Source organism: Paenibacillus lentimorbus NRRL B-30488 (genome assembly GCF_000411595.1).
GTDB lineage: Bacteria > Bacillota > Bacilli > Bacillales > Bacillaceae > Bacillus > Bacillus velezensis.
The window spans coordinates 519,044-576,714 of sequence record NZ_ANAT01000006.1 but is presented as its reverse complement, the minus strand read 5'-3'; the positions used below and the strand labels follow the sequence as shown (position 1 = coordinate 576,714).

Annotated in this window: 17 protein-coding genes and 10 pseudogenes (1 of these 27 cut by a window edge); 26 read left to right on the top strand and 1 reads right to left on the bottom strand. The window is 43.8% G+C overall.

Annotated elements, in window-relative coordinates:
• From fabD to lpdA, 26 genes and pseudogenes are all read left to right on the top strand, one after another.
• Positions 1-836, top strand: a pseudogene (fabD, locus tag D368_RS05280) (ACP S-malonyltransferase) (it extends 1,469 nt beyond the left edge of the window).
• Positions 837-857: 21 nt separating this feature from the next.
• Positions 858-13,107, top strand: a pseudogene (locus D368_RS05275) (SDR family NAD(P)-dependent oxidoreductase).
• Positions 13,107-13,268, top strand: coding sequence for a hypothetical protein (locus D368_RS20000; RefSeq protein WP_486129224.1), 162 nt, complete (start codon positions 13,107-13,109; stop codon positions 13,266-13,268). The pseudogene D368_RS05275 and the gene D368_RS20000 overlap by 1 nt, the downstream one beginning before the upstream one ends.
• Before the next feature lie 44 nt (positions 13,269-13,312).
• On the top strand, positions 13,313-14,539 hold the full coding sequence (locus tag D368_RS19995; protein ID WP_486129223.1) for an SDR family NAD(P)-dependent oxidoreductase: 1,227 nt from the start codon (positions 13,313-13,315) through the stop codon (positions 14,537-14,539).
• A 5-nt stretch (positions 14,540-14,544) separates the two neighbouring features.
• Entirely contained in the window at positions 14,545-17,190 is a 2,646-nt protein-coding gene (locus D368_RS19990) for a beta-ketoacyl synthase N-terminal-like domain-containing protein (RefSeq protein WP_486129222.1), read from the top strand.
• A 40-nt stretch (positions 17,191-17,230) separates the two neighbouring features.
• Positions 17,231-17,791 carry a polyketide synthase dehydratase domain-containing protein gene (locus D368_RS19985; RefSeq protein WP_486129221.1) on the top strand — a complete coding sequence of 187 codons (561 nt, stop codon included), beginning with the start codon at positions 17,231-17,233 and terminating at the stop codon, positions 17,789-17,791.
• 189 nt (positions 17,792-17,980) lie between these two features.
• Positions 17,981-18,558: pseudogene (locus tag D368_RS19980) on the top strand (KR prefix domain-containing protein); the annotation flags it as partial.
• Positions 18,559-18,567: 9 nt separating this feature from the next.
• Positions 18,568-19,533 (top strand): SDR family NAD(P)-dependent oxidoreductase, encoded by a 966-nt coding sequence (locus D368_RS19975; RefSeq protein ID WP_486129229.1) that lies wholly within the window; start codon positions 18,568-18,570, stop codon positions 19,531-19,533.
• 50 nt (positions 19,534-19,583) lie between these two features.
• Positions 19,584-19,682, top strand: a pseudogene (locus D368_RS19970) (phosphopantetheine-binding protein); the annotation flags it as partial.
• 222 nt (positions 19,683-19,904) lie between these two features.
• Positions 19,905-24,118: pseudogene (locus D368_RS19965) on the top strand (SDR family NAD(P)-dependent oxidoreductase); the annotation flags it as partial.
• A 230-nt stretch (positions 24,119-24,348) separates the two neighbouring features.
• The gene (locus tag D368_RS19960; RefSeq protein ID WP_486129220.1) at positions 24,349-26,607 is read left to right on the top strand and encodes a beta-ketoacyl synthase N-terminal-like domain-containing protein; all 2,259 of its coding nucleotides are present in this window, start codon (positions 24,349-24,351) and stop codon (positions 26,605-26,607) included.
• Positions 26,600-26,815 (top strand): hypothetical protein, encoded by a 216-nt coding sequence (locus D368_RS19955; RefSeq protein WP_486129219.1) that lies wholly within the window; start codon positions 26,600-26,602, stop codon positions 26,813-26,815. The genes D368_RS19960 and D368_RS19955 overlap by 8 nt, the downstream gene beginning before the upstream one ends.
• Positions 26,803-27,407: pseudogene (locus tag D368_RS19950) on the top strand (hypothetical protein). The gene D368_RS19955 and the pseudogene D368_RS19950 overlap by 13 nt, the downstream one beginning before the upstream one ends.
• Positions 27,408-27,418: 11 nt before the next feature.
• A pseudogene (locus D368_RS19945) lies at positions 27,419-27,894 on the top strand (SDR family NAD(P)-dependent oxidoreductase); the annotation flags it as partial.
• A gap of 69 nt (positions 27,895-27,963) precedes the next feature.
• Positions 27,964-33,597, top strand: a complete 5,634-nt coding sequence (locus tag D368_RS05260; protein WP_486129228.1) for an SDR family NAD(P)-dependent oxidoreductase — start codon at positions 27,964-27,966, stop codon at positions 33,595-33,597.
• A 23-nt stretch (positions 33,598-33,620) separates the two neighbouring features.
• The gene (locus tag D368_RS19940) at positions 33,621-34,823 is read left to right on the top strand and encodes a phosphopantetheine-binding protein (RefSeq protein ID WP_486129218.1); all 1,203 of its coding nucleotides are present in this window, start codon (positions 33,621-33,623) and stop codon (positions 34,821-34,823) included.
• A gap of 29 nt (positions 34,824-34,852) precedes the next feature.
• Positions 34,853-39,331, top strand: a complete 4,479-nt coding sequence (locus D368_RS05255; protein ID WP_486129217.1) for an SDR family NAD(P)-dependent oxidoreductase — start codon at positions 34,853-34,855, stop codon at positions 39,329-39,331.
• The gene (locus tag D368_RS19935; protein ID WP_486129216.1) at positions 39,331-40,137 is read left to right on the top strand and encodes a hypothetical protein; all 807 of its coding nucleotides are present in this window, start codon (positions 39,331-39,333) and stop codon (positions 40,135-40,137) included. Before D368_RS05255 ends, D368_RS19935 begins: the two co-directional genes overlap by 1 nt.
• Complete coding sequence (locus tag D368_RS05250) at positions 40,074-45,281, top strand: SDR family NAD(P)-dependent oxidoreductase (protein ID WP_486129215.1); 5,208 nt, start codon at positions 40,074-40,076, stop codon at positions 45,279-45,281. The genes D368_RS19935 and D368_RS05250 overlap by 64 nt, the downstream gene beginning before the upstream one ends.
• Positions 45,269-46,711, top strand: a complete 1,443-nt coding sequence (locus tag D368_RS19930; protein ID WP_486129214.1) for a type I polyketide synthase — start codon at positions 45,269-45,271, stop codon at positions 46,709-46,711. The genes D368_RS05250 and D368_RS19930 overlap by 13 nt, the downstream gene beginning before the upstream one ends.
• Positions 46,712-46,761: 50 nt before the next feature.
• Positions 46,762-50,615, top strand: a pseudogene (locus D368_RS05245) (alpha/beta fold hydrolase).
• A 32-nt stretch (positions 50,616-50,647) separates the two neighbouring features.
• Positions 50,648-51,738, top strand: a pseudogene (locus D368_RS05240) (serine hydrolase domain-containing protein).
• 470 nt (positions 51,739-52,208) lie between these two features.
• On the top strand, positions 52,209-53,324 hold the full coding sequence (gene pdhA / locus D368_RS05235) for a pyruvate dehydrogenase (acetyl-transferring) E1 component subunit alpha (protein ID WP_003154530.1): 1,116 nt from the start codon (positions 52,209-52,211) through the stop codon (positions 53,322-53,324).
• A 3-nt stretch (positions 53,325-53,327) separates the two neighbouring features.
• Positions 53,328-54,305 (top strand): pyruvate dehydrogenase complex E1 component subunit beta, encoded by a 978-nt coding sequence (pdhB, locus tag D368_RS05230; protein ID WP_003154528.1) that lies wholly within the window; start codon positions 53,328-53,330, stop codon positions 54,303-54,305.
• A 124-nt stretch (positions 54,306-54,429) separates the two neighbouring features.
• Positions 54,430-55,758 (top strand): pyruvate dehydrogenase complex dihydrolipoyllysine-residue acetyltransferase, encoded by a 1,329-nt coding sequence (pdhC, locus tag D368_RS05225; protein ID WP_003154526.1) that lies wholly within the window; start codon positions 54,430-54,432, stop codon positions 55,756-55,758.
• Positions 55,759-55,762: 4 nt separating this feature from the next.
• The gene (gene lpdA / locus D368_RS05220) at positions 55,763-57,175 is read left to right on the top strand and encodes a dihydrolipoyl dehydrogenase (RefSeq protein ID WP_033574600.1); all 1,413 of its coding nucleotides are present in this window, start codon (positions 55,763-55,765) and stop codon (positions 57,173-57,175) included.
• A gap of 47 nt (positions 57,176-57,222) precedes the next feature.
• Here the strand turns inward: lpdA and D368_RS05215 are convergent.
• Positions 57,223-57,596, bottom strand: a pseudogene (locus tag D368_RS05215) (hypothetical protein).
• Positions 57,597-57,671 lie beyond the last annotated feature (75 nt).

The following is a 57,671-nucleotide window of genomic DNA, read 5'->3' as shown; positions in this document are numbered from 1 at the left end:
TGACGGAAGAGCAGGCGGAGTGGCTCAGCCGTGTTCCGGCAGCAGACGATATCATTATTGAAGCAGATTGCGGCAGTAATACCGAACAGGGCTCATTGACGGCGATGCTGCCGTTTTTTGTTAACCTGCGGGATGAAATGATGGAAACACACAAATACGCAAGGAAGATCAGAGTCGGGGCCGCGGGAGGAATCGGGACTCCCGAGTCTGCGGCGTCTGCTTTTTTAATGGGCGCTGATTTTATTATGACGGGATCCATTAATCAATGTACAGTTGAAGCAGAAACAAGCGGTTTTGTTAAAGAAATGCTGAGTGAGACAGGAATATGCGATACTGCTTATGCGCCTTCGGAGACTCTGTTTGAGTTCGGAACAAAGGTGCAGGTGCTGAAAAAGGGCACGCTGTTTCCGGTCAGGGCAAATAAATTATTTCAAATCTACCAACAATATGAGTCTTTGAGTGAGATAGATGAAAAGACAAAGATTCAGCTCGAAAATGACTATTTTAACAAGACTTTTGATGAAATCTACGAAAGCATAATAGATAAACAGCCGAACCTGGCCCAAAAAGCTGAGCGCAATCAAAAATATAAGATGCTGTTACTATTTAAGTGGTATTTGCAGAGAGGATGTCTGCTTGCTTTGGAAGGGCAGGAAGAACAAAAGGTGAATTTCCAAGTTCATTGCGGCCCGTCTTTAGGCGCTTTTAATCATTGGGTAAAGGGCACGGATTTGGAATCATGGAGAAACAGACATGTCGATGACATTGGTGAAAAAATGATGAATGAGACCGAAAGTCTGCTAAGGCGCAGATTGGATACGTTATTTCTACACTAAAGAAGGGGCGGGTGGAGGCCAATGGTTCATTTGAATAAACAGAGTGCGGATATCGCGATAATCGGGGTTGCTTGCAGATTCCCCGATGCAGATCATTATCATGAATTCTGGGAAAACATAAATAGCGGCAAAGATTCCATCCGGGAAGTGCCGATTGAACGGTGGGATCCCGATCTTTATTATTCAGCTGATATCAGTATACCGAACAAAACAATCAGCAAGTGGGGAGGTTTTATTCATAAAGCTGACCATTTCGACCATAAGTTTTTTAATATCTCTCCCCGGGAAGCGAAAAACATGGATCCTGAGCAAAGAATCCTTTTAGAAGAAACTTGGCGGTGCATCGAAGATTCCGGGGTCTCTTTGCGGGATCTCCAGCGTAAAACCACTTCTGTTTTTGCGGGTATTATGAATTCTGACTACCGGCAGACAGGTCATGCTGAATCGGAAATCGACAGTTACGCCTGTTTAGGAAGTTTCGAAGCTATGATCTCCAACCGGCTTTCATACACATTCGGTTTGACCGGAAAAAGCATGTCTGTAAATGCCGCTTGTGCATCGTCGCTTGTTGCTTTACATGAAGCGGTTAAGTCATTGCGGACAAAAGAAAGCGATTATGCAATCGCATCGGGAGTAAACTTGAATTTCCAACCCGGAAAATATATTTCTTTTTCTAAAGCAAGAATGCTGAGTCCTGACGGCAAATGTAAAACCTTTGACGCAGCGGCGAACGGGTACGTTCCCGGAGAAGGGGCAGGCGTTGTATTGCTGCAGCGCCTTGGTGATGCAGTAAAAGCCGGTCACCATATATACGGGATCATAAAAGGGACAGCTGTTAATCATGGCGGTAAATCCCGTTCCATAACCGCTCCCAGAGCAGAAGCGCAGTGCCGGGTCATCTCAGAAGCTTTACACAACGCTGCTGTTGATGCTGCGACGGTTTCTTATGTAGAAGCACATGGCACAGGTACATCTCTGGGCGATCCGATAGAAATAGAAGCATTGACAAAAGCGTATCGGCAATATACTGAGGATACTCAATATTGCAGGATCGGAAGTGTGAAAACAAATATCGGTCATACAGAAGCAGCGGCGGGAATGGCCGGATTGATAAAAGTTCTAATGATGATGAAACATCGGAGGGTGCCGAAAAGCCTGAATGTACATACGGTAAATCCAATTATACAGTTTGAAAAAACACCGTTTAGGCCGGCGCTTGATTCAAGTGATTGGGAGGCGGCAGACGGGGCTCCGCTCAGGGCCGGAATCAGCTCCTTCGGTTTTGGAGGTGTTAACTCTCACGTCATCATCGAAGAATTTATACATACAAAAGACGAATCTGACAGAAAGGGAAGGGTTCCCTTCCTTTTTTCCGCTAAAAGTGAAGAAAGCATGAAACAAATGATACATAATTGGAGAACCTTTTCTGACGATTCTGAGGAATTTTGCAAAATATCAAATGAAGTGATCAGCAGCACCCTTTTAACAAGGGCATCGTTTGATTACAGGGCTGGTTTATTGGCAGGCAGCAAGGAGGAATTTAAAAATCAGCTTAAAGAGGGATTAAGTTTTCGGAGGAAACAAGATTCTGAATGGGTGCTTGCCATCGGTGACTTCAAATGGGAAAGTTATAAACAATTTGCCGTTTTGAAACGCGTGTTCCCTGATTTAGAAAAGAACGTAAGGTCGGTGCTGAAGGGTATACCAACATTGCACAGTTCATTTAAAAGAAAATGGACGCCTGAGAAAATCCGCTTGTATTCTTTAGTTATCAATACGGAAATCATAAAAAGTATCCTGGCATCCGGTTTTAAGCCAAGCCTCATTACAGGCGCCGGAGACGGATATTACGTCGCTCTTGCAGCAGCGGATATCATCAAAATTGAAAAGGCCATTTCTGTCATCACAGGCGCTGAAAAACCTTCGCACTTATCCTGTGAGCCGCCGACCATTCCATTTGTCAATCCGTACACTGCAAAAACGTACCCGCCGGTTCGATTAAATGAAGAATATGTAAGGATGCTGCTGAACGGTCTGAGCTTCCCGGCTGATTTTACAGACCGCCTGTACGGGAAAACACGGCTGCTTCTTGAGCACCAATATACGTTTAAAGGGTTTTTAGAAGAGTGGGATAAAGCGGGAAAGACTCAGGAAATCGAGATTTTATCTTATATTGTGAATCGCACGGCGGATAAAAGAAACGCGTTGCCGGCTGATGAGGAAGCGGCGATCATGGCTATCCTTGCCTCTATGAGAAGACTGTATAAGAGATGGGATTTAACAGATTATGATGGATTCTTTGATAATGATTATGTTCTGGAAATATTAAATTTACTGGATGAGGGAATCTTGTCTAAAGAACTTTTTCTGAGCATGTTATTGAAAAAGCAAGACGGAATTAAACAGGCTGTTGCTTGTATGAATGAGCAGCCGGCAGGTTTTTATGATAAGACTCTTTTTCCGCTGATGACAGAATACAATCAAATGGATGCCGTGTCTCAGGAGATAGCTGACCATATGCCGCTTCACACGGAAGAAAAGGGAACGGAGCCGGATGTGAATATCTCTGATTTTTCAGTTTTTCAATTCGGATCGCTCCCTCCATCAGCAAAACTAAACAAAGCGGCTGCTTTTGAAGCGGACAAACCAGCCGATGAGGCTCTTTATCATTCATTTATGCAAATGTGGCTTTCAGGAGAAGAGATTGAATGGGCGAAACTAGGTGATTATCATAAAAGAAAAGCCCCGCTTCCGCCTTATCCGTTTGAGCGCTCTCAATTTTCTTTAAACCCTCAGCCGGTAAAATCAGACGCGGCTTTTTCAGAAAAGAAGAATCAGGCACTTTATACGCCGGTATGGAAAGAAACCGAACTTGAGAATGAAGCGGGCAGCGGACAAGCCTGTACTATTTTGTTGTTCTCCGGGAATAAAGACTATTTTGAAGAGCTGAAAAAAAGAGAGAATACGTCCGCATATCTTATTATGCCCGGTGAGCGTTTAGAGCAGATAAGCGACAGTGTTTTCACCATCAACAGGCAGCGTCCCGAAGATTATCAAGGTGTCATTCGTCTGTTAAAGGAAAAAGGCGCAGCGCCCGATGCAATTTTGCATACTTGGTCTGAAAAACAGCCTGAACTGGAAGAAACACTCGAATCAGGAATTTATTCCGTGTTTTATCTGACTAAGGCTTTAATCAGCGAGAACCTTATAAACAAAGTAACGTTCATTTATACATTCAGCGCAGATCAAAAAGAAAAATTGCCGTATTTTGAAGGTGTGAACGGTTTTTTAAAATCGGTAAAACAAGAGTACCCGCAGCTGCATTGTAAGACGGTTTGCTTTGAACATGATTCTGCATCCGTTTCATGTTCAGAGAAGGCTGACATTCTTTATAAAGAAATAAACACAGCGCCTGATCGGCATATTCATATCACTTACAGAGGCTGCGTAAGATATGCACGGATGTTAGAGAAGCAGAGAGAAACAAACAGAAAGACCATTCAATACCCTGAAAAAGATAAAGTATATTTAATTACAGGGGGATTCGGGGGGATTGGCAGTAAAATCGCTGAATATTGCGCGAAAACTGAAAGATCCACTATTATCCTATCGGGGCGATCTGTTTTAAACGGAGATAAGCAGAAACATTTAGAATACCTGAACAGCTTTAAAGCAAAGGTTTATTATATACAGGCGAATATATCCGATAAAGAAGCGGTAAAAAAAATGATTGACGATATTACCGATCAGCATGCAGGTCTTCATGGCGTCATTCATTGTGCAGGAGTTATCAGAGACTCGCTGCTTTTTCGAAAAACAAAGCATGAACTTTCAGAGGTGATTGCTCCGAAAGTTCATGGCGCATTGAATCTTGATCATGCAACGAAGTCGCTCGAATTGGATTTTTTCGCCGTTTTTTCTTCAGTCGTCTCTATTGCAGGGAACGAAGGACAGTGTGATTATGCATATGCAAACGGCTTTTTAGATCATTTTGCCGAATATCGGGAACAGAAACGGCAAAAGTCTCTGCGCAGCGACCGCACCCTGACAATCAATTGGCCTTTATGGCAAGACATCGGAATGGGGGCGAACCTGTCAGGTCAAGGGCGGACGTCTCTTTTTCATGGTTCAGGGCTCGAAGAACTTCCTGCTGAAGACGGAACGCAATGGTTTTCGCGGATTGTAACTTCGGGTCAGCTGCATAATATTGCAGTCTGCGGTGATCACGAACGCTTTGAACAATTTATGCAGCAGAGATTTTTGACGGACGAAACAGAGACAGGCAGTGCCGTTCCTTTGGCTCAAGGCGATATTTTGGATCAGACAGTTTTGTTTTTAACCAAAATCATCTCCTCTGAGGTCGGTGCAGAACGGGAAGAGATCGATCAAGATGTGCATCTGGCTGAATATGGAATGGATTCGGTTATGATTCATCAATGCAACACAAAGCTGGAGCAGTCACTGGGAGCAATTTCGAAAACGCTTTTATTTGAATTTCATACAATCAGAGATTTAGCAGATCATCTTGTAAAGGAATACCCGGATCGGCTGGGGCGTTTATTTTCACGGGAGGAAAAAGGAAAACAGAATCAGAGCATTACCCCCGCCAGGCCGGAACAAAACATCACTGCACCTGCGGCGGAGGAAAAAGAACATCTTGACGGGATAGCGGTAATCGGTATCAGCGGCCGTTATCCCGGGGCTGAAAATATCGAAGAATTGTGGGATCTTCTATCAAAAGAGAGAACCGCAATCACAGAAATTCCGAAAGAACGATGGAATTATGAGACCTACTATGATCCAGACCCCGCTAAAGCGCATGAGGGAAAAATTTATTGCAAATGGGGCGGATTTTTAAAGAATGCTGAATCATTTGATTCTTTGTTTTTCCAAATATCGCCGAGAGAAGCAGAAGCGATGGATCCTCAGGAACGAATATTTCTCGAAACCGTATGGAAAGCATTTGAAGATTCGGGATATACCATTGACGGGTTGAGAAAGCAGACCGAAAAACATGTCGGTGTATTTGCGGGAGTTACAACCAATTCTTACAAGCTGCTCGGCGAAAGAATACCGACGGACAAAAACGATGTACTTCCAAATTCGTTCCCATGGTCTCTCGCGAACAGAGTGTCTTACACATTTGATTTTACGGGTCCCAGTATCCCTGTAGATACGGCTTGCTCTTCATCCTTAACGGCAATTCACATGGCTTGCCAAAGTTTAAAAAAAGGTGAGTGCTCTGTTGCGGTTGCGGGAGGAGTAAATTTGTATCTTCATCCTTCTGACTATTTATACCGGTGTCAGATGGGAATGCTTTCAAAATCGGGAAAATGCAGAAGTTTTGGAGAAGGCGGCGACGGTTTCGTCCCCGGGGAAGGCGTCGGGGCCGTTATTCTTAAACCGCTTAAAGATGCCGTACGTGATAATGATACAGTGTACGCCGTCATAAAAGGAACGGCAATTAATCATGGCGGAAAGACGAATGGCTATACGGTGCCTAATCCTGCCGCACAGGCGGATTTAATCCAAGGAGCTCTTAAAGCGGCCGGTTGGAGCGCCAGAAGTGTCAGCTTTATTGAAGCCCACGGCACGGGAACGCCGCTGGGTGACCCGATTGAAGTCCGAGGTCTGACCAAGGCGTTCAGAGCTTATACCGAAGATGTTTCATATTGTTCTCTCGGATCGATTAAATCTAACATCGGTCATCTCGAAGCAGCCGCGGGTATTGCCGGCCTGACAAAGATTATCTTACAAATGAAGTATAAAAAATAGCCGCAACACTGCATGCTGAACGGGTGCATCCGGATCTTTATCTGGAAGAGACACCTTTTTGTCTCCAGCAGGAAACCGCCGACTGGATAAAACCCGCGAATGAAAAACATTCTGACAGCAAATATCCGCGGCGTGCGGGATTAAGTTCTTTCGGAGCGGGCGGGGCAAATGCACACATCCTTGTGGAAGAGTATGAGTCTGCTGCTGACTGTCAAACGGATTATGAGGAAAGTGAGGAACTTATCGTACTCTCAGCCAAGCATTCACTGAGTTTACGGGAATCAGCAAAACAGCTGGAGGAATATCTTCAAAAGGCTCGTCATAAGCAGGGCGAGTGTTTACAGCCGGCGGGAACAAATAAGCCGCTTCACCTTTCTGATATTGCGTATACCCTTCTTGAAGGGCGTGAAGCTATGCCGGAAAGGCTTGCTGTCATTTCAAATAATATCGATGATCTGATGTTGAAATTAAATCACTTTTATAATGGAATTGACGATCACGAAATATTCAGAGGGAAAAAACGAATCATAAACGCGGACAGCGGCAATCAGATCTTCCGCTCAAATCCGGCAGAACCACATTAGCCGAAATGGCTGAATTCTGGGTATCGGGAGGGAATTTAAGCTGGGAAGATTTCCGCACCGGCAGAAAACCGGCAAAAATTGCGCTGCCGACTTACCCTTTCTTAAAAAACAGACTGTGGGTATCAAATAAGGCGCAAACAACATCAGCAGCCGGTACAGCTCCTTTATTTGATTTTTCTGCAGGTGAGTGCCGATTTTATAAAACGCTTTCAGATTCTGAATATTATTTAAAAGACCATGTTGTGCATGGGAAAACGGTTCTGCCCGGAGCGGCAATCATCGAAGCGGCCAGAGAAGCGGGAGAGAGGCTGTACGGAAAATCAGTCATAAAACTGAGTCAGGTTGTATGGGCGGTTCCGATAACCGTTGAAAAAGAAAAGACGATAATGATAAATCTGCTGCCGAATCAAAAAGACGGCAGATTTGTGGTGAAAACCGATATGCAGCCTGAAGCGGCAGTTCATTGCCAAGGAAACATTATCACATGCGGAGATAAAGATGCCTCTCATACAGAGCATTTTAAATTGGACAGCTGGTTAACCGGACAGAAAAGATTAATCAGCGGCGCTGAGTGTTATAGGAACTTCCGGCAGAGCGGTTTGGACTATGGAGCCGGCTTTCAGGTAATAAAACAGCTGTTTATCCATGAAAATGCTGTTCTTGCACGAATATCACTTCCTGAGAGCATTCATAAAAAATCCGGCGCGCTGCTGGAACCGTGTTTATTGGATGGCATTTTTCAATCCACAACCGGGTTTACGTCCACTCAGGAAGACGATCACACCGCATATTTGCCTTTTGAATTAGGTGAGCTGGAAATTCTTCAACTACCTTCGGCAAGCGGCTATGCTTACATTACAGCTGCCGATGAAAGACAACATGATGATGTCAAAAGGTTTCATATACTATTTATGGATGAACACGGATCTGTAAGTCTTAAAATAAAAACTTAGCGTTGAAGGCATTAAGGGCTGCACCGCAGACTCAAAATGAGCGGCATTCAGCTAAGTATTACACTGATATGTGGAAGCGGGCCCCTATGCTTCATCAGCCTGAAGCCAGCGGTTTAAACAGCTGCCTTGTGATTTCACTCCGTCGGGATATATCAGAACCGCTGATCCGCAAGGCATATAAAGATATCGGCCTGAACATGATCTTTGTCCGCCATGGCGGCAGTTTTCAAGAAAAAGAAGCTGATTCCTTTGAATTGAACAGCGTCAAACTTGAAGGCTATAAGAAATTGCTGGCGATTCTTAAAGAAAGACAAGTGACAATTGACCGCGTCATTTTAATCGGGATGAGCCCTGAAACGGGAATTGAGCATAACATTCATGAAAAGCTGGAAAAGGCTGTTTTGCCGGTTTTCAATCTAACGAAAGCTCTGTTAGCAACAATCCCAAGGCATAAAATCCTGATATCACATGTATTTTTCACAAGTAACAATCAAATCTTACCTTATCAAATGGCAATGAGCGGCTTTTTTAGGTCGCTTCATTTAGAACATCCTATGTTGTCCGGTAAAAATATTGAAATACACAGCGACGATATTCAGTTACAGCTGAACACCGGTCTGCCTGAATTAAAAAACCTTGTGAATGAAACAGTCATCAGCGATGATACTTCAGAGATCAGATACAGAGATGGAATCAGGCAGGTGAAACACTCTGCAGAAATTGAAAGGGCAGAGCCCCCCAAAAAGATGGAAGTAAAAGAAGGGGGAGTTTACCTTATTACAGGAGGAACAGGCGGCCTGGGCCTGATTTTTGCCAGACATCTTGTGCGAAAAGGGAGAATAAAGCTTGTGCTTATCGGCAGGTCAGAGCTTTCTGAGGAAGCCGTAAGCAATGTAAAAGAGCTCGAAAAAACGGTTCAGAAGTTTTTATGTAAGAACCGATATTTCTGATAAGGAAAATGTCAACAACCTGATAAAACTCGTCAAAAACAAATTAGGTCCTGTTAAAGGAGTTATTCACAGCGCCGGTGTGATAAAAGATTCATTACTCATCAATAAGCGTGAAGAGGATCTCGATTCAGTCCTGGCCAGCAAGGTTTACGGAACGATATGGCTTGACCGGTATACAGACAGAGAACCTCTGGACTTTTTTGTTATGTTTTCATCTATCAGCGCAATAATCGGGAATGCCGGACAAACTGATTATGCTTATGCAAACCGGTTTATGGATTACTTTGCGGAAATGAGAGCGGCGGAAAATAAACCTGGAAAAACAGTCTCGATTAATTGGCCTTTATGGAAAGAAGGCGGTATGCAAATTGACATTCATTCAGAGAAGTTCCTTTATGACCGTTTCGGAATGCTGCCTCTGGGAAAACGGGAAGGCCTTGCAGCATTTGATCAAGCAATGACAGGGTGTGAACATCAAATAATGGTATTTAGCGGTAATGAATTAAAGCTGGAACGAATGATAACGATTGACAGCGGAAAAAGTGACCCGGCAATCGCCGACGAAAATCACGAACCGAAAGAGCTGTCAATTACTGAATCTTTAAAAAGCACTTTGACGCGCATCATCACCGGCGTATTAAAAATTGAAGAACGGGAATTTGATTTTGAACTGCCGATAAGTGAATACGGGTTTGATTCAATTATGTTTACAATGCTGGGCAACGAATTAAACGAAACATTAGGAATATCAATGATGCCGTCAGATTTTTTCGGTCTTACTGATTTTAATGAACTTCTTGAGTTTTTAAAGAGTGAGTATTCCGAAGAGCTTCATCTCTGCGGATCTTTTTCTTCAGATGAATCTGCGGCGAAAGACAGGAGAGAAAATCTGATTGAGGGCATCGCAAAGATGATGTCAAGTATTTTAAAGATTGACAGAAAGGAAATAGAAGAAGAGACTTCATTCGGCGAGTACGGATTTGATTCTATTACGTTTACCAGACTCGGAAATGAAATCAATCAACAATATGGTACGGAATTATTGCCGTCCATTTTCTTTGAATGCAATTCACTGGCTGAACTGACTGATTATGTAATCGAGCAATACGGAGAAATCCTTTTTGCTGAGACAGAACCTTTTTCTGCAGCAGACGAAAAAACATTGTACAGCACGCCTCCGCCCGAATCCTATGAACATTCCCCTGAGCCTGAAAACAAAACCAGGCAAGAGGAAAGACATATGAATGAGCCGGTTGCAATAGTGGGAATAAGCGGCCGTTTCCCCCAAACAGATACGCTGGAAGACTTTTGGGAAGGAATTGAAAAAGGGCGGGATATGATTACAGACATTCCTGAAGACCGTTGGGACTGGAAAGAGTTTGACGGCGATCCGATCAGGGACGTCAATAGAACAAAAATAAAAAAAGGCGGGTTTATCAAAGGCGCGGACAGTTTTGATCCGTTGTTTTTCGGGATTTCTCCCGCCGAAGCAGAATTAATGGATCCCCAGCAAAGAATTTTTATGGAGACTGTATGGAAAACAATAGAAGATGCGGGCTATAAGCCGTCAGATCTGGCAGGGACGAAAACCGCGGTGTTTGCAGGGGTCGCCACAACGGACTATGCGGAACGTCTCAATGAAAATGGCGTCTCTGTTCAGGCGCAGACCGCAACCGGTTTAAATCATTGTATATTGGCTAATCGTATTTCTTACCAGCTGAACCTGACGGGTCCGAGTGAACCGATTGATACTGCCTGTTCAAGTTCGTTAGTTGCACTCCATCGTGCGGCTGAGGGGATTCAAAGAGGCGATTTTGAAATGGCGATTGCAGGCGGAGTGCATATTATGACAAGCCCTACTCTGTTTATAGCTTTTGATAAAGCAGGTATGCTTTCCAAAGACGGAAAGTGCAAAACGTTTGATAAAAGCGCTGACGGCTATGTAAGGAGCGAAGGGGCGGCTGCAGTATTGCTTAAGCCGCTCAGCAAAGCACAGGCAGACGGTGATCATATTTATGGTTTGATTAAAGGGTCAGCTGTAAATCACGGCGGCCGCGCCAATTCTTTGACAGCTCCGAATCCGAACGCACAGGCGGACTTATTAACCGAAGCTTGGCGGAAGGCGGGGGCCAGTCCCGCCACTGCGGGATATATAGAAGCGCATGGCACAGGGACAAGTCTTGGCGATCCGATTGAAGTAAACAGCATCATAAAGGCATTTAAAACGTTATATCAAGAATGGGACATTCCTTTTGCGAAACAGAAAAGCTGCGGAATAGGGTCTGTGAAAACAAACATCGGCCATCTCGAAACCGCTGCCGGAATAGCCGGAGTGCTGAAAGTGTTACTGGCTTTTAAATATCGCAAACTTCCGGGACTCGCCCATTTTTCAGAACTCAATCCATACATCAAACTGGAAAATACGCCATTTTATATCACAGAAACCGCTCAAAAGTGGAAACCGATAAAAGATGAAGAGAACAACGATCTGCCGAGGAGAGCAGGTGTCAGCTCATTCGGATTCGGCGGTGTGAACGCGCATATTGTTTTAGAGGAATACAGGAAACCTCAAAAAGAAGTACCGGAAAACAACGGTAAAACACACATTTTTGTTTTATCTGCGAAAACCAAAGATCAATTACTTGAGTATATCCGGCTTATGGTTCAGTACTTGGATCGCGTGATTGCCGGTGACATGACGGTTAATGTCAGTGACATGGAATTTACATTGCAAAACGGCCGGGAAGCAATGAACGAAAGAATTGCCGTATGTGCAGCGAGTCTGACTGAGCTGAGAGATAAATACGTCAGCTTTCTTGATGACAGCAAGGTGCAAAAAGGCGTATTTATAAGCGAAAACACTGAAGAGCGCGCAGCTGTTTCTGAATATATGATTCAGGAGGCTCTTCAAAGCGGAAAAGAGGAGCTGCTCGCACAATGGTGGGCCAATGGAGCCGAGTTTGAATGGAAGACAATCGGCAATAAGAAATTGAATAGAGTGCCGCTGCCGACTTATCCGTTTGCAAAAGAGAGTTATTGGTTTACTCCGAAAAAGAACAAAAGCGAGGTTAATAGCAAAAGTCTTCACCCATTAATCAGCGAGAATGTCTCAACATTAAAGAAACAAGCATTTAAAACTGTTATTTCCGGAACTGAATTTTTCGTCACTGATCACCTTGTTTCAGGAGACTATGTGCTGCCGGGAGCCGCTTCGCTTGAAATGGCTCTTGTTTGTGCGGAAATAAGCGGAGAAAGTAAAGTATATAAAATAAAAGACGTGATGTGGAACAGACCTATATTATATAAAGGAAAAACGCTGCACATTTATACCGGCTTGGAAATGAAACAAGATAAGTTGAACGCAACGATATGTAAAGAGGGCCCGGATGGCGTGCAGCAAATCTGCACACAATGTGAAACAGTATTCGGAGACATAAACAGCAATCCTGAGTATGTCGATATTGATAAGTTCATACGCAGCAGTAAAACGGTCATAAGCCGGGAAGAGTGTTATCACCGCTTCAGTCGTATGGGCCTGACATATCAGAGCGGTTTTCAAACGTTGAAAGCCGTATATCGCGGTGATGTGGAGTTAATGGCAGAATTGGAGCTTCCGGATCATTTAGCGAACGGGTTTTCACATTTTACACTCCATCCTTCATTAATTGACGGCGGTTTTCAAGCGGCGGCATTTTTGTTAAGAGAAAATGAGAAAGACGGCTTATTTGTTCCTTATTCACTTAGAGAGCTTCACATTAAGAGGGCGCTTACTGCCCGTTGCCATGTTTCGGTGAGAGAAACCGGTTTTTATACGTATAACATTGATTTTATTAACGAGAGCGGCGAAATAGCCGTGAGCATGAAAGACTTCTCTGTCAGAAAAGTGACCGGGGGAGAATTAACCGCAGGTCATAAAAATGAAAATCAGGAAATTCTCTTCTTATTGGAACAATTGAAAAACGGTGAACTTTCTGCTGACCAAGTTTATCAGCTGCTGGAGGGAAAATAGTGCAGATCAAACAAATACTTTCCTTAATTGAAGAACAGCAAATGTCTCCTGATGCAGGACTGGAGCTAATTCGCACTTACAGAAAAGAACAAATGGAAAAAAAGGCGGAGCCGGGATCACAAGCTCCGTCCCCAACCATTTTTTTAAGACCGATTGGGTAAGGACAAATCACATTGATATGCCGAATCAGCAGGCACCGGGGAATATGCTGATTTTTGATCAGGATAACCGTCTCTTTCAGCATGCCGAGATGATGAATGGAGAACATAACCGTGTCATTCTCGTAACGCCCGATTCTGATTACAGAATTGAACGGAATAGATGCACAATCAATCCTTCTGATGAAAATCATGTCGAAATGCTGCTGTCTGATTTGGCTGAAAACGGATTTACACCTGATGTCGTGCTCTATTTATGGAACGGAGAAATCAGAGAAATCACTGAAGAATCCGTTAATGAAACTCTTCGCAGAGGGATAAACTCGCTCTTTTTATTATCAAAAGCTTTAATGCGAAGAAACGAACCTGTTACGTTATTGCATATTTATTGGACAAGCGGTCTGAATCAGCCGTTTCATGAAGCTGTCGGAGGGTTCATGAAGACGGTAAACATGGAAAGCTCCAAGCTTAAAGCGAAAACCATACAGATACGCCACGAGGATTCTGACATAAATCCTCCCGTTTCCGAGATATGGGATGCTGCAATCAGTGAAATGCAGCGCTTTCAAACGGATGAATGTGAGGTTTTAATAGACTCATATACCCGTTATGTGAAAGGGCTGCAGCCTATTGATATTCCGGAACACGATCACGGATCTGTAACGTATCAAAAAGGCGGCATATATATCATTACCGGAGGAGCCGGAAAACTCGGGCTGCTGTTTGCGGAACACATCGCTAATGAAAACCAAGCCGTGATTATACTTACAGGCCGTTCTTTTTTAACAGCTGATCAAAAAGAACGGATCAGTAAGCTTAATGAGAGCGGCTCTATTGTTGAATATCAGCGGACGGACATAACAGATCGAACAGAGGCAGAGCGATTCATTTTCGGCGTTAAACAGCGGTACGGCAGCATAAACGGGATCATCCATGCTGCCGGCATCCTTCGTGACTCATTTCTTGTAAATAAAAGTCTCAGTGATTTTACGGACGTACTGAAACCGAAAGTTTACGGGACAATCTGGCTGGATGAGCTGACAAAAGACGAAGATCTTGATTTTTTTGTTCTCTTTTCTTCTTTTGCCGCTTACGGAAATGCCGGCCAAAGTGACTATGCGTACGCAAATCATTTTATGGACAGTTTTGCAATGCTTCGATCCCAGCTCTCCCGAAACGGAAAAACACTATCAATCAATTGGCCGTTATTGAAAGATGGCGGAATGAGTCTCGACAGCAGTGGAATCGTTCAAATAAAAGAAAATACGGGATGACTCCGATGCGCACTTCCTCTGTTCTGGAAGCGTTTCTGAAAATGCTGCGGTCTTCATTTACCAGCTTAATGCCTGCAGAAGGTGAGCGGGATAAAATGATAAAGGCGCTTTCGATTCAAAGAAATACAGCTGCAGCAGATCAAGATACACTCACGGCGGAATACGATGAAGAAGAGGAATATGCTGCGAAAGAAAAAGTCAATGACTATTTAATCAAGACCATCAGCGGTGTCTTGAAAATCCAAGCTCATAAAATAAATGCGAAAGACTCTTTTGAGAAGTTCGGAATCAACTCACTTATGATCATGTCACTTATTTCAAAGCTTGAAGATACTTTCGGGGATCTTCCGAAAACAATCTTTTTTGAATATCAGAACATTGAAGAGCTTTCAAACTTCTTCCTAACATCTTTTAAAGAAAAAGTGCTTAAGGCCGCAGGAGCAGCTCCGGTAACAAGAGTGCAGAAGAAAAGAGAAAATCCGAGTAAAAAACAGCACCGGCAGCAGAAGGATACACCTGCACCGAGCATGGTTCAGCCGGGTGAGGATATTGCCATTATCGGTGTGAGCGGAAGATATCCGAATTCCGATACTCTTGAGGAGTTCTGGGAAAACATTGCCGGAGGGAAAAACTGTATTATTGAAATCCCCGAGGAACGTTGGGATTTCAGATCGAATTACAGTCCCGACAGAATGGAGAAGGGGAAAATCAACAGTAAGTGGGGCGGTTTTATCAGCGGTGTTGATCAATTCGATCCGCTGTTTTTCCATATTTCTCATAAAGAAGCTGAGCTGATGGACCCTCAGGAGCGAATTTTTCTCGAAACCTCCTGGCATACGTTTGAAGATTCAGGATATACAAAAGAGAAGCTTAACGGTATGAAAGCCGGTGTGTTTGTCGGAGCCATGTACGGACAATATCAATTATTCGGCGCAGAAGAAACTGCGCGGGGCAATCCGATTGCGCTCAGTTCCTTCTTTTCATCTATTGCGAACAGGGTTTCATACTTTTTTAATCTCTCCGGCCCGAGCATTGCACTGGATACGATGTGTTCATCATCGCTGACAGCCATTCACTTGGCATGTGAGAGCATTAAAAGAGGGGAAAGTGAGATTGCGCTTGCGGGCGGCGTTAATGTGTCCATACACCCCAGCAAATACCTTTGGCTGAGTCAAGGTAATTTTGTTTCCACCGAAGGATTGTGCAGAAGTTTCGGAGAGGGCGGAGACGGCTATGTCCCGGGAGAAGGTTCGGGAGCCGTCCTGTTGAAACCTCTGGAAAAAGCAATTGCTGATCAGGATCATATATACGGAGTGATTAAAGGAACATCTGTAAATCATGGCGGAAAAACCAATGGGTTTACGGTTCCGAATCCGAATGCACAAGCTGAGCTGATTGCTGAAAATTTCAAGAAATCGGGCATCAGTCCGCGATCCGTCAGCTACTTGGAAGCACACGGAACGGGTACCTCGCTCGGAGATCCGATTGAGATCGCAGGATTGACAAAAGCTTTTGAGAAATTTACGGATGATAAACAATTTTGTGCCATAGGTTCAGTGAAGTCTAATATCGGACATTTGGAGTCTGCCGCAGGTATAGCAGCCCTTACAAAAGTTCTTTTACAATTTAAGCACCAGAAATTGGCGCCATCCATTCACTCGGAACAGCTGAACCAAAATATCCGATTTGAAAAGACGCCTTTTTACGTTCAGCAGAAAGAAGAAGAGTGGCGGAAAGAATCAGGCGCCTCTAACAGGAGAGCAGCAATCAGTTCGTTCGGAGCGGGAGGAGCAAATGCCCATGTCATTGTGGAGGAATATCAAAACCATGCGGACACACAAACAATAAGCGGGCCGTTTGCCGCAGTTCTCTCTGCCAAAAATGAAGACAGACTGAAAGAATACGCCCGGCGCCTTCTGCAATTCACAGAGCGGGAGACAAAGGCCTCAGCAGCTGATATCGCTTTTACATTGCAGACATGCAGGGAGCCGATGGAAGACAGACTTGCTGTTGTAGCTTCCGATTTGCCGGAACTTAAGGAGAAGCTGAGAACTTTCTGTACTGAAGGAACAATTGGAGAGGGCGTATACAAAGGCAATGTTACGAAAGATTTTGATAAAGTCTTTATCTTTCATGATCAAAAGATGAAAGATAAATTCCTCGAGGTGATGATGGAGACAAAGGACTTGAATCTTCTTGCGAAATTATGGTCTTTCGGGGCTGATATTCAATGGAGAGAGTTATATGAAGAGTATACTCCGCAAAAGGTCAAGCTTCCTTTATATCCATTTGCTGAGGAGTCTTACTGGGTGCCTCGAAATCAAAGTGCAATATTTCCGGAAATATTGCCGCGGCAGTCTTCACTGCACCCGCTTCTGGATTCGAATGAATCTACTCTGGAACAGCAGTTTTTTAAAACGACATTAAGAGAAAAAGAGATTTGGTTAAAAGACCACATCGTAAAAAACAAGAGCATTCTCCCGGCCGCTGCTTTTCTTGAAATGGCATGCGCAGCGGGAACGCGGTCATATCGAAAGAAAGAGGTCACTCGTTTAAAAAAACGTGATATTTGCCAGACCGGCCATGCTTTTGCAAGAGAGCCTGACCATTTACACTCACATTTCCGTAAAAGACGGCAAAATATTATTTAATATGTCATCTGACGAGGATGCTGCTGTAAGGACTGGATTTGTGACAGGGGAATTAGATTATGATCATCATTACGGTGATATAGAGAATATCGACAGACAAGAGATGATAAACAGAAGTGCTTTTGTCCGTGAACAAGATGAATGTTACAAGTATTTTCAGGAAAACGGGTTCCTGTATGGGCGCGCTTTTCAGCCGATTCAACGTTTATGGGGCGGAAAAACAGAAGCGGTTGCACACTTATTGCTGCCAAAAGAAGCCGCATATGCTCTTGAAAATTATACATTGCATCCGTCTTTAATTGATGGGGCTCTGCAATCTTTGTTCGGAATTACGGACGGAAGAGAAGAGGCATCTGTTTATGTTCCTTTTTCAATAGGAGAGATTACGATTCGGAAAAAAGTTTCAGCAGAATGCTGGGCTTATGCGCGTAAAACAGGCCAAAAAGGTCAATCCGAGCTTATTTACGATATTCAGCTGCTTAATGAACAAGGAGAAAGACTTGCAGGTTTGAAGGATGTAACCATTCGTAAAAAGAAACGTTTTCCGCGGAGGCACAGACTCGTGCAACAGCGGATTCCAATGGAAAGAACGAGAGAGTAAAAGAGCTCCTCAGACAATTAAAAGCGGGCGAACTGACTGCGGAGGAAGCTGATTATGTGCTGGAGCGCATGCAGGATTAGTTTATCATTTTGCGGAAGTGCCATTTGTAAAGGGGATGAAGATTTTTATGAAAGAAGCCCGTCATATTAGAAAAAAGTACTTTCTGACATAGAAAGCGGCAACATTTCTTTGGAAGAAGGAGTAAAGCGGATACAGCAGCTTGGTTTTCATTCCGCAGGGGTTAACGGACAGGCGATATATTATCAGACGGTCTGGCAGCGGACAGATCTCAGCATTCATGTAAAAGGCGGCCGGCGTGAGGGCAGCCTTTTATTATTTGATAAAAATGAAGATGTGAGTAAAGAACTTGCTGCATTGCATGATACAAGGGTTATTTTGGTTAAGCCGGGGAAAGAGTTTCGAAAAACCGGGGACGGTGTATTTGAAATCGACCCCCGCTCTGAAAAAGATTACATAGACCTGTTAGGATGGCTTATAGAAGAAGAAAAGTCAGATATACGGGAAGCGGTGCATTTATGGTCAGACATGCCGTTTGAAAAACAGAGAGAGCGATTCGTGAACAATGCGACAGCGGAGTCTATTCTTTGTTTTTATTACAACAGGCGCTCTTCAAAAATAACTGCCGCAAATCGATCAAGCTGTTATATGGATATTTTTCGCATCTTTCCGGAGAACAGCCTCTTTACGCGGCGGCAAGCGGATTTTTGCGGACATTGCAGCTGGAAAATCCGTTAATCTCAGCAAAAAGCATTGAAATGGAACAGTCAATAGCAGCCGTTCACGCAGCTGATATCATACGCAATGAGCTGAGTGATTTCCAGCCTTCAGATGTAGAGATCCGTTATAAAGACATGCAGCGTTATGTCAAACAGCTCAAAACGTATGAACCCGAAAAAAATTCCGGAAGCGGAGATGTGCCGCTGAGAGAAAATGGAGTATATATTATCGCGGGCGGCGCGGGCGGATTAGGATTTACCTTTGCAGAATATTTGGCTTTTCAAACAAAATGCTGCCTTGTTTTAACAGGAAGATCTCCGCTTTCAGACCATATAAGAAAACAGCTGAGGCGATTGGAGGATGCCGGTTCTTCAGCTGTTTATGTTCAGGCTGATATTACCAATAAGGAAGAAGCCGAATATGTAGTCAAAAAAGCCAAAACTTCTTATGGAAAAGTAAACGGGATCATTCAGGGCGCGGGAATCATCCGTGACTCTTTCCTTCTTAACAAGTCACGAGAGGAATTCGATCAGGTAATCAGACCGAAAGTATTGGGTACGATGTGGCTGAATGATGCTGTTGAGAAAGAAAATCCTGACTTTTTCATTTGCTTCTCCTCTACTTCCGCAGTGTTGGGAAATGTCGGGCAATCTGATTACGCGTTTGGAAACAGTTATATGGATCATTTCATGAATATGCGTTCTGCCCGGCATTCTGATACGATTTCTCTCTCTCTGAACTGGCCGCTGTGGAAAGAAGTCGGCATGCAAGTGGATGAGCGAACGGTAGAGACAATGAAAAAGGCGGGTTTTTATCCTTTAGAAAAAGAAGAAGGTAAAAAGCGTTTGCCGTCGCATTGTCCTCCGGTTTTTCGCAATTTACTGTATTTTACGGAGATGAGCAAATTGACAATCATGTTCATCAATTATATGAACGAAAAGACAATATTCAGGCAGATGAAGGAACAGGGAGAAATATCGAATCATTTGATTCAGAGAAACTGACAGCTGAAACATCTGATTTTATCATAAAAATAATTGCTGCAGAATTCAGGATGCCTGCGGACAAAATAGATGCAGAAGAGGCATTGGAAAAATACGGACTTGATTCCGTTATGATTATCAATATGACGAATGAGCTTGAAAAACATTTCGGCGCGCTCTCAAAAACGCTGTTATTCGAATATCAGACTGCGGCAGAATTGTCACAGTATTTCGTTGAGGAGCACAGGGATACTCTTCTTCATAAACTCCGGTTAGGAGTAAACGGGAGCAGCACCCCATCTCAGAAGAAAAAAGATAATAAACAGACAGCCGATGTTAACGGGAAACAGAAAATCCAGATGAAAAATCAGGTGCAGCAGGAGAAGTATCATGACAATGATATCGCTATTATCGGTATCAGCGGACGTTACCCGATGGCAAATGATCTTGATACTCTGTGGGAAAACTTATTGAACGGTAAAGACTGTATAACTGAGATACCTGAGGATCGGTGGGATTCGGGGCTGCACTATCAGCCTGCGGCGGGCGACGAAGTAAAAAACCAAAGCAAATGGGGGGGATTTATTGACGATGTGTATCATTTTGATCCGTTGTTCTTTAATATTTCTCCTGCCGAAGCTGAATTAATTGATCCGCAGGAGAGATTGTTTTTAGAGACGGTTTGGCACACCATAGAAGATGCCGGGTACGCAAAGAAAACGCTTGAAAGAAAAAACGTCGGTGTTTTTGCAGGGGTTATGTACGGCCAATATCAGCTGTACAGCGTTGGTCACGAAGCGGCCGTTTCTTCCTCATATGCATCAATCGCAAACCGGGTATCCTACTTCTTTAATTTCAGCGGGCCAAGTATTGCTTTGGACACGATGTGTTCCTCATCATTAACGGCTGTTCATTTTGCCTGTGAAAGTTTAATCAGGAATGAATGTGAAATTGCAATTGCAGGAGGCGTCAATTTATCCATTCATCCTCATAAATACGAACTCCTGACTCAAGGCGGATTTTTATCCAGTGATGGCCGGTGCAGAAGCTTCGGTTCAGGAGGAGACGGCTATGTGCCGGGAGAAGGGACAGGTGCCGTGCTGCTGAAACCGGTAAAAAAGGCTATTGCCGACGGTGATCAGATTTATTCAGTTATTAAGGCAACAGCGATCAACCATGGTGCTAAGACGAATGGATATACCGTGCCGAATCCAAAAGCTCAAAGTGAGGTCATTACGAGAGCCTTAAAAAAAGGATGTATTGATCCAAAAAGCATCAGCTATATAGAAGCTCACGGAACAGGCACCGCGTTAGGAGATCCGATTGAAATCACCGGCCTGACCAAAGCATTTTCAGGTGCCGAACGCGATAAGAAGACATGCGCGATCGGGTCGGTTAAATCAAATATCGGACATCTTGAGGCTGCTGCAGGCATAGCGGGCATTACGAAAGTTATTCTTCAAATGAAACATAAAACGATTGTTCCGTCACTGACTCATTCTGCTGAATTGAATGAGAATATACCGTTTCAAAAAACACCTTTTTATGTACCGGACAGAGCCGAAAAATGGGAGTCATCCGTTCCCAGGCGTGCCGGAATCAGTTCTTTCGGGGCAGGAGGAGCTAATGCCCATGTTATTTTAGAAGAATTTGCGGATGAAGCTATCTCTCCTCTCGCGGCTGAAGAACCTGAACAGCTTTTATTTGTTTTTCTGCAAAAAATACCGACAGGCTGGCAGAATATGCAAAACGCGCAAAAGAACAAATAGCAGCCAGAGATTATTCATTAGAAACACTTAGAAATACAGCATTTACTTTACAAACCGGGAGAGAAGAAATGCCGCACAGATTGGCTGTTATCGCCTCCACAAGAGATGAATTGCTTAAAGGGCTGACAGACTATACTCTCGGAAATGCGAGGGATCATATTTTTACAAGCGGCAAAGACACAACAGAAGCTCAAAGGACGAACAAAGCTGAAATTGAAGAAGCAGCCGCAAACAGGGATCTTGTGAAGATTGCTGAATACTGGGTTGGCGGTAATGGAGTAGATTGGCTGTCACTTTATAAAGATGTCACTTTGAGACGGGTATCAGCACCCGGATATCCATTTGCCAAAGAGCTATGCAGAATAGATGCGCAAAATACGGGAAGCCGCTTTATGAACGTAAATAACGATCTGCATCCTTACATTTCATGCAATATATCTGATTTTAAAGCACAGAAGTTTCTTATCAATGTAAGCGATACCGATTTGTATATAAAAACAAAGTATCAAGACAAGGAAATGTTTCCGTTTCTCAGCCAGATTGAAATGGCGAGAGCTGCCGGAGCGATGGCTTCAGGAAATCCGATTATTAAATTAACTGAGCTCTCCTTTAGAGAACCGATGTTACAAAGCGAAAGCAATGAGCAGATCCGGATTGTATTAACCCCGGATAATCAGGGTGCATCGTATTCTATAGAAAAACAGAGCGACTCATCCATTTATTCCTCAGGGCGGATCGAATTAGAAGACGGGGCGTACGAGAACGGAAATATTCATCTTGAGCCGTTTCTGTCTCAGCGTGCAGACCGCATACCGTACGAAGCGTTTTATCAGCGGCTTGCCGAATTCGGATACAGCTGCAGTGACAGTCTGAAAGCGGCAGAGCACTGCGTCAGCAGGAACGGACAGGTGCTTTTAAAGATAAAAGCAAAGGCCGGGCCGAAAGGGTGCATAATCAAACCGGAAGTGATTGAGAGCGCATATCAAGCCGTCATATACCTTGCGGGGGAAAATGCCGGAGAGACCCCGGAAAATATTAAAGAATGTACGATTTTTGATCATGAGACTGAACCCGTTTATGTATATGCAGAACAAACTGAAGAAAGCGATTCGGCTTATGATGTGTATGTATTAGACAATGCCGGCGGGATTTTGATGGAACTGAGCGGGCTGGTTTTTGGCGAAAAGCCTAATAAAAATGTACGTTTTTATGAGCATAAGTGGGATCAAAAAAACCCTCTGATTGAAATGAAAGATAGGGAGCCAAAAACAATTCTGGTTTTTGCAAAAGATGAAGCATTGGCTGGAGCTCTGAAAAATCAATCAGACAGCCGTGTCATTCTCGTCACGCCGGATCAGCGGCAGACCGATCAAAATCTGCTGACATTCTGTATAAACCCGGAAGTGACGTCAGATTATATTCGTTTATTCGAAGAATTGGAGAAAAAGGGGTTTTCTCCTGATGTCATCTTGCACACGGGAGAAACATTTTACGCGGGTGACCGCCTTCTCAGCGGCCTGGAATCAATTTTTTATTTATTAAAAGCCCTGAGCGCCCGCAGTGACGCCTCTCTTTACCTCCATTCTTTGCTTCTTGTTCACTCTTTTAAAGAAGGCGTGAATGATCCGTATACGGGCGCTCTTGCAGGCTGTTTAAAAACGGCAAATATGTTGGTGCCATCCGCAGAGAATGTGAAGTCAATCGGTTTTTCAGAACGTATATCAATTGAAAAAATGGCTGAATTTTGTCTTAACGAAATGGTTTCAGACGTGGAACGGCAGGCGGAAGAAGTTAAATATATAAATAACAAGAGGTATGTTAAGACACTAAAGGAGTATGTATTCAATCATACAGAGCACTCTCATCAGCTGAAACAGAAAGGGATTTACCTCATAACGGGCGGTTTGGGCGGTCTGGGCCTGATTTTCGCAAAATATTTAGCCTCTCAGTATCAAGCAAAATTGGTATTGACGGGAAGGTCACCGTTAACAGCTGATAAACGACATAACATTGACCGGCTGCAGGCGCTTGGAGGGGATGCGGTATATTATCAAGCTGATGCCGCAGATCAAAAGACGATGGGACGGGTCATAGAAGAAACGAAACGGACTTGGGGCTCCCTTCAAGGCGTTATTCATTCAGCTGGTCATGCCGATGATCGGTTATTTACAGAGATGAATCTGACTGATTTTTCAGAAGGCATGACTGCTAAAATTGAAGGAACGGTATGCTTAGATGAATTAACGAAAGATGAGCCGCTTGATTTCTTTATTGTATTTTCTTCTATTTCTTCGGTCTTCGGTGATTTTGGACAGGTTAACTATGCGATGGGTAATTATTTTCAAGATCAATATATAAATTGGAGATCCGAACAGAGCCGCCGGCAAGAGAGACAAGGCAAGAGCATTTCGATTAACTGGCCGTTGTGGCGTAAAGGCGGAATGCATTTAAACAAAGAAGCTGAAGACGCATATCTTTCCGCATCCGGGTTTGATTATTTGGAAACGGAAGAAGGGATAGCGGCTTTTGAGACGATTTTGGCATGTGACTGTCCGCAAATTTCGGTTGTTACCGGGGATGCCGGAACAACACCAGCAAAAAAAGATCTGCCGCATCAAAAAGTAAATACACTTCCGGCTCGTCAAGAGGAAAGTTCTTATACAGGACCGGATTCTGCAGACAATGTCCTTGAAGAACTGAAGCAAATGGTATCGGAATTATTGAAAATTAACATTGAACAGCTGGATACGGCAGAGAATTTCGGCAATCTCGGCTTTGATTCTATCAGTTTGAAAACATTAGCTGTCCGACTGAATAAAAATACAAGCTTAAGCTGACACCTGCCGTTTTCTTTACTTACAGCCATATAAAGTCTCTTTCGGAATTTCTAAACAGTGAACTGCGTACTGTTGCAAAAGGGAATACAGATGCAGAAAAAACATTTCTGAAAAAGGAAAGTAGTGCACGCCGGGAAAACAGTGAAGCCGCCGCGAAGTTTTCCGTTTGAAAAAAGACAGCAAGACAGGCTGACCATCATCCAGAGAAGCAGCCAGTTGCCATTATCGGGATGAGTTGTGTTTTTCCGGGAGCAAAAAATGCAGATGAGTTTTGGATCAATTTAATCAATGAAAAAGATTCAATTCAGGAAATTCCCCCGGATCGCTGGGATTGGAAAAAATACGCCGAAGGCAAAGGAAGCAGCGAAGTACATTCGAAATGGGGCGGCTTTATCAGAGATGCTGATAAATTTGATGAGGCGTTTTTCAATATTAATCCGCGGGAAGCAGAACTCATGGATCCTCAGCACAGAATTTATTTGCAGGAAACCTGGAAAGCGATAGAAGATGCGGGTTACAAAGCTTCAAAGCTGTCAGGCAAACATATCGGGGTGTTTACGGGCATTCAATTTAATGATTACCGCCAGCTGCTGATGAGGCATTCGGACGGGGCGCATGCGTTTGCGGGAACCGGAAACAGCCAGGCGCTCATCAGCAATCGTGTATCCCACTATTTTAATTTCAGAGGTCCGAGTGAGTCCATTGATACAGCCTGCTCAAGCAGTCTTGTAGCAATCCACAGAGCTGTGCGCTCGATTCAAAATGGTGAAAGTGAGCTGGCGGTAGCAGGCGGGGTTTCGCTGCTCTTAGATCCAGTCACGCATATGTATACCGATAAACTCGGTATTTTGTCTAGGGACGGCCGATGTAAGACGTTTGATAAACTTGCCGACGGTTATGTCCGCGGTGAAGGTGCAGCTGTTCTGTTATTGAAACCATTGCAAGCGGCAATGAATGACAGAGACAATATTTACGGAGTCCTGAGAGGAACCGGAGAAAATCACGGAGGAAGATCTGCTTCATTGACCGCTCCGAACCCGGAAGCTCAGGCAGAACTGTTAACGTCTGTTTATAAAAATGCCGATATTCCTGTTGATACGATATCTTATATTGAAGCACACGGAACCGGGACAGAACTGGGAGATCCGATTGAGATTGAAGGCTTGAAAAAAGCGTTTGGATCTTTTGAGCCGCATCCAGGAAAGAATCATGACCAATATTGCGGCATCGGTTCAGTAAAAACGAATATCGGTCATTTAGAGCCCGCCTCTGGAATGCCGGGGCTGATTAAAGTATTACTATCCATGAAGTATAAAACATTGCCTGCCACACTACATGTTAAGGAACTGAACCCTTACATTCAATTAAGCGGAACACCGTTTCATATTGTCAATAAAACTATGAAGTGGGCCAGATTAAAAGATCGAAAAGGAAATGAAATTCCGCGCCGCGCCGGAGTCAGTTCCTTTGGATTCGGCGGGGCAAATGCTCATGTCATCGTGGAAGAATTTGAATACGGCCAAGATAAAGCAGTAACTGCCGAGCGGGATCAAATCATTGTTCTATCGGCCAAAACAAAGGAAAGGCTGATGGTTAAAGCCAAAGAGTTAACAACGTTTTTACATGAAGAACTATCAGTTCAATTCAGTCAGCAAGAGGTGCAGGAACGTGATGTGCAAGAGGCGGTTCGGGAAGCGGCAGCGGGTATCCTGCGTTTAGATACCGCAAATATAGATGCAAAGACACCTCTTTCGGAATTCGGATTTGATCCGTTGGCTTATTCCGAATTAATCTCTTTTATAAACCAAATGTACGGCACAGAAATATCACTAGACATATTTCAGGAATTAATGACCCTGAGCGAGCTGTGCCGCTATATCAGCAGCGTGCGGAATCGATCAGCTGATAAACCGTATAACGGCAATTTTAGAGAAAAGTCCGGAATCGGTCTTGAAGAAATAGCATATACGCTGCAAACCGGAAGGGAACCATTTGAATGCCGCCTTGCGATCACTTGCTCGAATATCGGAGATCTTCTTGAAAAATTAAACGGTTACATTCAGGGGAGCAGGCTGCAAGGTGTTTATGAAGGAAATGTAACGGATTTTGATAGTCTGTACGCTCCTTTATTCGGCGGCCCCGAAGGTCATGCATATGTTCAATCACTGATTCAGCAAAACAAGCCGGCCAAACTGGCTCAGTTGTGGACGATCGGTTGTGAAATCAGCTGGGAAGACTTGTATGAGGAGGAACTCAAACCGGTTAAACTGTCTCTTCCTCTTTATCCTTTCAGCAAGAACAGACATTGGATTCATTTAAATAAAGATGAAGCGCAGAAGGCTGAGGTTTTCTCGAACACTGAGCTTCACAACTCAAATAAAGATACAGCAGATGGAGAAATCATGTCGCTTCTTGAAAAAGCACAAACAGGTGAGATGAATACGAAAGAGACGTCAGAGCTGATAGAGGAGTTGCTTTTCCATGAATGAAAAAACGATGCAAATTGAGCAAATCGTGAAAAAGGTGAAAGAAGGCAGCCTGACGCGTGAAGAAGGGCTGGAATTAATTAAGAGCTTGGGGACAACCCATCTATATGAAATGGTATGGGATAGACATGAATTTAAAGGCAGTGAAAAATTCCCGAATACGAAAGAGCCAATTTTATTTTTTGCAAAGACGACAGCATGTATACCGTAATGAAGAGACAGCTTGAAGGTTATGAGGCGCCTTTCATTTACGTGACTTCCGGCGAGCGTTTCGAAGATTGCCGGAACGGTCGTTTTAAAATGAACTTTGCAAAAGATGAGGATTATGATGCGTTATGCGGGGTTCTGCGTTCTCAAAATATAAGACCCCGCCATATTATTCATTTTTTAGCTGCCGGGCTCTTCAAAAATACAGAAGATGCAATGAGAAAGCAGCTCAATAAAAGTCTTTTTCCTTGTTTCAAATGTTTCAGGCCTTCATGGCGAACAAACTTTGTCCGAAAGCAGAAATTTTGTATCTGTATGAAAATGCCGAGGGCGAGGTTCAGCCCATTTATAACGCGGTTGAAAGTTTTCTTAAGACCGTACAGGCCGAAAATCCGAATTTCACATGTAAGGCTGCAGAGCTGAAATCAATGTTTGACGAGCCGTTTACAAAGCAGCATATTGCAGATGTCATCTCTTTTGAATGGAACAATCAATGCAAGACGGACCACTTTACCTGTTATGAGCCGAGGCATTATTATAAAAGGCAGCTTAAAAGAGTAAAAAAGAAGATGGGGAGAAACATAGTTTCAGTGTAAAAAAGAACGGTGTGTATTTAATTACGGGAGGAGCCGGCGGTCTCGGATATCTGTTTGCGGAATATCTGGCGAAACAGGCAGAAGTCAAGCTGGTATTAACCGGGCGTTCCCCGGCATCCCGTGAAACGGCGCAAAAATTGAGCGCTCTTGAAAATCTCGGCGCTGAAGCCCTATATGTCCCGGCAGATATTTCAAAGGAAAAAGAGGCGGACGCGTTAATTAAGCACATTAAGCAGACATTCGGAGAATTAAACGGAATTTTGCACAGTGCCGGACTTGTTAAGGATGCATTTATCATAAAAAAGCGAAAGAAAGCATAGAAGAAGTTATAGCGCCCAAAGTATTCGGAACCGTTTGGCTGGATAAAGCAGCTGAAGAAGAGCCTCTTGATTTCTTCGTTATGTTTTCATCCCTTTCGGCCGTTCTGCCTAATGCGGGTCAGAGCGACTACGCCTTCGCTAACGGATGTATGGACGGATTCACCCAGTATCGAAGCATGAAGGGACGTCCCGGGAAAACACTTTCTATTAATTGGCCTTTATGGGATGCGGGGAATATGACAGTTGGTCCGGCAGAGCTGCAGGCTTTAAGACACATGGGGCTGGAACTTTTATCTGCCCAAGCAGGGCTTGCCGCTTTTCAGGACAGTATGAGCCGTTCTGCTTCTCAGCTGGCTGTTATCAGCGGAGACAAAGATAGAATAAGTGAATTACTCTCAACTGACCATAAAAAGATAGAGACTGTGCCTGAAAACAACAGTCTGCCGCAATTAAATGAAAAAGATCTGAAAAAGCAAACGATCCGTCTATTGACAGAGATTGTCGGTGCGGAAACGGGAAGACCGGCGGACAGCATTTTACCCGAGGATACATTTGACCGTTACGGAATTGACTCTCTAACGATTTTAGGTCTTAACTCCCGTCTGGAAAAGTATTTTGGAAGAGTGTCTAAGACTCTTTTCTTTGAATACAGCAGTGTTGAAGAGCTGTCAGAGTATTTTCTTGAACACTATCATCATGAGTTGAAGAAGGCGTTTTTACCGGCAGCCGAACAGCGAATTGATCATTCGGCGCCGGCGAAACGGGAGAAGCTTTCCGTTTCCCGCATACCATCCGCACCTTCCGAGGAAGATATTGCAATTATCGGTATAGCCGGCCGCTACCCGATGGCGAAGGATGTGGAACAGTTTTGGGAAAATATTTCTTCCGGAAAAGATTGTATAACGGAAATACCGAAAGAGCGCTGGGATTTTCGGAAATATTATCACACAGGTGACAATGCCCGTCATGACAGCAAATGGGGAGGTTTTATAAAAGACGCTGATAAATTCGATCCGCTGTTCTTCTCAATTTCGCCTCGTGATGCCGAGTTAATTGATCCTCAGGAACGGTTATTTTTAGAGACAGCATGGCACACGTTTGAAGATGCGGGTTACACAAAGAAAAAGTTGAAACGGCATAAGACAGGGGTATTTGTCGGCGTCACCTACAGCCACTATCAGTTATTTGCAGCCGGTGCTTCAGATGATGAGGGACGTCAGGCGCTCTTGTCTTCTTATTCGTCTATCGCAAACCGGGTGTCATATTTCTTTGACCTGCACGGACCCAGCCTTGCAATTGATACAATGTGTTCTTCTTCACTTTCTGCTGTTCATTTTGCATGTGAAAGTTTAAAAAGGGGAGAATCCACCCTCGCCATAGCCGGAGGAGTGAATTTATCCTTACACCCGGATAAATATACTTTACTTTCACAAAATCATTTTGTTTCAAGCGATGGGCGCTGCAGAAGCTTTGGAGCGGGAGGAGACGGATATGTGCCGGGAGAAGGAGTCGGGGCCGTTCTTTTGAAATCGCTTTCTGCCGCAAAGGCTGACGGGGACAGGATTTACGGTGTGATTAAGGGAACATCTGTAAATCACGGCGGAAAAACAAACGGATACACTGTGCCAAATCCGGGCGAGCAGGCAAACGTCATCAGTGAAACTCTTGATAAGGCGGGGATTGATGCAGACAGCATAAGTTATATTGAAGCGCATGGCACCGGGACATCTTTGGGAGACCCGATTGAAATTTCAGGTTTAACCAAAGCTTTGCACAGCTCGAAAAGCGATTATCGTTGTGCAATTGGTTCGGTTAAGTCAAATATCGGACACCTAGAGGCCGCGGCTGGAATTGCTTCTATCACAAAAGTGCTGATGCAAATGAAGTATAAACAACTTGCTCCTTCTCTTCATTCCGATAACTTAAATCCTAATATTGATTTTGAGGAAACACCGTTTTACGTGCAGTCTGAACTGACTGATTGGAAGACGCCGCAAAATCAAGCCAGAAGGTCGGGCATCAGTTCGTTCGGCGCTGGAGGATCTAATGCCCACATTATCATCGAAGAGTATAAGAATGAAGAAAAGATGGAAACGGTACAGAGCAACAAGGCGCAAATTATTCTGCTTTCTGCCAAAAATGAAGAACGGCTCAGACTCTTGATTGATGCATATATAAAAGAACTGGAGCCAAAAACGTCACTAGCTGATGCCGCGTACACCTCGCAGACCGGGAGAAACGCTATGGAAGAGCGGCTCGCTGTTGAGGTTAGCAGCATTGACGATCTTCGCAATAAGCTGACGATGTATTTGCGGTCAGATCATAAGTTAAACGGTTTATATAGGGGAAAGGCCCGCCGAGGCGCTGGTCAAAAGAATGCCCTGTCAGCCGCTCACTTTGAAAATGCAAGAGATATGGCCATTCACTGGGTGAACGGAGGAGACGTTGAATGGGAAGAAATGTACACTGCGGAATTACCGAAGCTTATCTCTCTTCCTGCATATCCTTTTGAACGGAACAGATATTGGGTGCCTGCCGCTAAAGCAGCAGAGAAACAGAAAAAAACAGGTGTACCGCAGAGTCTGCCCCATGCACCGACTGACTTATCATTTGATGTATTAAAAAAATCGTGGAAAAAACAAAAGGCTGCGCCTTCCGCTTTTACGAAAGGACAGGTGATGATCCTGGCTAATAGTGAAAGTGAGCGGCTTGCATTCGAATTGTTTGATTCAGATCCTCTGATTGAATCCGCTGTCATTTGCGCAGATAACTGGGATCAATCGGATGGGGAAGCCAAAAAAACGGCTCTAGCAGTCATAGAAGAAAATCCGGAAATCATCGGCATGATTGACCTGTCAGATTTGCGGAGTGATCAAAACGGGGCACGCACCGGCACAATCGGGAAGCTGACACTGCTGCAGGAAATCATAAAGACACGTAAACAGCTTTTCGTTTTACATGTGACAAGAGGGCTGCAGACATTTCTGAATGACAAGCCGTCATTAGCCGGAGCCGAAACAGCCGGACTATATAAAATGCTGAGCGCGGAGTATCAAAAGATAAAATCAAAAACAATAGATGTAGACGGGCATGTCGGGACTGCGGCGGAACTGAGACAGGTAATCACAGATGAAGCTTGCGCTGACGGGCTGTATAGTGAAATCTGCTACCGGAACGGTGAACGTTATATTCCATACGTCGAGAAATTACATGCAGCGGAAATAAACCGGAAACTATCCGGTCTGCCGGTCTGCCGTACGGATCAAACCTTGGTTATTACAGGGGGAACAAGAGGGATCGGAGCAGAACTTGCCAGACATTATGCCGGCAAGGGAGTCAAAAAACTTGTGCTGATGGGAGTAACCGACCTTCCGGAATCTGATAAAATAGCCGGCATGTTAGAAGACACCGATGAAAAGTCACCTCTTTATTCGAAATTACAACTGCTGCATGAGTTGGATCAAAAGGGAGTTCAGGTGGAAGTGTATTCCGGGCCGCTCACGGAAAAAGAAAAATTACATCGCTTCTTTTCAGAGGTGAGAATGAAGTTCGGCAAAATCGGCGGGGTGATTCATTGCGCTGGTGCAGCCAATCATTCGAATCCGGCTTTTATCCATAAATCTGATCAAGAAATAAGAGAAGTATTTGAGCCAAAGGTTCAAGGGATGCAAGTACTTCATGACATTTTTATTGATGACGAACTTGATTTCTTCATTTTGTTTTCATCTGTTGCGAGCGCTTTTCCTTTATTAGGCGCCGGAACAAGTGACTATGCCGCGGCGAACGCTTTTATGGATTACTTTGCGGCGTATCAGCATGCAGCCGGCAGAACATATTATCAATCAATTAACTGGCCGAGCTGGAAGGACATTGGGATGGGCGAGGTGACAAGTCCATCATATCAGGCACTCGGTTTACTTTCACACTCAACAGAAACAGGTATTTCCATGCTGGATGAAATCAGGACGATAAACGGATATCCATGCCTTATACCGGCAAAGACACATCCGGAGAAATTCAAGCTGCAGCAGCTGCTTCAGACAAGAATTCAAGCTGCTAAAAATAACCCGGATGCTGAGGAAAAAGTGATCTCTGGTCATGGAGACAATGAAGCTATGATCAGGAAGTTAATGGAGATTTTTTCCGCAGAGCTGAAAATACCTTACGGGAAATTAGATCAGGATACGTCATTTGCGGATTACGGAGTTGATTCAATCTTACTGGTTCAGCTTGTCAAAAAAGCGGAAGATGCATTTCAAATAAAAATTGAACCTTCGGCTTTTCTGGAGTATCCGAGTTTTTCACAACTGGGCGTCTATTTAAACGAATTATTTGCAAGTGAGGGGATCAGTCCTCAAATTGATTCAGAAAACATTGAGGGTCGGAAAAAAGAGCAACATATAAATCAAAATGCTCCCGAAGTACAGGGCAGCGGATCTCAAATGCAACAAACCAGTCTGAACCAAATCGCTATTATCGGAATGGGCTGTGAGTTTCCGGAGGCTCCAGACACAGAAACGTTCTGGAGAAATTTGAAGAAAGGACAAAATAGTGTCCGTGAAGTCCCGGCGTCGCGATGGGATATTTCTTCATACTACTCTGACACCTATGAAAAAGGAAAAAGTATCAGTAAGTGGGGCGGATTTCTTCAAGATATTGAGTCTTTCGATCCCGCGTTTTTTAATATGAACAAAAGTGAAGCATCAGAGCTTGATCCGTTAATCAAAAAATGCCTTGAGGTCAGCGTCCAGACATTGAGAGACGGCGGCTATACAAAAGAAGAAGTATCAAACAAAGAAGTCGGCGTTTTCATCGGTTCGCGGACCGGGACGTTTATGTCCAAAATAGGTTCACCTTCAAAAAATACGATCGTGGGTATAGGACAAAATTTCATAGGCGCGCATATCTCACATTTTTTTAATCTGAAAGGACCGAATCTGGTTGTAGACACGGCATGTTCTTCCTCATTGGTCAGCGTCCATCTCGCTTGTCAAAGCCTGATGTCAAAAGAGTCAGATATGGCGATTGCGGGCGGGGTTGACATTTTGCTGGATCAAAAGCCTTACGTCATGCTGAGTGAGGCTCGGGCGCTTTCACCTGAAGGAAAATGTCATACATTTGATGAAAAGGCAGATGGATTTGTACCGGGAGAAGGATGCGGCGCAGTCCTTTTGAAAAGACTTGATGACGCCCTTGCCGAAGGTGACAGAATTTACGCGGTAATTGACTCATCCGCGGTTAATAATGACGGACAGACAATGGGAATGACAACACCTAATCCGAAAGCGCAAAGCGCAGTGATAAAAAAAGCCCTGAAAAAAGGCGGAATTGATGCAGATACTCTCAGTTATGTCGAGACGCATGGCACCGGTACGATGATAGGAGATCCGATTGAATTAAAAGCGCTGACTGAAGTGTTCCGGGAGGTTACGGAAGAAACGCAATTTTGCGGAGTAGGCAGCGTAAAAACGAATTTCGGACATTTAATGAGCGCAGCGGGGATAGCGAGTATTATAAAGGTTGCCTTATCCATAAAAAATCAGATGCTCCCGCCGACATTACATTGTAAAACGCCAAATCCGCGTTTTAAATTTGATCAGTCGCCATTCTTTCCGAACACGTCTTTAAAAGAATGGCGTCCCAGAAAAGGGGTTTTGAGAGCCGGAATCAGTTCTTTTGGATTCGGGGGCACGAACGCACATATGATATTGAGCGACAGCCATCTCACATTAGGATATGGAGAGACAAAAAGACACCCGCTTTCTCCGGTTATATTCAATAAGGAACAATGCTGGATCGACAATGGAGAAGCTCCAGAAAAGGAAGAGTCAGAATTGCTGATTCCTTTACTTGATTTCAAAGAATTATAAAGAAAAGAAAAGGAATGAGACAGGTGGCCAGTAATCAAAACTATCAGTTCACATTAACAATTAAACATACGGACTATATTGTCAGGGATCACCGGGTGCATGGCACCCGGATTATACCCGGTGTCACATTTTTAGATATGATATACCGTATGGCGCTGAGCAAAGGTTTGCCTATTGAAGAACTCGAGTGTCAGAATATTTTGTATTTGGAACCTGTAGCAACATCGGATACCTTTGACAGAGAAATCCGCATCCGTTTTCAGGGATTGGAACAGGGATGGGAAATTCAAGCGAAGAGCAGAAAGGTAAAAGATGACCGCATTCTGGATGAAAGCTGGGATGAGAATATGAACTGCAGGCTCATGCAGAAATTCCCGGAAAGCATGAGTTCAATTCATATCGATGAAATCAAACATGCCTCCGTCCGTGAAGCCGATATGGAGATATGTTATGACTATTTAAAAAAGGTTGATATAGAGCATTTTGAATTTATGAAGAGTCTGGGGAAGGTTTATGCGTCTGATCATTCTGTACTTGCAGAGTTGTCGCTCAGCCAAATTGCCAAACAATATACCGGCTATTTTCAATTGCATCCCACTTTTCTTGATGCGTCTACCATCATATCAATCCTTTATCAGGCATGTCCCGAATATTTTACACAAGGATCTCCGGCAAGCCGGATGAAAACGTATATTCCCATTCATATTGAATCTTTTCGTATGACGAAGCGCCTGGAAGACAGGTGTTATGTGTACATAGAGAAGCAAGACCAACATCATGATTCAGGGGATGTCATCCAAGTAAGTTACGGTTTGTACGATGCACACGGGGAGATGATCGCTTATTTTACGCGGCTGTCTGTGAAACATATTCGCTCAAAAGATTTAATTGAAAATCTGAAGCAGACTCGTTTGGAAACTGAAGCGGCTTCTCAGCCAAAAGACGGCCTGATCAGAAAAGATTCAATCATAGATCGAAGCGAAAGCATTGAGACACACCTTAAAGAATTAATATCCGGGGTTTCAAATCTAGATCTGCGTGACATAAGGACAGACATTGGTTTTTATGAACAAGGCCTGGATTCCGCTTCTTTGCTTGCCATTGTCAAAGAACTTGAAAACAAAACAGGGGAACAGCTGTATCCTACACTCCTGTTTGAGCAGAAAACGATCCGGGAACTCGCCGCGTATATTAAAGAAAATAAAAAATGTCCAGTTATTTCTTAACGCAAAATCAACCGGCTGAACTGCCTGACATGAAAGAAAGTAAGAACGAAAATCTTTCCGCTCTTATAACAGAAGGAGACATTCAGCAGCTGATCGCAGACATCAAAGGGACTGCCCCTGAAACACTCTCTGTGGTAAAAGGTTTTTATGAACAAGGCCTGGATTCCGTCACACTTATGCAAGCCGTAAAGGCATTGGAGGAGAAAACAGGCAGGGAACTGTACCCTACTTTATTGTTTGAGTATCCGACGATTCAAAAACTTGCAAATTATTTTGCGGAGAGCGGCGAAAAGACGTCAGTTGACAAAGACCTCCCTCTTCATCATGGAGAGAATCATACGGCTCTGACCTATTTAACGCCGTATTGGAGACAAAAGGCTGCCGCTTGGGACCCGCATTGCGGAAATAAAAAGAAAAGAACATGTCTGCTGTTTCAATATGACAGAGAGCTTTTTCATTTTATGCGGGAAAATGCTGAAAATGGATTCAAAAATACACAGATCATTCTCGTTTTATCAGGGAATCGTTTCTCCTATCACGGAGACGGTGTTTATGAGATAGACCACAGGGAGGAAGCTCACTTTGACAGGCTTGCAGCTGATCTGAAAAAAAGGGGGCAAATGCCCGACACCGTGGTGTACGGGTGGCCGGAAGGATCATTTGCCGGCCCGGAAAAAATAAGTGAACAGCTTTCTAAAGGGGCTTACCCGCTATTCTTTTTCAGCCGGGCATTGATGCGCAGCAAGGCGGAAAAAAAGGTTGTATCGCTTTTCCTTTATCCGGCGGATCATAAAAATGATCAGCCGCTTTACGCTTCAGTCCATGGCGCAGGGCAGTCTATTTTGCTTGAGAACCCGAAACTGGCCCTTAAGACAATCGGGATATCAGTTTCAGACAAGTCATCGTTGCCGGCTCTTACAGCTGAAATCATCAGATGCGAATCAACTGAAGCGCATCCTGGAGAAACCGATCTTTATTATGAAGGAAATGTGCGCTGGGTCCGTGCCTTACGGGAAGCAGAACCGGCTCAAAACTCAAGTTTCTCCTTTAAAGAAAACGGAGTATACATGATTACAGGAGGGGCCGGCGGCTTAGGCCTTATATTTGCAGAACATATCGCAGCGCAAACGAAAGCCAATATTATTCTAGCGGGCCGTTCTGAACTGACGGAAGACAAAAAGAACAAAATCAGCCGAATGAAAGCAGGCGGTTCTTCGGTTCAATATATAAGAGGAGATTTTTCAGATAGCCGCGATGCAGAGCGAATCATAAAAACCATTAAAAGGCAATTCGGAGAAATCAACGGTGTGATACACAGTGCCGGTGTGACGCACGACGCTTTATTGATTCAAAAATCAAAAGATGAAATTCAGGAAGTGATCGCTCCGAAAATAAATGGGACGGTCTTATTGGACAGCTTGCTGCAAACCGAACCTTTGGACTTCTTTGTGATGTTTTCATCAAGCAGCTCGATGTACGGGAATATCGGACAGACGGATTACGCCCTGGCCAACCGGTTCATCGATCTTTTCGCTGAGTGGCGTGAAGGAATGAGGCGGAAAAAAGAACGCTCCGGCGTCTCAGTAGCCATCGGCTGGCCCCTATGGGAAGACGGCGGCATGAAAGTGGATAAACAAACTGAAAAATGGATGAAACAAAAAATCGGTATGGTTCCTCTTAGTAAAACCAATGGGATCAAAGCTTTTCAAGATTCACTCTCTCTGAACGCATCACAGCTGATCGTGTTTGAAGGTGACAAAGAAAAATTGGAATCTGCACTTCAAGATACCTTAATGGAGGATGAAAGCCGTGAGATCCAAATAAATGAAACGGCTGATATAAGGCATCAAGACATTGCCATTATCGGATTAAGCGGAAAGTATCCGATGGCCGAAGACTTACCTGAATTTTGGGAGAATTTAAAGAGCGGAAAAGATTGTATTACAGAAATCCCGCCTGACCGCTGGAATATGGTTGATTTCTTCAGCGAAGACAGAGATATGAAAGGGAAGTCTTACAGCAAGTGGGGAGGTTTTATCAGCGGAGCCGATCAATTTGATCCGCTTTTCTTTCATATTTCCCCACGGGAAGCAGAACTTATGGATCCCCAGGAAAGGCTCTTTTTAGAAACGGCCAAAAATTGTTTTGAAGACTCAGGGTACCCGAGAAACATGCTGGAAAAGATGAAAGTCGGTGTATTTGTCGGTGCCATGTGGGGCCAATATCAACTATTTGAAGGAGAAGAAAATGGAGTGGCTTTCTCGCCGGCTTCCGTCTATTCTTCAATTGCCAATCGGGTGTCTTATTACTTTCATTTAAAAGGTCCGAGTTTGGCTCTGGATACAATGTGCTCTTCATCACTAACCTCTATTCATTACGCATGCCAAAGCATACATTGCGGAGAGAGCGATATGGCATTAGCCGGCGGAGTGAATTTGTCAATACATCCGAATAAATATAAGTTCCTCAGCATGGGACAGTTTCTATCAAGTGACGGCAGATGCCGGAGTTTTGGAAAAGACGGAAGCGGTTACGTTCCCGGTGAGGGAGTCGGAGCCGTATTGTTAAAACCATTGAAAAAAGCAATAGAAGATCAAGATCAAATATACGGTGTGATTAAGGGAAGCGCCGTTAATCACGGAGGAAAGACGAGCGGGTATTCCATACCGAATCCGGATGCGCAGGCGGAGGTCATTTCAGAAGCGCTTCGTAAAGCTGACATTGATCCGAACACCGTCAATTATATTGAAGCGCATGGAACAGGGACATCATTAGGCGATCCGATTGAAATTCAAGGACTCAAAGATTCCTATCAATTGAACCATCCTTGCGCCATCGGTTCGGTGAAATCAAATATCGGACATTTAGAATCTGCGGCAGGAATCGCTGCGGTAACGAAAGTGCTTCTCCAAATGAAGAATAAGCAGCTTGTTCCTTCACTGCATTCCGATATTGTTAATCCGTTTATAGATTTTGATCAGGTTCCTTTTCAAGTGCAGCGGAAAGCGGCTGAATGGAATATTCCGCAAAACAGCCATGCTGTTCATCCTTTGAGAGCCGGGGTAAGCGCTTTTGGGGCAGGAGGGACAAACGCGCATCTTATATTGGAAGCGTATGAGCCGCCAAAAGCTTTTGATCATCAAAGCGGCCGAGTGATCTTTGTTTTATCGGCTCAAGACAAACAACGGCTGATAAAATATGCGAAGGTTATGGCTGATTTTCTATCAGAAAATGAATCGAAGGATAACAATCATAAACTGCGTCTTCAGGATATTGCCTATACACTTCAGACGGGACGCGATCATATGGAAGAACGGCTGGCGATAGTGGCAGATTCCGGGCAGGTCATTGCTGAAGAGCTTTCAGCTTATACCAGGGGTGAAAAAAGCAGCTTAAGTTATACCGGTAATACATTCGAATCAGAAGTTCACAATGAAATGCCTCACGTTTGTTCAGATTACGCCGAAGCAGCATCCAAATGGGTAAACGGAAGAAAGATAGATTGGGAGACTTTTGAGGTGAATCGGAATGCCCGCAGGATTTCTATTCCGGGACAACCGCTGATCAAACAGCGGTATTGGATAGCGGAAAAAGGGGAAGCACTTGTTTCAGCGGATGTGAGTAAGACGGGTCACCCTTTCTTGGGGAGTAACACGTCCGATTTTAATCAGTTCAGTTTCACGAAAAAAATCAGCCGTAATCATCCGTTCGCACTAAGTCTGTCTGAAGGAAACGTGTCCTTTTTCCCTTACGCATCCTTGGCTGAAATGGCTATCGTCAATGCAGCGGCGGCATTTGGACAACCAGTTCAAACATTGACCGATTTATTGTGGACCGAAAGCATGAACGGAATGACTGATATACGGGGACTGATGATTACGCTGACGCCTGAGCGTGACTTTGCGCGGTTTGACATATATGCAAACACAAAAAATGAGAATAAAGTACGTCTTGCCAGGGGAAATGCGCATATTGTTAAGCCTCAAAGCGGTATGCTTCCTGAAGCGCTTGATATTGCTGAAGTCAAATCAGAAATGACTGAACATCCGGCTGAAGCGCCTTTTGTCATTGAATCAGCGAAAAACAGTGACGGAATGCTGTCGCTTCATTCATTGCCGGATGAGCTTTATGCAAAAAGAGAAAATTTTACGATTTCACCTGAAGCGCTTGAGTCCGCGATTCAAGCCAGTGCGTTTTTTGTCAGCGGAGAAACCTTCCCGGAATTGATCGGAATGGGAGCGGCGGATGTCTATCAGCCTCTCGCTCAAAATTTTTACGTCTATACTCAAAAAGAGAACCGGCAGAACAGCCGTGATGTAACGTGTCATATGACATTTACAGATGGAAACGGAAGCATTCTGGCAGAGTGCAGAGATGTGAGATTCAGATATGGTCATGAAAAAGACACTGTTCGGACGGACGATGAACTCATTCGTCTCCTGCGTCAATTAGAAACCAATGATATTGATCAGAAGGCTGTATTGAAACAATTAATGGGGGAAGAATGATGAACGGAAAACGTGAACAAATCAGCGATATTCTTGATCTGATTCAAACAGGACAAATGTCGGCTGACGAAGGCTATGCCCGTGTGACATCCATTCAGAATCAAAAATCACGGGCATCGAACCATCCGCTTTTATATTACAAGCCGGAATGGACTGAATCGTTCATTCCGAGTAAGAAGAGCGTGTCCTTGACGGGATTGCTCCTGATTTTTGCAGAAAATGAACGGCAAATACAAGAATTGAGCGGTTTGTTTAAGGACTGCACTCTCTTGTTTGTCATCCGCGGAAAAGAATTTGCTGTTTTACATGATGATACGATTTGTATGAACCACGTGAAAAAAGACGATTATCTAAAGCTGTTCCGGTACATTCATGATCATTATCAGCCGCCCGAAAAGATTCTTCACTTGTGGTCTGATTCTCAGGCTGACATGAGTAAGGGAGGTATACAGAAACAATTGGAAAACGGATTGTTTTCTCTTCTGTATATTACACAGGCGCTGATTGAACTAAAATGGAAAAAGATAATAAAACTGACGCATATTTTTCAAACAGAGAATAAAGAACAACTGCCGCTGCATCATGCTCTCGGCGGATTGGTGAAAACCGTTCACCAGGAACACCCCAATTTTCACTACCAGATTATCAATATCACGCAATCAGAGGGTGCGGGAGCCGCTCTTCCAGCAATAGCTGATATATATCAGAGAGAGTGTGACGAAAACGGGATATCCATTTTGAAGTGCGCTATGAAAACGGCAGACGTTTTACGAAAAGCTATAATAAAGCCGGCTCATTCGATTTAACCCAGCCGCTGAAACATCATGGGAATTATCTGATTACAGGAGGCCTGGGCGGTCTCGGTTATATACTGGCAAAACATTTGTCGGAAAAATGGAAAGCGAATCTCATATTAACAGGGCGCTCTGATTTAACTGAAGAGCAGGAGAAAAAGATCGAATATTTAAGAAGTTCAGGTTCAACAGTTGAATATATCCGATCTGATGTTTCAAAACAAAGTGATGCTGAACGGATGTTTGCTTTTGCAAAAGAGCAGTTCGGCACCTTACATGGAGTATTTCACAGTGCCGGCGTACTCCGTGACTCTTTTATCTTAAGAAAGACAAAAGAAGAAATGGATCAAGTCACAGGTTCGAAAGTTTATGGCACGTTGTGGCTGGCGGAAGAAATCAAAAAAATGAAAGTTGAATTACTTGTCTTGTTTTCATCCACATCGGCAGTCTTCGGCTCAGCCGGCCAATGTGACTATGCTTTCGCCAATGCCTGTTTGGATCAGTATGCAGCAGTTATGACCGCAAAAGAGTCTGCCGAAAGGATAGTGTCAGTCAATTGGCCGCTATGGACTTCCGGCGGGATGAATATTGACGATGAAGGAGTATCCTACATGAAACAGGAACTCGGTCTTGACCCGTTAGATGATAGTGACGGAATACAGGCTCTGGAGAACAGCTTGTGTCAATCATCTGAACAGCTGATTGCCCTGAAAGGCCGTAAAGAAAAGATTGAGGATGTGCTGAAGCGTGCCGGCACAATCAGCTTTCATTCAGAGCAGCAGGAAGATGCTGATTTGCAAAACGATGAATTAAGACAAAATATCATCAGTTATCTGAAAAATATAATGTCAGAGGAATTGAAATTACCCGCCTCACTCATAGATGAAAAACAATATCTGGAGAAATACGGCATTGATTCAGTGATGATCATGCGTCTGACCAAAAAGCTGGAGCAAAGTATCGGCAGATTGTCGAAAACATTATTTTTTGAGTATCATTCAATATCGCAGTTAGCCGAATATTTCCTGAGTCATCACAGCGAACGAATGATGAAACTGCTGAACCCGGCCGGCAAATCTGAACTTGTTTCATATCAAAAAAAGCAAAAAAGAAAACCGGTGGAAACAAAAGCGCCGGCACGCTCTGAAGGAGAAGATTCAAAAGAGCACATTGCGGCCGATCCCCTTTCTGCTGATATAGCCATTATCGGTGTCAGCGGCAGATACCCGGGTGCGGAAAACATCAGGGAGTTCCAGAATGTGCTGATGAATGGACGGGATTGCGTAAGCGAAATTCCTGATGACCGGAAGGAAATGCTCGAGGGAAGCTGCTATAAGTGGGGAGGTTTTCTGAAAAATCCAGACCGGTTTGATCCTTTATTTTTCCGGATATCACCGAAAGAAGCGGCTTTTCTTGATCCTCAGGAACGTCTCTTTTTAGAGACAGTGTACAATACCATAGAGGATGCGGGTTATAAACCTTCAGATCTGACCCGCAAAAAGGTCGGAGTATTTGCAGGCGTCACATATGGAAGCTATCAATTTTTCGGCGTTGAAGAATCACTTAAAGGAAATGAACTGGCCGTCGGGTCTCCATTTTCTGCAATAGCAAACAGAATATCGTATTTCTTTAATTTTAAGGGGCCGAGTATGGCGGTGGATACAATGTGTTCATCCTCTCTTAACGCCATTCACTTAGCCTGTGAAAGTATACGGAGAGGGGAAAGCACACTTGCTGTTGCGGGCGGGGTCAATCTTACACTTCATCCGAATAAATATACATTATTAAATCAAAGCCGCTTCTTTGCAAGTGATGGCCGATGCCGTACATTCGGCGAGGGCGGTGACGGTTATGTACCGGGAGAAGGAGTGGGCTCCGTACTTTTAAAGCCGGCGGCGGAAGCGGTAAGGGACGGAGATCATATTTATGCGCTGATTAAAGCGACAGCGGTCAATCACGGAGGGAGAACAAACGGTTTTACGGTTCCTAATCCGAATGGTCAGTCTGAACTGATACAGGACGCGCTTCAGAAAGCTTGTATTGACCCTCGTACAATTAGTTATATTGAAGCTCACGGAACGGGAACTTCTCTGGGAGACCCGATTGAGATCACCGGATTAACAAAAGCGTTTCGGGAATTTACGGAGCACACTCAATATTGTTCAATCGGTTCTGTCAAATCAAATATCGGTCATCTTGAGGCCGCAGCGGGAATTGCCGGTTTGACAAAGGTTCTTTTGCAAATGAAATTGAAAAAACTGTTTCCTTCCATACATGCGGAGACGTTGAATCCAAATATTGATTTTAAAGCATCTCCCTTTTATGTACAGCGGTCATTGCAAGACTGGAAGAAACCGAAACTGCAGGAAAACGGAAAAACAGTAACTGTTCCGAGAAGAGCGGGAATCAGCTCATTCGGAGCCGGAGGAACGAATGTTCATATCATTATAGAAGAATATGAAGAAACAAACGTCTCAACAGAACATGTTGAGAACGAACCGCATATTGTCCTGTTATCTGCCAAAGACAATGAACGTCTTCTTGAGTATGCCGAAAACATGAAAGATTTTATTCAGCGTTCACTAAGTCCTGAAGTAAAGGATAAACAGACTGATATGAAAGAAAAGGTGAATGAAGTACTCAAACCGTTTGTTTCGGAATTGCTTCATATCCATCCGGAAGAAATTAATATTTCTGATCACCTGAGTGAATTTGGCGTAGGGCCTTTGGAATTAAGCCGGATGGCGGATTTTATTAACGAAATGTTTCATATTGAACTCACGATGTATGAATTAACGGATTGCCCCTCTATTCAAGCGGTTACTGAATACTTACTGAAGGAATATGCCGGAGTGATAAGAAACATGTTCCCGAATGAAGTGATGGAAGGCGGCCAATCGGAAAGCGTCGTTTTACGGGATCTGGCATACACTACACAATCGGGCAGAGAAGCGATGGAGGCCAGAGCGGCGATTACCGGTACCTCTCTTAAAGAAATGAAAGATAAATTATCTGAGTTTTGCCGCGGTATCAAGCAAGTTCCAGGCGTATATGTTAATCAGCAATCAGATGCATTTGCTGAAAAAATGAAGGCGTTAACAGAAGGCAGAGCAGGTGAATTGTTTGTAAAGACCATTATTGAGAACGGTGAAGCGGAAAAGCTGGCTCAATTATGGGTTTGGGGGGCGGATATCGACTGGAAATCCGTTCATCAACATTTACAGCAGCCGGGTAAACGGATCTCAATTCCGACTTATCCGTTTGCAAAAGAACGTTATTGGGTTCCGTTCAGGACTGAGAGGGCAGAGATCCCTCAGCATTCTTTTCAACATCACTTGCAAAAAAAATGGAGGGAGAATCCGTTTGTAAATCCTTCCGAAACAAAAGAGTACGGACTGACAGTTGTATTTGTGAATCAAGACACAGAATCAATTGCCCGCACCATTTGTTCGGATATAGATCAGGAGAATCTGATTGTCATAAAACATCACTCTTCATTTATAAAACACTCTGATCAAATGTTTGAGTGTTCTTTATTAGATGAAAACCACGCATACGACGTTATCCGTGAGATCTTCTCGGGCGGTGAGCGGCAGGTCGAAAATATATTTGATTTCTCAGATATCGGAAACCAGAGTGACAATCAGAACGGCATCCCATATTGTAAATTCTTATTTATACAAGAAATAATTAAGCGGAGTAAAAAGGAAACACCATTATCCATTTTACAACTAACCAATGGCTTGCAGGTATTTAAAGCGGAAAAACCAAAGCTGACGGGTGCAGAATCAGCGGCTTTTCTGAAAGCCCTTTCTGCGGAATACGGCTTTGTTCATGTGAAAACAATAGATATAGACAGCATGAAAGAAACGCATGAGCTGAAACAAATCTTTGAGATTGAAAGGGCGCAATGTACAGGAGAGAATGAAGTATGCTACCGCAGCGGCGTCAGATATGTTCCGTATTTTGAAGAAGAAAGAATCCATACCGGCGGCGGGCCTGTTTCATTTCCTGCGGATAAAGCCATCGTCATTACCGGCGGGACAGGGGGCATTGGCAGAGCAATAGCTGAAGATTTGGTGAAACGGGGAGTGAAAAAACTAGTGCTGACGGGTACGCGTCCATTACCTTTGCGAAGTGAATGGGATCATTTGCTGAAAGAGGGCAGACAGGACGAAAAGACAGTCAGCAATATAAAACTGTTTCAAAGTTTTGAAGAGAAAGGTGTCGACTATCTGTATTACAGCGGTTCTCTCACAAATGAAGAGAAGCTTCGTTCATTCTTTCACCAAGTAAGTCTTGAATTTAAAGATATTAGCGGTGTCATACACTGTGCAGGACTGCACAGCGGCGGAAATCCGGCCTTTATTCATAAAAGAATGAGTGAATTTAAGACGGTGTACGGGCCGAAAGTCACTGGACTTCAGAATTTGGAGCGGATTTTTAATAATAGGCCGCTGGATTTCTTTATTCTGTTTTCATCAATTGCAGCACAGTCACCCAAACTGTCAAAAGGAATGACTGATTACGCGTCTGCAAATGCATATATGGACTATTTCGCGGCTTATCATTTTCAAAAGGGGAGAACGTATTTTACGTCCATCAATTGGCCGAGCTGGAAAGAAGTCGGAATGGGGACTGTGACGAGTCCTTTATATGATGAATTGGGATTGGACTCTCTTTCCACGCGGGAAGGACTGGCGATTTTGTATCATGCACTGGAGAAAAAATCGGCCAATATCATTCCTATCGTGAAAAAAGGAACAGTGTTTCATGCAGACAGTCTCCTGAACATCAATAAAACCGGCAAGGCTTCATTTCCAGCCCGAAGACAGGAGACTCCCGGCACTTTTGATCGTTCAGAAGGGCTTGTCAGTGAACTTTCTGCCGTATTTGCCGAGGAATTGAGCATACCCCTTGAAAAGCTTAACCCAAATACGGATTTTCAGGAATACGGTGTGGATTCTATACTTCTTGTCAGCATTATACATCGTATAGAAGCAATGATTCAGAAAAAAATCGACCCTACTGTGCTTCTTGAACACAACACGATTCATGGTCTTGCGGAATATATCGGTAAGACGGCGCCGCCGTTGAAAAACAAATCGAACAGACTGATTCTCAAAGCAGCAATCAGCATGATATGCAGTCTGTGACGAGCCGAAATACAGAACCGCAGACGGCTTCCTCTGCAAAGATAGCTGTTATCGGAATCGGATGTAAGTTTCCGGGCGCGGCTGATAAAGAGGAATTTTGGGACAATCTGAGAAAAGGGAAGAACCATATTAAAGAAGTACCTGATTCCCGGTGGAATATAGAAGAAAATTACTCTCCGGTGCAGCAAAAGGGAAAAAGCATCAGCAAATGGGGAGGATTTATCAATGGAATCGGCAGCTTCGATCCGGAGTATTTCCGTATGGAAGAGGAGAAAGCCATCCAAACGGACCCGCTGATAAGACATTTCTTAGAAACGAGTGTACAGACTGTACGGGATGCCGGTTATGAAGAAACAGAATTATCGGGAAAAAAAGTCGGCGTATTTGTCGGTTCCAGAATGGGCGGCTACGGTCACAAACTGCCGAAAGAAAGCAGCAGCCACATCGTCGGTCTTAGTCAAAACTTTATTGCTTCACATGTGTCGCATTTCTTTAATTTTCACGGTCCAAGCATGGTTTCTGATACCGCTTGTTCTTCTTCATTAGTCAGCATTCATTTAGCCTGCCAAAGCATAAAAAACGGTGATTCAGAAATGGCGCTGGCAGGAGGGGCGGATCTGCTTTTGGATGAAATTCCTTACCTGATGTTAACAGAAGGAGGAGCTCTTTCGCCGGACGGTCAGTGTTTTACTTTTGATGAAAGGGCAAACGGCTTTGTACCCGGAGAGGGTTTTGGCGCTGTTCTGTTAAAACCGCTGGAGAAAGCAAAAGCTGACGGAGATCGGATATACGGTATCATTGAAGCATCAGCTATTAATAACGACGGTGCGACAATGGGAATTACGACTCCGAATCCTAAGCTTCAAGAGCAGGTTATTCAAGATGCATTTGAAAAAGCTGATATCACTCCCGGATCAGTCAGCTACGTCGAAACTCACGGCACAGGCACGATGATTGGAGATCCGATTGAGCTTCAGGCTCTGACAAAAGTATTCCGAAGAGACACAAACAAAACGCAATTTTGCGGAGTAGGAAGTGTAAAAACCAATATCGGACACTTATTAAGCGCTGCCGGAGCGGCAAGTTTCATTAAAGTGATTTTATCAATATGGCATAAGGAAATTCCGCCTACATTGAATTGTGAAACGCCAAATCCCCGCTTTGAATTTGAAAAGTCGCCTTTTTATCCGAATACAGAACTGAGAAGCTGGAAGGATGGAAAACGGAGGGCGGGCATCAGCGCTTTCGGTTTTGGCGGAACAAACGCCCACCTTTTGGTAAGCGGCCTGGATGATTCATATCATTCCGTCAGAACTCCGCTGCCGCCTGCCGAGTTTGTCAGAAAAGAGTACTGGCCGGATTCAAATCGGAAAAAACAAATCAAACAGAATAAAAAACGGCTTCTTGAAATTATTGATGAAACAGAGTAGCACCTGCTCTGTTTCTTTACTTTGTAAAAGAAGAAAGGTTGTCGAGTTGCATGAGGTTCAGCGTATTAGTCAAACATGACGATTATATTGTTTCAGACCATGTCCTTCATCAAGTGCGTACGATACCCGGCGTAACGTATCTGGATTTAATAACACGATTTTTAGCTGATAAAGGGATATCACCCCGAAGTTTTGAAATCAAACATGTTTTATTCCGTGAACCTGTTGCCACGTCAGTCCATTTTGATAAGAAAGTCACCTTCCAGTTTACGGAACAAGAAAACGGCTGGCTTGTTGAAACAACAAGCAGGAAATGGGTCGCTGAAAAGGCGGAAGGTGAAGCGTCAGTCAACTTGCAGGCGGAAATCATAAGAAAAAATGCGATAAACGAAAAGACAATTTCAATCGAAGCATTAAAGAAAGGGGCCGTCCGGACTTCGGATGCTGAAGCCGCCTATCGTAATTTGCGCAGGGGCGGCCTGATTCATAAAGATTTTATGAAATTGGAAGGTACGGTATATGAAGGTGAAAATTATATTCTGGGAGAGGTCAGTTTAAGCGGACTTTCAAAAGAATATACAGATGACTTTTACATGCATCCCGCATTTTTGGATGGATCTCTCAGCCTGTTGGGAATCCTTACATCAGACTTGCCGGATGAAGGAACAAATGCGTTTATTCCTATATATATTGAGACATTCCGGGCACTGCATAAAACAACCGGATCTTGTTTTGTGTATATTGATAAAAACAGTATAACGCAGCCGCCTTCTAAAGACATTTTATATGCGGACATAGAAGTATACAGGCCTGATGGAGAGCTTGCTTTTTATTATGAGCGATTCGGTGTGAAAAGAGTCAGAAATGAAAAATCAATACAAAGGCTGGAGCATTCCCATAAAGCTAAAGAGGTCGGCAGCGTAACGAACAATAAAGAAATGATCAGAAATAATTTGATCCAAGAGATAGCCGGCATGATTGAAAAACCTGCTGAAACAGTGAAGAATGATATTTCCTTTTACGAGATGGGCTTGGATTCTAAACAATTATTAGACTTATCCAAAAAATTAGAACTGATGTTAGATACAAAGCTGTACCCGACTTTATTATTTGATTACTCCACAATCGGTGAATTGACGGAATATCTGCAGGAGAAATACGGAGCTCGCGTTACAGACTCTATCTCTGATACAGTTCAGCACCAAGACAGTCATAAAACATTGACAGATGAGCTGTCATCCATTATTGGAGATGTTACAAACACACCGCCAAATAACGCGGACAAACACCAATCTTTTTACGAACTGGGTCTTGACTCAAAACAGCTGCTGCATATATCGAAAATGCTCGAGGAAAGATTGGATACACAATTGTATCCGACATTGCTTTTTGATTATAACAATATTCATGATTTAGCAGCTTATTTAGAAGAAAAATATGATGTGCGTATTACGCCGGCCGCAGCTGTTAAAGAAAAAACGCAAACGAAAGAGCCGTCTGAAAAGCCGGTGCTTGATTCCTTGTATTTACAAAAAGAATGGATTGAATCGCCATTAAAATCCGGAGAAGTGCCTAAGGAAAATACATTGATTTTCGATTTCGACAGTTCATTGAGTGATGAAATCCGAAAGTACATCGGCAGTGAAAATGTTATTTATGCGGAAGCCGCCGCTGAATATGAAATGGTAAATGAAAAGCATTATAAATTTAATCCGGAGCAGTCTGCTCATTACACCAGACTGTTAGATGATATGAAAAAGTCCGGAGCGTTTCCGGTGTCAATCATTCATTACCTGTCAAAAAAAGCTTATACTGAGGCAGCGTTAGATTTGACTCACAGTTTTTATTCAATCCTTTATTTAAGCAAAGCGTTGATCCGTCAAAAAATAAAAGATAACATCAACATTTTGTACGTACATGACAAGGATCAATATACAAATCCGGTTTACGCCGCGATTGGAGGCTTTTTTAAAACGCTGAATGCGGAGCAGCCGAATATAAAGTGTAAAACGGTTGAGATTTCTTCAAGACAAACCATTGAAAAAGCACCTTTGCTTCTCAATGAATTAAGTGTCGGACATCATGAGACTGTGAAATATGACGGCGATCAAAAAAGGCGGGTGACAGCATACAAAGATGCTTCGCTGCAACCAGGGCAAAAGGCCGCAAAGTTTGTAAAAAACGGAGTGTATCTCATCATCGGAGGGTTAAGCGGCATCGGCTGGATTATTTCAGCGTTTATTTATGCAAATCACGGAGCCAGCGTTATCATTGCCGGACGATCGAAAATGACAGCAGAAATGGAAGAAAAATTAGACAGCATCCGATATGACGGGGCAAGCATTTCTTACATCCAGGCTGACATGTCAGATAAACAGCAGGTCATCAAGTTAGCGGAAAAAATTCATGCTGATTATTCCGAAATCAACGGGGTCATTTACAGTGCAGGCGTGTTGAAAGACTCTTTCATTATGAATAAAACAGACGCAGAAGCTCAGGCGGTGCTGCAATCAAAGGTCAATGGTGTGATTCATTTGGATGAAGCGCTCAGAAATATGCCTTTGGACTTTTTTGTTTTGTTTTCTTCCATCTCATCAGAAATCGGAAGTCTGGGTCAAGCCGATTACGCCTACGCCAATCGTTTTCTGGAGCATTTTGCCGAGTGGAGGGAATGTATGAGAAAGGAGGGGGGGAGATCAGGAAAAACCATCGCTGTAAATTGGCCTTTCTGGAAGGACGGAGGCATGTCAGTTGATCCCGGCATTCAAGACATTATGAAAACCGAGTACGGACTTCACCCATTAGAAAATACTGCCGGAATCAAAGCTTTTGAACACTCGCTTCTCGGCCAAGGCCACCAGCTGATCGTGTTATACGGAGAAAAAGAAAAATACAAAATGATTTCAATCCGTTATCCGCCCGTTCAGCACCGCCTCTAGTAAGAGATTCAGCGATTGCAGCCGATTTTGATGCTTCGTCAATCGTTACGGAAGAAGAAGCTGAAAGTCCATTCCGAATACTCGGCACAGCTTCCAATCGTCATCTCGACGATTATTTGCATTATTGGAGCAGACTGAAGAAAGGAGCCCTTCAGCACGATCAAAGCGATGCCGCAAAAAAACTCATCGCTTTTTACCAGACAGAAGAAACGGAAACCGTTCATTTTCTGGCAAACACAGAAAATGCCCGGCATATGGAAATATTGATGAGCGGTAAGGGTGAAACAATTTTACTGATTTGCGGTTTTGCTACCACTGCTTACATGTGGAAAGAACAAATGAAGGAGTGGGCAGACCAATTTAATGTAATTGTCATCCACACACCGGGTTACGGGCTGAGTGAGGGGAGCGCCGATTTTACATTGAGCGGGCTGGCTCAGACTTTTATCGAAGTGCTGAACGAGATAGGGGTTGCTTGGCCGATCCACATTGCGGCAGCTTCTTGGGGAGGCATGATAGGGCAGAGGATAGCCTATGAATACCCTGAAAAAGTAAAAACACTCATTCTTTCCGGAAGTTACACCGAATACGAAGAAGACCCTGAAAGCAGTGTCGAGGAAAAACTGAAAAATGATTTTATAGCTATAGGAAAATCGCATGAATATGAAAGTTTATACAGTAATCAATTCTTAAATGCTTCTATTGAACGTTTTATGAAGATACATCAACAAGAAGGCTATTCTACGATCGGCTTTTTAAAAGACATTCATACAAGAACGCTTATCCTTACGGGTGAGAAGGAAAGCGTAGTTGATCAGAAAGAAACAAAAAGGCTGCAAAAACTGCTGAGCAATGCAGAATTAAAGAAAATTAAGGGAGCGGGGCATCTTCCGAACATCACACATCCGGAAGAATTTAATAAAGCGGTGTCAGAATTCATCAAGAAATCAGTAAGTAAGGGATGAAAACGATACATACAGTACAGGGGGAGAAAACAATGAAACAGACAATAAGCAATCCGGCATTTGATATGAAACAAATTAACGCTCTTAACAGCCATTATCAGACGATGATAGACAATGGAGATCTGCAATGTGCGAGTTATATGATGTCAAGAGGAGGCGAGGTTTTTGCAGCTGAGTCGTTAGGGGAATTTACCGGCGGACAAAAAGAAAAGCAAACATTTCAGCTTGATACAATCAGAGAAATCGGTTCTTTGACAAAAGTGTTTACCGCTGTAGCCGTCATGCAGCTCGTCGAAAAAGGTCTGCTCGATTTGAAAATGCCGGTCAAGCTCATTTTGCCTGCGTTTGATAAACCGGGTTTCGGAGACATTAAAATTTTACACCTTTTGACTCATACGGCGGGATTAAGTTTTGAGCTGGATATTCAAAAGGCTGAAGGCATTGACTTAACGAATGAGGAAGAATGGATAAACTATCTGATCAGTACGCCTTTAGAGTACGGAGTGGATGAAGCATGGAACTATTCCAGAACCGGCTTTGTTATACTTGGCATCATTATTTCAAAAGTAACAGGCGTGTCCTACGAACAGTATGTAACAAAGCATATTATTGAAGCGCTCGGATTAGAAAGAACGTTTTTTTATGTGCCTGATGCGTTAAAAGAAGAAGTTTGTGTGATCAATGAACACGAGTGCGTACAGCTGGAAAAAAGTCATCACCCGTATTTTCCGAATAAAGCGACAAGCGGTCTGCACTCTTCGTTGGAAGATATTTGGAAGTTGGCTGAAATGTTTAGAAATAAAGGCAGATTGAAAGATAAGAAGCTGCTTGGAAGAAAAACAGTCGAGGCCATGCTGAGAAATCAAATAAAGCCCGGTCTTCCTTTTACTTCTTCGGAGCGCCCAGAGAGGAAGGCGGCTTTGGTTTAGGCATTAATTTGTGGCCGGCCGGTGACCATTATTTCATGACAGAAGGCACCTTCTCACATCTTGGAATGGGTTGGTGCGGCATGTTTTCTGATCCAGCCGAAGATTTTACGTATGTATTTTTCACTCCGATTTCCGAGTTTCATCCTCATGCCGTGCTGACGCCGCTGAATATCGTGTGGGCGGGTATTGAATAATTAGACAAAAGCATCGTCCCGTCTGTCCGGCAGGCGGGACGATTGCTAACTGCCCGTTTTTATCCCGCGGCATCTTCTCAAAGCCCGCCCTCGAAGTTAAATAACTTAATTTACTCTTTGTAATTTTTTTAATTATAGTACAGTAGAGCCTTTTTATAATACAGTTTAAAGTCTTTTATAGTACAGTTTGGCGCAGTATGATCTTAAGTTTTATAAGCGGTTTCAAAATAAGGTTATAAATAATTGACGGCTTTGTTTAATTACTGTAAACTATGGTTGTTGATCATATTGTACTAATAAAAAATCTTTTTTTATTAGTACAGTTTAAACGTCATTATCTTTGCTTAAGCGCTATGTGGATTTCTGAATGATTAATTTTAGAATTGCAGAGCATGATAAGACTGTTTTTAATACGGATGGCTAAACGGTATCCTAACCCTGTTAAATCAAAAGAAGAGGTGGTTTAAAAAATGGCTGCAAAGACAAAAACTTCAATTGTTGATAGCAAAAAACAATTTGATGCTATTAATAAGCAGTTTGAAACGTTCCAAATTTTAAATGCTGAAGGAGAAGTCGTAAATAAAGACGCAATGCCTGATCTTTCAGATGATCAGTTAAAAGAATTAATGAGAAGAATGGTGTATATCCGCATTTTAGACCAGCGTTCAATTTCTCTTTCCCGTCAAGGACGTTTAGGTTTCTATGCACCGACAGCGGGCCAGGAAGCTTCTCAAATTGCATCACACTTCGCGCTTGAACAGGACGACTTTATCCTTCCGGGTTATCGTGACGTTCCTCAGCTGATTTGGCACGGGCTTCCTTTACATCAGGCATTCCTGTTCTCAAGAGGCCATTTTAAAGGTAATCAGATGCCTGAGGGAGTAAACGCTTTATCACCTCAAATTATTATTGGTGCTCAAATTATTCAAACCGCAGGTGTAGCTTTAGGTCTTAAAAAGCGCGGTAAAAAAGCGGTAGCTATTACTTACACTGGTGACGGCGGAGCTTCTCAAGGTGACTTCTATGAAGGAATGAACTTTGCCGGAGCATTTAAAGCGCCAGCGATCTTCGTTGTTCAGAATAACCGCTATGCGATTTCAACTCCTGTAGAAAAGCAATCATCCGCGCAGACAATTGCCCAAAAAGCAGTTGCTGTCGGTATTACAGGTGTTCAAGTAGACGGAATGGACGCACTAGCCGTTTACGCTGCAACCGCAGAAGCACGCCAGCGCGCAATTAACGGTGAAGGTCCGACTCTGATTGAAACTCTTACATTCCGTTACGGACCTCATACAATGTCCGGTGACGATCCGACTAAATACCGTACGAAAGAAATAGAAAATGAATGGGAGCAAAAAGACCCGCTCGTACGTTTCCGCAAGTTCTTGGAAAACAAAGGACTATGGTCTGAAGAAGAAGAGAACAAAGTGATTGAACAGGCCAAAGAAGAAATCAAACAAGCTATCAAAAAGGCTGACGGCGAATCAAAACCGAAAGTAACAGAGCTGATTGAGAATATGTTTGAAGAGCCGACGTTCAACTTGAAAGAACAACTTGAAATTTACAAAGCGAAGGAGTCGAAGTAAGCCATGGCGCAAATGACAATGATTCAAGCGATCACTGATGCGTTACGCACAGAACTGAAAAACAATGAAAACGTTCTGCTTTTCGGGGAAGATGTAGGCGTTGCCGGAGGCGTATTCCGTGCAACTGAAGGCCTTCAAAAAGAATTCGGTGAGGACCGCGTATTTGACACGCCGCTTGCTGAATCCGGTATCGGCGGTCTCGCTCTCGGTTTAGGCCTGCAAGATTACCGTCCTGTTATGGAAATCCAATTCTTCGGATTCGTATATGAAGTAATGGATTCAATCTCAGGACAAATGGCTCGTCTCCGCTACCGTTCCGGCGGACGCTGGACTTCTCCGGTGACAATCCGTTCTCCATTCGGCGGAGGGGTTCATACACCTGAACTTCACGCTGACAGTTTGGAAGGCCTTATCGCTCAGCAGCCGGGTATTAAAGTTGTTATCCCTTCCACTCCTTACGATGCAAAAGGACTGCTGATTGCCTCTATCAGAGACAATGATCCGGTTGTTTTCTTAGAGCATATGAAACTTTACCGTTCTTTCCGTCAGGAAGTTCCTGAGGAGGAATACACAATCGAGCTTGGCAAAGCTGATGTGAAACGCGAAGGTACTGACCTTTCTATCATCACATACGGCGCGATGGTTCATGAGTCGCTTAAGGCTGCTGAAGAGCTTGAAAAAGAAGGCGTTTCTGCTGAAGTTATCGACCTTCGCACTGTAAGCCCGCTTGATATTGATACGATTATTGCTTCTGTTGAAAAAACAGGCCGTGCAATTGTCGTGCAGGAAGCTCAAAAACAAGCCGGCATCGCTGCCAACGTTGTAGCTGAAATCAATGACCGCGCGATTCTGAGCCTGGAAGCTCCGGTTCTGCGTGTTGCGGCGCCTGATACAGTATTTCCTTTCTCGCTTGCTGAGAGCGTATGGCTTCCAAACCATAAAGACGTTCTTGAAACTGCGAAAAAAGTTCTTGAATTTTAATCAGGCATCATAAAAGACGGTAAAGAGAGTCCTTTTCTCTTATGATGAAGGAGTCTGTTTACTAGGTTCAATGCTTGCGTATGCATAACTAAAATTTGCTTAATCAACTAGGAGGTCGAAAACTGTGGCATTTGAATTTAAACTTCCGGATATCGGGGAAGGTATCCACGAAGGCGAAATCGTAAAATGGTTTGTTAAGCCGAACGACGAGGTAGAAGAAGACGATGTTCTGGCTGAAGTGCAAAATGATAAAGCAGTGGTAGAAATTCCTTCACCTGTTAAAGGAAAAGTATTAGAATTAAAAGTTGAAGAGGGAACAGTTGCAACTGTTGGACAAACGATTATTACGTTTGACGCACCTGGTTACGAAGATCTTCAATTTAAAGGAAGCCATGATTCAGGAGAGGCGAAAACTGAGGCTCAAGTTCAGTCGTCTGCTGAAGCAGGGCAGGATATCTCTAAAGAAGAGACTCCTAAAGAGCCTGCAAAAGAAACCGGCGCAGGACAGCAGGACCAAGCGGAAGCTGATCCGAACAAACGCGTGATCGCGATGCCTTCCGTACGCAAATATGCCCGTGAAAAAGGCGTGGATATCCGTAAAGTAACAGGTTCAGGCAATAACGGACGTGTTGTAAAAGAAGATATCGACAGCTTTGCAAATGGAGGAGCGGCTCAAGAAGCGGCACCGCAAGAAACAGCTGCACCTCAGGAAACAGCTAAACCTGCAGCGGCTCAGGCTCCTGAAGGCGAATTCCCTGAAACACGCGAAAAAATGAGCGGTATCCGTAAAGCGATAGCGAAAGCAATGGTGAACTCTAAGCATACTGCACCGCACGTAACTCTTATGGATGAAGTTGACGTAACAAATCTTGTTGCTCACCGCAAACAGTTCAAACAAGTTGCTGCTGATCAAGGCATCAAGCTGACTTATCTGCCTTACGTCGTCAAAGCATTAACATCCGCTTTGAAAAAATTCCCTGTTTTAAACACATCGATTGATGATAAAACAGATGAAGTGATCCAAAAACATTACTTCAACATCGGAATTGCAGCGGATACCGAAAAAGGCCTGCTTGTGCCGGTAGTGAAAAATGCCGACCGTAAAGCCGTTTTCGAAATCTCTGATGAAATCAACAGCCTTGCTACAAAAGCGCGTGAAGGCAAGCTTGCACCTGCGGAAATGAAAGGCGCTTCTTGCACGATCACAAATATCGGTTCTGCCGGAGGCCAATGGTTCACACCGGTTATCAACCACCCAGAGGTTGCGATTCTCGGTATCGGCCGTATTGCTGAAAAAGCGATCGTCCGTGACGGTGAAATTGTAGCTGCTCCTGTCTTAGCTCTTTCTCTCAGCTTTGACCACCGTATGATTGACGGAGCAACTGCACAAAATGCGTTAAACCACATCAAGCGTTTACTGAACGATCCACAACTTATTTTAATGGAGGCGTAATGTTATGGTAGTAGGAGATTTCCCTATTGAAACAGATACTCTTGTGATTGGTGCGGGACCAGGCGGCTATGTAGCTGCCATCCGCGCTGCTCAGCTTGGACAAAAAGTAACAGTCGTTGAAAAAGCAACGCTTGGAGGCGTTTGTCTGAACGTCGGCTGTATTCCTTCAAAAGCGCTCATCAATGCAGGCCATCGTTACGAGAATGCAAAACATTCAGATGACATGGGAATCACTGCTGAGAACGTAACGGTTGACTTTACAAAAGTCCAAGAATGGAAAGCTTCTGTTGTAAATAAGCTTACCGGCGGTGTTGCAGGTCTTTTAAAAGGAAATAAAGTGGACGTTGTAAAAGGGGAAGCTTATTTCGTAGACAGCAACTCTGTCCGCGTAATGGATGAGAACTCTGCGCAAACATACACATTTAAAAACGCAATCATTGCTACTGGTTCTCGCCCTATCGAATTGCCAAACTTCAAATATAGCGAACGCGTTCTGAACTCTACAGGCGCACTTGCGCTTAAAGAAATTCCGAAAAAGCTCGTTGTTATCGGCGGCGGATATATCGGTACTGAGCTTGGAACAGCGTATGCGAACTTCGGAACTGAATTGGTTATTTTAGAAGGCGGAGATGAAATTCTTCCTGGCTTCGAAAAACAAATGAGTTCCCTCGTTACCCGCAGACTGAAGAAAAAAGGCAACGTTGAAATCCATACAAGCGCCATGGCTAAAGGCGTTGAGGAAAGACCTGACGGCGTAACAGTTACATTCGAAGTAAAAGGCGAAGAAAAAACGGTTGATGCTGATTACGTATTAATCACTGTCGGACGCCGTCCGAACACTGATGAGCTCGGCCTTGAGCAAGTCGGTATCGAAATGACTGACCGCGGTGTCATTAAAACAGACAAGCAGTGCCGCACAAACGTACCGAACATTTACGCAATCGGTGACATCATTGACGGACCTCCATTGGCTCACAAAGCGTCTTACGAAGGTAAAATCGCTGCGGAAGCTATTTCAGGAGAGCCGGCTGAAATCGATTACCTCGGTATTCCGGCGGTTGTATTCTCTGAGCCTGAACTGGCTTCTGTCGGTTACACTGAAGCACAGGCGAAAGAAGAAGGCATTGAAGTCGTTGCAGCTAAGTTCCCGTTTGCAGCAAACGGACGTGCGCTGTCTCTTAACGAAACTGACGGCTTCATGAAGCTGATCACCCGTAAAGAAGACGGTCTTGTAATCGGTGCGCAAATTGCCGGCGCAAGCGCTTCTGACATGATTTCTGAATTGAGCCTGGCGATCGAAGGCGGAATGACTGCTGAAGATATCGCGATGACAATTCACGCTCACCCGACATTGGGCGAAATCACTATGGAAGCTGCCGAAGTAGCAATCGGAAGCCCGATCCACATCGTAAAATAATGATGTAACAAAGAAACAGCCCCCGTTTGTAAAAGCGGGGGCTGTTTTTATTGTGCAAGCACATGCTGCATAGGTTTGATGATATCCTCTTTTTTCTTTACGGATCCCTCAATCTTCATGACCACATGCCGATGATTGATCACCATCAGCGCAGGGAACGTATTGATTTCCTCTTCCCATCCCTTTCTGTTGTCATAAACCTTCATTTGATCGACATGATGGGGATATTTCTTTTCTAAATCAAGAATCGCATCGTAATAAGGAACTTCTTTATCTATATGATTTTCATCGGAAAAAAACAAGATTTGAGTGTGATGAATGCTGTCGATCCGGTTATTTTTGAATGGAATGACAGTAGAAACCGAACAGCTTGACAGAACGAACAGCATCAAAAAAAGGGAATCACCGTACGGTAGCGCATCTATCTTACTCCTCTGTTTTATATAATATATTGGTTCATCCATTTATAAGGACTATATTAAGTGTATCACGAGAG

Coding starts and splice junctions, on each gene's coding strand:
- pdhB (WP_003154528.1), top strand. CDS start 53,328: ATGGCGCAAATGACAATGATTCAAGCGATCACTGATGCGTTACGCACA.
- D368_RS19995 (WP_486129223.1), top strand. CDS start 13,313: ATGCTGATTTTTGATCAGGATAACCGTCTCTTTCAGCATGCCGAGATG.
- D368_RS19990 (WP_486129222.1), top strand. CDS start 14,545: ATGCGCACTTCCTCTGTTCTGGAAGCGTTTCTGAAAATGCTGCGGTCT.
- D368_RS05260 (WP_486129228.1), top strand. CDS start 27,964: ATGACAGTTGGTCCGGCAGAGCTGCAGGCTTTAAGACACATGGGGCTG.
- D368_RS19960 (WP_486129220.1), top strand. CDS start 24,349: ATGAGTTGTGTTTTTCCGGGAGCAAAAAATGCAGATGAGTTTTGGATC.
- D368_RS19975 (WP_486129229.1), top strand. CDS start 18,568: ATGGAACAGTCAATAGCAGCCGTTCACGCAGCTGATATCATACGCAAT.
- D368_RS19935 (WP_486129216.1), top strand. CDS start 39,331: ATGAACGGAAAACGTGAACAAATCAGCGATATTCTTGATCTGATTCAA.
- D368_RS05255 (WP_486129217.1), top strand. CDS start 34,853: ATGAAAGAAAGTAAGAACGAAAATCTTTCCGCTCTTATAACAGAAGGA.
- D368_RS19955 (WP_486129219.1), top strand. CDS start 26,600: ATGAATGAAAAAACGATGCAAATTGAGCAAATCGTGAAAAAGGTGAAA.
- pdhA (WP_003154530.1), top strand. CDS start 52,209: ATGGCTGCAAAGACAAAAACTTCAATTGTTGATAGCAAAAAACAATTT.
- lpdA (WP_033574600.1), top strand. CDS start 55,763: ATGGTAGTAGGAGATTTCCCTATTGAAACAGATACTCTTGTGATTGGT.
- D368_RS19930 (WP_486129214.1), top strand. CDS start 45,269: ATGCAGTCTGTGACGAGCCGAAATACAGAACCGCAGACGGCTTCCTCT.